We start from the raw sequence: 57671 nt of genomic DNA, 5'->3' as shown, positions 1-57671 counted from the left end.
GTTTACGGAATTCGGGTCCTGACTGGCCGGCCGCGTGGGGCGGGCGAAGTGGGCGAGCGCAAGGCAGCTCATAGCACCAACAAACTCAGGAGGCGGCTCACCAGCCCCAGTACCACGGTCACGCCCACGACCAACGCAAGGAGCAGCCAGGGCCGGAAAGGCTTGCGCTCGACTTGGTGTTGGGGGGCTTGCAGGTACTGATCGACACGTCGCTGGTCTTCGGGGGTCAGGCGGCTGGTCATGATGGCCTCGGCAGGTAGACGCTTGGAGTTGTGGGAAAGCTACAGGGTTCACTGTAGTCGCTTGCCACTGGCGTACCTGCCGGCAAAAGCTCGCATCAATAGCGAATGATTGCGCTTTGTATCACCGGCGCCGGATTTATGCCATCCCGCTTTAGCAGGAGGACGGATCAGAGGCTGATGCCAACGTCGAAGACAATGCTGCGCCCCAGGTTGCCGCGCAGGAAATCGGGCGCGTCGGGGTGGGCGAAGATCACCCGGGCGAAGGTCGGGCCGACCAGAGAGAGGGAGCGCCAGCCTTGGCGCAGGTACTCGGTGGGCGGCGGGAAGTGGCTGTTGAGGTCGAGGGTTTCGCGCTTGAGGCTGGCGAAAGCAATGATGTCCAGCTCACCCAGGTCCAGCCCGCGCTCGCGGTAGTTATGGGCCTTTTTCCGCAGGGTGGGGGCCAGCCGTTGCAGCAACTCGGGCGCGCCGATGCGCCGTGGGCGAGCTTCGCGACGGACCAGTTGCGACAACGAAAACGCGCTGCGCCGACGCTGCAGTTCTTCGCGCCATTCGTCGTTCAGGCGACGGCCCTCGTCCAGCACGAAAAACACCTCGAACGCCGCGTCGCGGAACAAAACGTCAGGCGGCTCCTGGCCGGCGGCGGTGAAATCCTCGCTACGATAGGGGATGTTCAAGCCTTGCAGCAGGCGTTGGCAGACCCAACGCTCGCGTTCCCATTTGCGGGCATTGGAGAGAAACGCATTGGCTTGTTCGGCCTGAATGGTGAGCAGGCGCAGGTAGTCTGAGTCATCCATAGGAAACAAGCTTAGCGTCCAATTCCGTTTTGAGGGAGCAAGTGGCTGATTCTGGTCGGTTTTAGCTGTCCCAGCGCAGGGAACGCCGGCGAGCCGGGTGTAGACTGCCAGAATCCCCCGTGAAGAAGGGCTGCCTGCCGTGATTGGTGCACAACTGCTGTCGGATCTGAGCCTGACCCTCGGCTGGATCATCTTCGTGCCGCTGCTGGCCTGGGCCGTGGCGAGTACCCGTTGGGTCGAGCTGTTCACCGACAGCCGGCGCCAGCACCTGTTTCTGGGCACGGTGTTCGCGTTGTTTGCGCTCTGGCTGGTACGGCGGGATTTCGAAACGGGCCTGTCCTACCACTTCATCGGTATGACCGCCGTTACCCTGCTGCTGGACTGGCCATTGGCCGTGCTCGGTGCGTTCATGGCGCAGATCGGCCTAGTGTTGCTGGGTCGCCAGGATCTGGCGGCAATGGGCGTCAATGGCGTGCTGCTGATCGGCCTTCCGGTACTGGTCACTGAGGTGTGCGCGATGCTTGTGGAGCGGGCACAACCACGCAATCTGTTCGTTTATATCTTCTGTTCGGGATTCTTTGCTGCGGCGCTGTCGGCGTTGGTGTGCCTGCTGGCAAGCCTGGGCGTGCTGTGGCTGGATGGGCGCTTCGTGATGCCGGTGTGGCTGGAGGACTTTATCGGCTACCTGTGGCTGGTGCTCTTCCCTGAAGCTTTTATCAACGGGATGGTGGTCAGCGCGCTGGTGGTGTTCTGCCCGGAATGGCTGGAGACGTTCAACAGGACCCGCTATTTGCAGGCCCCGTGGAAGGATGACGGACCGGAGCCTTAATGCGGCTCGCGCGGGTCGAATTCACCGGAGAACAATTCGTCCTCGGCATCCGGTGCGACCGGAATCTTGTGCTCCTCGGCGGCCCAGGCGCCCAGGTCGATCAGCTTGCAGCGATCGGAACAAAACGGTCGGTTCGGGCTGGTAGCGCTCCATTCGACAGGGGCGCCACAGGTTGGGCAATCAACGTTCAGCGGCTGGCTCATGCTCGGCCTCCTCGCAAAGTCAGGTAAAAGTGGTGCAGGCGGTCGACTTCCGAATGCAGCCAGGCCAGGTCGCGGTCATTGACCAGCACATCATGGGCATGGCGCAGGCGCTCTTCGCGGCTGGCCTGTGCCTTGAGGATGGCCTGGACCTGCTCCGGGCTGGTCTGGTCGCGCAGCAGGGTGCGTTCGATCTGCAAACTCTGCGGCGCGTCGATCACCAACAGGCGGTCGGTACGCTGGTACTGGCCCGACTCGACCATCAATGGCGAGACGAACACGGCGTAAGGGGATTCGGCCTTGGCCAGGTAGCTGAAAATCTCCTGGCCGATCAGCGGATGCAGCAGGGCTTCCAGCCAGCGGCGTTGTTCCGGGTCGGCGAAGATCAGCTCGCGCAGCGCGGCGCGATTGAGCTGGCCGTCTTCCAGCAGGACGCCGGGTCCGAAGCGCTCGACAATGCTGGCCAGTGCCGGACGACCGGGTTCGACCACCCAGCGGGCGGCCTGGTCGGCGTCCACCAGGTGCACGCCCAGCTCGACGAAGCGTTGCGCGGCTGCGCTCTTGCCGCTACCGATGCCTCCGGTGAGGCCGAGAATCCAGGGAGTGAAAGCGGGCGTTGTCATCAAAATCCAGCGAGATGCAGATAGGAAGTGGTTATTTGACCACCCCAGAGCAGTGCGATCCAGCCTGTCACAGCCATATAGGGGCCGAAAGGTATCGGCGTGCTGGCGCGTTTACCGGCCAGACGCAGCAGGACCAGGCCGAGAATGGCTCCCAGCAACGACGAAAAGAACAGGATGAACGGCAGAATCTGCCAACCACCCCAGGCACCGAGCAGTGCCAGCAGCTTGAAGTCGCCATAGCCCATGCCTTCCTTGCCGGTGATCAGTTTGAACAGCCAGTACACCGACCACAGGCTGACATACCCGATCACCGCGCCCCACAGCGCCTGTTCCAACGGCACGAACAGTCCGAACGCATTGACGATCAGCCCTAGCCACAACAACGGCAAAACCAGCGCATCGGGCAGCAGTTGGTGTTCGATGTCGATCAGGCTCAGCGCAAGCAGTCCCCAGCTCAACAGCATGAACGCCGCCGCGCTGGCGCTGAAACCGAAGTGCCAGGCGGCGAACAGGGTCAGCCCGGCGCTGGCCAGTTCGGTCAGGGGATAGCGGAGGCTGATGTGCGCTTTGCAGCCGGAGCAGCGACCGCGCAAGAACAGGTAGCTGATCAGCGGTATGTTTTGCCAGGGCCGGATGCGCTGCTGGCAATGCGGGCAGCGCGAAGGCGGGAGAAACAGGTCGAAACGCTCGCTCGGCTGCACCGGCAGCGCCAGTGCCTGGCGGGCGTCGTCGCGCCATTGGCGTTCGAGCATCAGCGGCAGGCGATGGATCAGCACATTGAGGAAGCTGCCGACGATCAGGCCCAGCAGCAGGGCGCTCCCCAGATAGGCCAGCGGCTGGCTGGCGAGGGTGTCCCACAGGTTCATGTTCAGATCACGTCACCCAGCTGGAAGATCGGCAAGTACATGGCAATCACCAGGCTTCCGATCAGAAGCCCCAGTATCAGCACGATCACGGGTTCGAGCAGGCTGGTGAGGTTTTCGATCAATTGATCAATGGCCTGTTCGTGGTGGTTGGCGATGCGTTCGAGCATATCGTCCAGCGTGCCGGATGTCTCTCCGATCCCGCACATCTGTACGCAGAGGTTGGGGAACAGTGGGTTGCCGCGCATCGCTGCGCTCATCGAGAGGCCATTGCCGAGGTCGTGGCGCAGGCGAAGAATCGCCTGTTCGTACAGCGCGTCGCCGCAGGCTCTGGCCACTGGCCCCAAGGCTTCGACCAAGGGAATGCCCGCCGCGAAGCAGGTGCATAAGGTCCGCGCGAAGCGGGCCAGCGCCGCGTGCTGCAGCAGGGTGCCGAGCACGGGCAGGCGATGGCCGATACGCAACAGCCACAGGTGGAATTTCAGATGACGGCGGAACGCCTGCTGCACCGTGACGCCGCCGGCCAACAGCAGGGTCGCCATCAGCAGGATGTGATTGGACAGCCAGTCGGCCAGGCCAATCACCATCAAGGTGAACGCCGGCAGCTCCGCGCCCATGCCGGCGAACAGCACTTCGAACTGCGGCACCACCTGAAGCAACAGCAGGCTCGACACCCCCAAGCCCACCATTAGCACCAGCAGCGGGTAGATCATCGCCTTCTTCATTCGCGCCCGCAGGGTGGCGCGTTTTTCCTGGAAGGTCGCCAGTTGCTCCAGCAGGGTATCCAGGCGCCCGGAGGCTTCGCCGACCGCCACCAGATTGCAATAAAGCGTGTCGAAGTAGCGCGGGTGCTTGCGCAGGGCTTCGGCCAGGCTGTGGCCGGCGCTGATGTCGCGCTTGAGGGTGTGTAGCAGCGTGATCATGCGGGTGTTCTTGCTGCCCTCGGCGATGATGTCCAGGCCGTGCAGCAGAGGAATGCCTGCCTGGAACAGGGTCGCCAGGTGGCGGCTTAACTGGGTGAGTTGCGCCGCGCTGATCTGCCGCGAGAACTTCAATGTCGAGACGCGGCGCGAATGGTGGATGCGAGTGGTATGGATGCCGCGTTTGCGCAGCATGGCCTTGATCAGCGCCGGGCTTTGCCCATCGCTGCGGCCGCTGACCCGGGCGCCGTTCCGATCGACTCCCTGCCAGTTGTAGGTTCTGGTTTTCATGGTTATGGCGACGTCCTTGTAGCAATTGGCCAAACACAATTTCCGTAACAGCTCCAGCCGGCAGTGCTTCCCGGCCCGCACTAGAGTAGTCGAGCCGCCCCGGCGGTCCTGCCTGGCAGGGTGACAAAAGGTGTCGGCTCGGGCCTACTGGCGCGCCTGTCGGCACAACCGACCGATATGACTTGAAGTTTCAGTAATTGGGGAATGCATCCATGAAGGAGCAACGCGGGATTACATTGATCGAGCTGATGATTGTCGTGGCGATCATTGGCCTGTTGGCGACTATCGCCATGCCGCTCTACACCAACCACCAGGCACAGGCCAAAGCCACGGCTGGCCTGGCCGAAATCAGCGCGCTGAAGACCGGTTTCGAGGTTCGACTGACACAGGGGGCGGATATCGCCAATGTCACCCAGATCGGCGGCCAGGAACGCACCGCGAACTGCACCATCAGCGCCACGGCGGTAGCCGCCAGCGGCACTGGCAGCATCGCCTGCACCCTGGTGGATGCACCGGCGCCGGTGCTCGGCAAGACCCTGACCCTGAACCGCTCGGCCACCGGCTGGACCTGCAGCACCAACATCGGCACCGACCAGGCGCCGAAAGGGTGCGAGGCGAAGGATCAATAGCCTTATTAAACAGTAAATTGCGTAAGGCTCACGGCAGTGGTAGCGTTGGCGCCACGCCGGTGTAGCTCAGTCGGTAGAGCAGCGCACTCGTAACGCGAAGGTCGCAGGTTCGATTCCTGTCTCCGGCACCAGAAAAACCAAAGGCCTACAGCGATGTAGGCCTTTTTTGTTTCTGGAGCGGGCAGGCATGGGGCTGGCAAAGGTCTGGGCTGCCTTCCTGTGGATACATTTCGTTGCCGAGCAGATTTGCTGCCCTGCAGCGACAGTTCAGTGGATTCGCTAAAGCACAGATCCCATCACCACAAACTGATATTCGTTCGAAGCGAAGCCTATTCAAAACCATCTCAATGGTCAGGTTTGTAATATTTTGAAATGAATTCAGTCATCTCACTGAATCGCAACCTTTTTCCTGGCAGAACTACCGTTCGTCGGCTCAAGACCACGCCCCGCATCGCTTTCACCCAGCGAAACCGGCGACTAATCAGGAAGTATTAATACTAAGTGAACGTACGAATTGTCCGGCATGGATCCAATTTTTCGGCTACAAATTCACCCCAAATGGAACCTGTATTCGCCAAGGTCAGGCTGTTCGACTCGCAGTGTGTGTATTTCCAAGGGGTTTTGTTCACACTCCGACACGCATTTCAATGACGGATTCGCCTGATCCACGAAGGAGTCACACGTGGACAGAAGATTCGCCAAAAAAGCCTTTACCGCTCGTTTCGCTCCGCTGCCTCTGGCAATCAGCCTGGCGGCGGCCGGTGTGGTTTCCGGCCTCTTCAGTCCCGAGGTGTTGGCGGTGTGTGACACGCCGGCGCCCGGTGCCACCATCAACTGCACAGGCACCACTGTCGGGCTGACCACCGGCGTCAACAACCTCACGGTCAACGTGCTCACTGGCGCGGTTGTCAACGCGCCGCTGCTGGGCACGGCACTGAACCTCACGGGTAACAACTCGCGGCTGACCAACTCTGGCCTGATCGACCCATCGTTGCTGGGCACCGTGTCCGGATTGACCACCGGCGTAACGATGGGCAACGCGAACAACAGCATCGTGGTGGTCACCAACAACAACACCGGGATTATCCGCGGCACTTCCGGTCTGCTCGGTGCTTCGCTCGTCGGCCTCACCGGTATCGGCTTGAGCGTGCAGAACGGCGCGGCCGGTACTACTACCGTCACCAACAACGGCACCATCGAAGGGATGCCATTGGTAGGGGTATCGATCCTCGCATCGGATATTCCGTTGATCGCGCTCTGGGGCGGCTCCAAGGCGGTTTTCACCAACAATGGCACTATCACGGGCCGGGTTTCCTTCCAGGGGACCTCCACCGGCAACGTGTTCACTAACACCGGGATCCTGAGCGGCAGCCTGTCCATGGGCACCGGCGGTGGCGCCAACCGTTTCAATGCCATTACCGGGTCGCTGGTGAGCGCCGGTGGCGGGGTCGGGATAGCACTGCCGGTGCTGGGGCTGACCATCGGCTTTGCCGGCGCTGGCATCGTCGATGGCGGTACGGCCACAACCGCCAACACCCTGGCGTTGCAGAACGCTGTCGGTGGTGGCTCAGGTACCGGCGGGACAGGGACGATCAACGGCAACAATTACCTGCACTTCAACAACCTGATCGTCGACAGCGGAACCTGGGCGCTGTCCGGCCTGTTGTTCAATGGTGCCACCACACCAACCGTCCAGCTCAACGGCGGTTTGCTGAACGTCACTACCTCGGCGCTGGGCAGCGCCTCGGTGACCGCCAATGGGGGCGGGCTCGGGGCTTCGGACATCGGTGTGGTGATCGGCAACACCATCACCCTCGGCACCAACGGCCTGACGGTATCGGGCAACAACAACCTGACCCTGTCCGGTGTGCTGACCGGTGGGGGAGCGCTGAGCAAGACCGGGCTCGGCCTGCTGACCCTGAGCGGGGCCAACGACTACACCGGTGGTACCACGATGAGCCAGGGCGGCCTGGTTCTCGGCAACGTGGGTGCCCTCGGCACCCAGACGCTGACGGTCACCGGCGCCAGCAGCCTGCAGAACGCTACGACGATGAACCTGGCCAACGCCATCCTGCTCGACGGCGGGGCGCTCAGCCTGACCAACACCGTTGCGCTGACCCTCGCCGGCGCGGTCAACGGGACCGGCTCGCTGATCAAGAACGGCACCGGCGACGTGACCCTCAGCGGCGCCAACAACTTTAGCGGTGGCCTCAGCCTCAATGCCGGCAAGCTGATCCTGGCTAATGCCGGCTCCGCCGGTTCGGGCACCATCACCGCCGTCACTGGCGCGGCCCTGGACACCAGTTCCGCCCAGACCCTGACCAACCTGGTTCAGCTCAACGGCAACCTGACCCTGACCGGCAGCAACGATCTGACCCTGGGCGGGAAAATTTCCGGCTCTGGCGGCCTGATCAAGAGTGGCTCCACCAGCCTGACCCTGAGCGGCAACAACGATTTCACCGGCAACACCGCCCTCAACGGCGGCAGCCTGATCCTGCAAAGCAACACTGCACTGGGCACTGGGCAACTGAGCCTGGGCGCCAATGCCTCACTGGATGCCAGCGGACAAGCCATCACCAACGCGATCAACCTGGGCACCCGCACCCTGACCCTGACCAATGCCACCGCCACCAGCCTTGGTGGCGCGATCACCGGCACCGGCGGCGTGATCAAGAGCGGCGCTGGGGACCTGACGCTGAGCGGTGCCAACACGGGCTATTCCGGCGTCATGCAACTGACCAACGGCAAGCTGATCATCGGCAACAACGCCGCGCTGGGTACTGGCAGCTTGCGCACGTCCGCCAACACCACCCTGGACACCGATGCCGCGCGCTCGATCAGCAACCTGGTCATCATGCTCGGTAATACGACCGTTGCCGGCAGCAACGATCTGACCCTGGGCGGCTCGATCTCTGGCGGCGGCTTCAGCCTGACCAAGAACGGCTTGGCCACGCTGACCCTCAACGGCTTCAGCACCTTCAGCGGGGGTACGATCCTCAACGCCGGCACCTTGCGCGTCGGTTCCAGCGGCGCGCTCGGCATCGGAGCACTGACCACCGCGGCCGGCACCACCCTTGATGCCAGCACCGCAGTGACCCTGGGCAATATCGTCAACCTGGGGGGGGACCTGAGCATCGGCGGCACCGCTAACCTCGGCCTCAGCGGCACCCTCAGCGGCGCCGGTGGCTTGATCAAGAACGGCAATGCAGACCTGACGCTCAGCGGTAACAACAACTTCCTGGGCAACACTCAACTGAACGCCGGACGCCTGGTGGTCGGCAACGCCGGCGCCCTCAGCCAAGGTGCGTTGATCGCGGCCAGCGGCACCACGCTGGATGCCAGCACCGCACTGACCCTGACCAATGCCGTCACCGCGAACGGCGTGCTGAACATCGGCGGCACTTCCGATCTGAACCTGTCGGGCGTGATCGACGGAGCCGGCGGACTGGTCAAGAACGGCAGCGCCAACCTGACCCTCAGCGGGGTGAACACCTACCTGGGTGGCACTACCCTGAACGCCGGGACCCTGACCCTGGCCAGCGCGGCCGCGCTGAGCAGTGGCGATCTCACCGTTGGAGGGGGCTCGACGCTGGTGGGCGTCGGTCCGCTGACGCTGGGTAACGCCATTCACCTCAACAGTTCCTTGACCACCGCGGCCAGCGGCTCCCTGACCCTCGGCGGCGTGATCGACGGCGCCGGCAGCCTGACCAAGGCCGGTACCGGCACCCTGCTGCTGACCGGCAACAACAGCTATGGCGGCGGCACCCTCCTGAGCAGCGGCACCCTGAACCTGGGCTCCAACACCGCGCTGGGCACCGGCACGCTGAGCACGGCCAACGGCACCTCGCTGGACACTACCGGCGTCCTCAGTGTCGGCAACAATCTCAGCGTCGCCGGCACACTGAATCTCCTCGGCAGCAATGACCTGACCCTCGGCGGCGGCATCACCGGCACTGGCGGTCTGACCAAGGCCGGCAACGCCAGCCTGACCCTGAACGGCAACAACGCCTACCTGGGCAACACCAACCTCAATGCCGGCACCCTGGTGCTCGGCAGCAGTACCGCGCTGGGCTTCGGCATCCTGAATACGGCGGCGGGCACCGCGCTGGATGCCAACGCGGCCGTGTCCATCAACAATCAGGTCAACCTCGGCGGCAACCTGGCTGTCGGCGGCAGCGCCAACCTGGGCCTGAACGGCATAGTCAGCGGCGTTGGCAGGATCACCAAGGACGGCGCGGCCACCCTCACGCTCAACGGTGCCAACACCTACACCGGCGGGACCGTGCTCAATGCCGGTGTCCTCCAGGTGGGCAACGCCCAAGCGCTGGGGAGCAGCACGCTGATCGTCAGCGGCGCCTCGACCCTCGACAGCGGCACGGCGCTGAATATCGGCAACCGCCTCAGCCTCGGCACTGACCTGACCATCGGCGGCAGCAACAACCTCGGCCTGACCGGCGTGATTTCCGGCAACGGCGGCCTGATCAAGAACGGCGCGGCCGACCTGACCCTCAGCGGCGTCAACACTAACCTCGGCAACACCGTGTTGAACGCTGGCAAGCTGATCGTCAGTAATGCCGCCGCGCTGGGGCAGGGCGCCCTGATCGCGGCGGCCGGCACCACGCTGGATGCCAACACCGCCCTGGCCCTGGCCAACGCGGTCACCCTCAATGGTGCGCTGAATATCGCCGGCACGTCCGACCTGACCCTGCAAGGCGTGGTCGACGGCAGCGGCGGCCTGATCAAGAACGGCAACGCCAACCTGACCCTCAGCGGCGTCAACCTCTTCCAGGGCGGCACCACCCTGAACGCCGGCACCCTGACCATCGGCAACGGCCTGGCCCTGGGCAGCGGCGACCTGACCATCGCTGGCGCCGCCAACCTCGCCAGCGCCGGCGCTCAGTCCATCGCCAATGCCATCCACCTGAATGCCGGCCTGACCCTGCCGGGCAGCGCCAACCTGACCCTCAACGGCGCCATTGACGGCGCCGCCGGCCTGACCAAGACCGGCACCGGCAGCCTGATCCTGAACGGCGCCAACACCTACGCCGGCGGCACCGTCCTCAGCAGCGGCAACCTGGTGCTCGGCTCCGCCACCGCGCTGGGCAGCGGCACTCTCAGCGCAACCAATGGCGGTTCGCTGGACGCCAATAAAGTCCTCAGCGTCGCCAACGCCATCACTGTCACCGGCAACCTGAATGTGCTGGGCAGCAACGACCTGACCCTCAGCGGCGACATCGCCGGCAGCGGCGGCCTGACCAAGTCCGGCGGCGCGACCCTGGTCCTGTCGGGCAACAACAGCTACCAAGGCAACACCAGCCTCAATGCCGGCATCCTGAAACTGGGCAGCAGTACCGCGCTGGGCCTGGGCACCCTGAACACCGCGGCGGGCACCACCCTGGATGCCACCACCGCGCTGGCGATCAGCAACCTGGTCAACCTGGGCGGCAACACCGCGATCGGCGGCAGCGCCGACCTCGCGCTCAACGGTGTGGTCAGCGGCACCGGTGCCCTGACCAAGCAGGGCACCGCGACCCTGAGCCTGAACGCCGCCAACACCTACACGGGCGGCACCAACCTGCTGGGCGGCACCCTGCAACTGGGCAACAGCCTGTCCCTGGGCAGTGGCGCGCTGAACGTCAACGGCGCTGGCACCCTCGACAGCAACACCGCGATCAACCTGGCCAACCAGGTCAACCTCAACGCGGCCCTGACCATCGGCGGCAGCGCCGACCAGACCCTCAGCGGCGTCATCGGCGGCAATGGCAGCCTGATCAAGGCTGGCGCGGGCAACCTGACCCTGACCGGCATCAACACCTACGCCGGCGGCACCACCCTGGCGGCGGGCACCCTGACCCTCGGCAACGCCTTGGCGCTGGGCAGCGGCGCGTTGAAGCTGAACGTCAGCGGCGCGGCCAACCTGGACACCACCTCGGCATTCGCCCTGGGCAATGCCGTCACCCTGGGCGCCAACCTGACCCTGGTCGGCCACAGCGACCTGACCCTCAACGGCGTCATCGACGGTGCCGCGGGCCTGGTCAAGACCGGCGCCGGCAACCTGACCCTGAATGGCGTCAACAGCTACCTCGGCGGCACCACCCTGGCCGCCGGCACCCTGACCCTCGGCAACGCCGCGGCGCTGGGCAGCGGCGCGTTGAACGTGACGGGCGCGGCGACCCTGGACAACAGCGCGGCGTTCGCCTTGGGCAACGCCCTCGTCCTGGGCGCGGACCTGACCCTGGCCGGCAACAACAACCTCAACCTCGGCGGTGTCATCAGCGGCACCGGCGGGCTGGTCAAGACCGGCCTGGCCGACGTGACCCTGAGCGGCGCCAACACCTTCAGCGGCGCGCTGAACATCCTTTCCGGCAGCCTGACCACGGTCGGCACCGGGGCGCTGGGCAACACCTCGCTGGTCAATGTCGGCGCCGGCGCCAGCCTCAACTTGGGCGCCAGCGGCAGCGTCGGCACCCTTGGCGGCAGTGGCGCGATCAACCTCGGCAGCGGCGCCAACCTGAGTGTCGGCACCGGCGATCTCAGCGGCGTCTTCAATGGCGCGCTGAACGGCAATGGCGGCCTGATCAAGGTCGGCAACGGCAGCCTGGAACTGGCGGGCGTCAACGTCTACACCGGCAACACCCAGGTCAACGGCGGCGTGCTGAACGTCAGCGGTTCGCTGGCCAGCGGCCTCGTGCAGGTCAACAGCGGCGGCACCCTGACCGGCAGCGGTTCGCTGGCCGGCGCGGTCACCGTGGCCGATGGCGGTCACCTGGCCGCCAACAGCGGCGCCAACCTGAGCCTCGGCTCGCTGGTGCTGAGCGGCAACTCCAATCTCGATATCGGCCTCGGCTCGCCATCCACCGGTGGCAGCCCGCTGATTACCGTGGGCGGCAACCTGACCCTCGACGGTAACCTCAACGTCAGCGACATCGGCGGCTTCGGCGCCGGTATCTATCAGGTCATCAACTACACCGGCACCCTCACCGACAACGGCCTCGTCCTCGGCAGCCTGCCGAGCGGCGTGCTGCCAGGCGACCTCGAAGTGCAACTGGCGATCGCCAACCAGGTCAACCTGCTGGTGGGCGGCGCCAACGGCAGCGTGCTGTTCTGGGACGGCACCGGCCTGGTCGGCGACGGCACCATCCAGGGCGGCAACGGCGTGTGGGATGCGCTCACCACCAACTGGACCACCGTCAACGGCACCGGCAACCGTGACTGGAGCAGCAACTTCGCGGTGTTCCAGGGCGCGGCGGGCACGGTCGCGGTCAATGGCACCCAGACCGTCACCGGTCTGCAGTTCGTCACCGATGGCTACGTACTCAACAGCGGCGTGGCGGGCCAGTTGAACCTGGTCAACAACGACAGCGGCACGGCTACCGTGCGCGTCGATCCGGGCCGCACCGCGACCCTGAACCTCGGCCTCACCGGCAGCGGCCTGCTGAACAAGGCCGACAGCGGCACCCTGGTGCTCAACGGCAACAACAGCTACACCGGCGGCACCCGTCTCAGCGGCGGCACCCTGGTGGTGGGGAACAACTTCGCGCTGGGCAGCGGCCTGCTGACCACCGCCAACAACACCACGCTGGACAGCAACACCGCGGTCACCCTCGGCAACAACCTGAGCCTCGCGGGTGTGCTGAACATCGCCGGCAGCAACCCGCTGACCCTCGCCGGTGCTGTCAATGGCAGCGGCAGCCTGGTCAAGAACGGCGCCGGCAGCCTGACCCTCAATGGCGCCAACGGCTATGTCGGCGGCACCACCCTGAATGCCGGCAGCCTGGTGCTGGGCAACAATCTCGCCTTGGGTAGCGGTACGCTGCACGTTGCCGGCGCTGGCACGCTGGACAACAGCGCCGCGCTGACCCTGGCCAACCTGATCGACCTGGGTGCAACCCTGACCCTGGTCGGCAGCAACGACCTGACCCTCAACGGCGGCGCCAGCGGCGCGGGCGGACTGATCAAGAACGGCGCGGGCACGCTGACCCTGAACGGGGTCAACGCCTATACCGGCGGTACTACCCTGGCCGCTGGCGGCCTGGTTCTCGGCAACGGCGGCGCATTGGGCGCTGGCGCCCTGAATGTCACCGGCGCGTCGACCCTGAGCAGCGGCAGCGCGCTGGCGCTGGCCAATACCGTCAACCTCGGCGCCGACCTGACGCTGCCGGGCAGCGCCAACCTGACCCTCAACGGCGTGGTCAACGGCACCGGCGGCCTGAACAAGACCGGCACCGGGACGTTGGTGTTGAACAACAGCAACGCCTATCAGGGCAACACCACGCTCGCGGGCGGCACCCTGGTGGTCGGCAGCAACGGCGCCCTGGGCACCGGCCAACTCACCGCGAGTGCCGGCACCACCCTCGACAGCAACAGCGCCGTAACCCTGGTGAACAACCTCAACGTTCTCGGCGGCCTGAACATCGGCGGTAGCAACAACCTGACCCTGACCGGTCTTATCAACGGTGCTGGCGGCCTGATCAAGAACGGCGCCGGCGTCCTGACCCTGACCGGCAACAACGGCAACCTCGGCGATACCGCGCTCAACGCCGGCACCCTGGTGCTGGGCAGCGACACGGCGCTGGGCCTGGGCGCCCTGAATGCGGCCGCGGGCACCACCCTCGGCAACACCGGCGCCACGGTGCTGGGTAACGCCATCAATGTCGCCGGCAACCTGAACCTGACCGGCACCGCCGACCTGACCCTCAACGGCGTCGTCAACGGTGCCGGCGGCCTGACCAAGAACGGCAGCGCCAACCTGACCCTCAACGGTGTCAACGGCTACCTGGGCAACACCACCCTCAACGCCGGCACCCTGACCCTGGGCAACGACCTTGCCCTCGGTCTCGGCGCTCTGAACGTTGGCGGCGCAGCGACCCTGGCGACCGCCACCGCTGCGATCCTCGCCAACGCCGTCAACCTCGGCGCCAACCTGACCCTCAACGGCGGCAATGACATCACCCTCAACGGGGTAGTGGGCGGCAGTGGTGCGCTGGTGAAAACCGGCGCTGGCGTTCTCACCCTCAATGGCGCCAACACCTACGGCGGTGGCACCACCCTGGCCGCCGGTACGCTGGTGCTGGGCAACAACACCGCGCTGGGCAACGGCGCGCTGAATGTCACCGGCGCATCGACCCTGGACAGCAACGCCGCGGTAGCCCTCGGCAACGCCGTCAACCTGGGCGCAAACCTGACGATAGCCGGCAGCAACGACCTGAGCCTGGGCGGCAACGTCAACGGCGCGGGCGCGCTGATCAAGAACGGCGCCGGCACCCTGACCTTGTCGGGCAACAACGGCTACCTGGGCGGCACCCAATTGAACGCCGGCACCCTGGCGCTCGGTTCCGCCACTGCCCTGGGCAGCGGCAAGCTGACCGCCGCCGGCGGCACGCTGGACAACAACACCGCCCTGACCCTGGGCAATGCGCTGACCGTCACCGGCAACCTGACCCTGGCGGGCGTGCAGAACCTGGTACTTGGCGGTGTGATCGACGGCGCCGGCAGCCTGACCAAAAACGGCACGGCCGACCTGACCCTGAGCAACACCAACACCTACACCGGCGGGACAACCCTCAACGGCGGCAAGCTGATCCTCGCCAGCAACGGTGCGTTGGGCACCGGCGACCTGACCGCGAACAACAACGTCGCGCTGGACAACAGCATCGCCCTGGCGCTGGCCAACAACGTGCACCTGCTGGGCGCGCTGGGCATCGGCGGCAGCGCCGACCTGACCCTCAACGGTACGGTCGATGGCGCGGGTCAATTGACCAAGAACGGCGCGGGCGTCCTGACCCTCAACGGCAACAACAGCTATGGCGGCGGCACCGTGCTCAACGCCGGTGGCCTGGTGGTTGGCCAGAATGGCGCGCTGGGCACTGGCGCCCTGCAGGTCAACGGCGCTTCGACCCTCAGCAGCGGCAACAGCGCCGTAGTGCTGGGCAACAACGTGGCCCTCAACGCCAGCCTTGCCATCAACGGCGCCAACGATCTGGGCCTGAGCGGCGTGATCAGCGGTGGTGGGGAAGTGGTGAAGTCTGGCACCGGCACCCTGGCCTTGACGGGCGCTAACAGCGGCTGGACCGGCGGTACCGTCCTCAACGGCGGCATCCTGTCGATCAACAATAGCGCGGCGTTGGGCACCGGCACCCTGACCACCAGCGGCACTGCAACGCTGCTTGTCAGCCAAGCGCTGGCCCAGGCCCTGAGCAATGCCATCGTGGTCAACGGCGACCTGACCCTGAACACCGCTGGCGCGCTGACCTATGCCGGTCAACTGAACGGCAATGGCAATCTGACCAAAGATGGCGCCGGCGAGTTGATCCTGCTCCCCAGCGCCAGTCCCTTCAGCGGTACCTGGAACGTCGCTGCCGGTACGCTCACCTCGTTTGGCTCCGGCGCGATTGGCAGTCCGAGCCTGATCAACCTCGGCGCCAGCACCACGTTGAACATCAACGGCAATACCAGCATCGGTGCGCTGACCGGTAGCGGCACCACCAACATCGGTGCCGGCAGCATCCTCTCCGTGGGCGGCAACAACGGCGACAGCGTATTCGCAGGTGCCTTCGCCGGTAACGGTGCACTGAGCAAGGTCGGCGCCGGTGTGCTGGAACTGAGCGGGACCAGCAGCCTGAACGGCAGCAGCACGGTCAACGCCGGCACCCTGAAGGTCACCGGTGGCCTGAACGTTGGCAGCCTCACCGTCAACTCTGGCGCGACCCTGACGGGTTCCGGTTCGCTCGGCGGCCTGGTCAGCGTTGCCAACAACGGCAATCTGTCCGGCACCAGCGGCAACACCCTGAGCTTCGGCTCGCTGATACTTGCGCCAAACAGCCAAGTCAATGTCGCCCTGGGCTCGCCGGTCACCGGCAACGTCCCACTGTTCAGCGTCGCGAGTACCCTGACCCTGGATGGCCTGCTCAACATCACCGACGCCGGTGGCTTCGGTAACGGTGTCTACCGCCTGTTCGAATACGGCGGCGCGCTGGTGAACAACACCCTCTCGTTCGGCAGTCTGCCGGGCGCTGTAACCGCGGGTTCTTTGCAACTTCAGACGGGCAACGGCCAGGTCAACCTGGCGGTGAACTCGCCAGATCTGATCCTCCAGTTCTGGGACGGCGCCGGGACGGTGCCCAACGGCACCATCGAAGGCGGCAGTGGGGTGTGGGACAGCACCACCACCAACTGGACCCTTTTCGACGGCGCGACCAACGAGAATTGGCTCAGCAAGTTCGCGGTCTTCCAGGGCGCGGCCGGTGTGGTCAGCGTCAATGGCACGCAGACCGTGGATGGCCTGCAATTCATGACCGATGGCTACATCGTGGTCGACGGTAACGCGGGCGCGTTGAATGTGGTCAACCGCAACGGTGGCCTGTTCGCCGTGCGTGTCGACCCGGGCGTAACCGCAACCCTGGAGCTGGATGTCAACGGCACCGGCACCCTGAACAAGCTGGACAACGGCACCCTGGTACTCAATGGCAACAACGGTTACACCGGCGGCACCCTGCTCAGCGGCGGCACCCTCGTAGTGGGCAGTAACAGCGCCCTGGGCACCGGCAACCTGAGCACCGCCGCCGGCACCACGCTGGACAGCAACAAGGCGGTGACCCTGGCCAACAACATCGGCGTCACCGGCCAGTTGAACCTCGCCGGCAGCAACGCCCTGACCCTCAACGGCGTAGTCAGCGGCACCGGCAGCCTGGTCAAGAACGGTTCAGGCCGGCTGACCCTCGGCGGCACCAACACCTTCGCTGGCCCGCTGGCGCTGAATGCCGGCTCCCTGGTGCTGGCGTCCGATGGCGCGCTGGGCGCCGGGGCGCTGAACGCGGCCAGCGGCACGCAACTGGACGTCAGTTCGGCAAGGACCGTGGCCAACACCGTCAACCTCGTCGGCAACCTGACGCTGCTCGGCAGCAACGACCTGACCCTCAATGGCTTGGTCAACGGTTCTGGCAGCCTGCTCAAGCAAGGCAACAAGACCCTGGCCCTCAATGGCGTCAACGGCTTCACCGGCGGGCTCAACCTGCAGGCCGGCAAGCTGCTGCTCGGCAACGCCGGCGCGCTGGGCAGCGGCACCCTGACGGTGAGCGGTGTGTCGTCGCTGGATACCAGCAGCGGCATGTCCCTGGCCAACAATGCACAGCTCTTCGCCGCGCTGACCCTGGACGGTAGCAACGACCTGACCCTCAACGGCGTGATCGACGGCTCCGACCGCCTGGTCAAGAACGGCTCGGGCCGCCTGACACTCAACGGCGCCAACACCTTCGCCGGCGGTGTCACCCTCAATGACGGCAACCTGACCCTGGGCAATGCCGGGGCACTGGGCAGCGGCGCGCTGAACGTCACCGGCATCTCGCAACTGGACACCAGCAGCGCGCTGACCGTGGCCAACAACATCAACGTCGGCGGCACCCTGACGGTGGCCGGCAACAACGATCTGACCCTGAGCGGTGTCATCAGCGGCAACGGCACCCTGAACAAGGCCGGGCTTAACAACCTGACCCTGAGCGGCAGCAACACCTTCGCCGGGATCCTCAACATCCTCTCGGGGCGCCTGACCGCCACCAGCGGTTCGCTGGGCAACCCGTCGCAGATCAACCTCAGCAGCGGCGCCGACCTCAACCTCGCCGGCAGCCTGAGCCTGGGCGATCTGGATGGCGCGGGCACCGTCGACATCAACAGCGGCACCACGCTGTCGGTGGGCAGCGGCGCCTTCGCCGGCAACCTGACCGGCACCGGCAACCTCGACAAGAACGGCACGGGCACCCTGACCCTGAGCGGCACCAACACCCACAGCGGCGCTACCACCATCAGCGGCGGCAACCTGATGGTCAACGGCAGCCTTGCCAGCAGCACGGTCACCGTCAACAACGGCACCAGCCTCGGCGGCTCCGGCGACCTCGCCGGCACCGTCACCGTGGCCAACGGCGGCAACCTGGTGCTCAACGGCGGCGACACCCTCAACGTCGGCTCGCTGGTGCTGAACGACACCTCCAACCTCAACGCCAGCCTCGGCGCGGCGCTGGCGGGCCAGCCTTCGCTGGTGGACATCGCCGGCGACCTGACCCTGGACGGCAAGCTCAACGTCACCGATGCCGGTGGCTTCGGCGCCGGTGTCTACCGCCTCATGAGCTACGGCGGCACCCTGACCAACAACGGCCTGGACCTGAATACCCTGCCGGGCAGCGTGCAAGCCGGCAATGCGCTGCTGCAGACCGCGGTCAACAACCAGGTCAACCTGGTGGTGGGCGGCCCTGAGACCGTGCTGTTCTGGGACGGCGGCCAGATCGTCGGCAACGGCACAGTGGATGGTGGCTACGGCGTCTGGGATGTTTCCAACAGCAACTGGACCGATGCCAACGGCACCGTCAACCGGGCCTGGAACGACACCTTCGCGGTATTCCAGGGCACCGCGGGTACGATCACCGTCAATGGCTCGCAGAGCATCGGTGGCCTGCAATTCGCCAGCGACGGCTATGTGCTCAACGGCGGTATCGGCGGCGAACTGCTGACCAGCGGCACCACCAACGTACGGGTCGACGCAGGCAACACCGCGACCCTCGGCGTGGCAGTCAATGGCAGCGGCACCCTGACCAAGCTCGACAGCGGCACTCTGGTACTCAACGGCGCCAACGGCTACACCGGCGGCACTGCGCTGAACGGCGGCACCCTGGTGGTGGGCAACAACGCGGCCCTGAGCAGCGGTGACCTGACTGCCGCCGCCGGCACCACCCTGGACAGCAACACCGCGGTGACCCTGGCCAACAACGCCATCCTCAACGGCGCACTGGCCATCGGCGGCAGCAATGCCCTGACCCTCAACGGTGTGGTCAGCGGCGCCGGCAGCCTGGTCAAGAACGGCAACGCCAACCTGACCCTCAACGGCGTCAACACCTACGGCGGCGGCACCACGCTCAACGCCGGCACCCTGACCCTGGGCAACAACGGCGCGCTGAGCACCGGCAACCTCAGCGTCACCGGCGCCTCGACCCTCGACAGCACCGGCGCGCTGCAACTGGGCAACGCCATCAACCTCGGTGCCCAACTGACCCTGGCCGGCGTGCAGAACACCACCCTGAGCGGCGCCATCAGCGGCACCGGCAGCCTGGTCAAGAACGGCAGCGGTTCGCTGGTGCTGAGCGGCGCCAACACCTACAGCGGCGGCACCACGATCAACGCTGGCAGCGTCAGCGGTGATACCACCAGCCTGCAGGGCGCGATCGTCAACAACGCGGCACTGACCTTCGAGCAGAACGCCAACGGCAGCTACACCGGCAACCTCACCGGCACCGGCAGCCTGACCAAAAACGGCACCGGCCAACTGTTGCTCACCGGCAACAGCGGCTTCACCGGTAACACCACGGTCAACGCCGGTAGCCTGGTCAACAACGGCACCCTGGCCAGCGCCAACGTGCAGGTCGCCAGCGGCGCCAGCGTCGGCGGCAGTGGCACCTACAGCGGCACCGTCAGCCTCGCCGACGGCGCCACGCTGAACGCTGGCACCGCCACCGCGCCGCTGTCGGTGGGCAACCTCAACCTGTCGTCGGGCAGCAACCTCAACTTCGACCTCGGCGCGCCGGGCAGCTCCACCACCGTGGTCAAGGTGGCGGGCAACCTGGTGCTGGACGGCACCCTGAACATCACCAATGCCGGCAGCTTCGGCACCGGTGTCTACCAACTGTTCACCTACGCCAGCCTGACCGACAACGGCCTGGTGTTCGGCTCGCTGCCGGGCACCACGCTGCCGGGCGACCTGACCCTGCAGACCTCCATCGCCAACCAGCTCAACCTGCTGGTCGGTGCCGACGACCTGCAGTTCTGGAACGGCGGCAAGACCAACCCCGATGGCACCGTCACCGGCGGCAGCGGCACCTGGGATTCGAGCACCAACTGGACCAACGCCAACGGCAGCAGCAACGCCGGCTGGGGCAGCCAGTTCGCGGTGTTCGGCGGCGCCAGCGGCACCGTCACCGTGGTCGGCCAGCAGTCGTTCAACGGCATGCAGTTCCTCACCGATGGCTACCAGGTGGTCCCCGGCAGCGGCGGTGCGCTCGCACCGGTCAATGCGCCTGACGGCAGCCTGGCCGCGATCCGCGTCAACGCCGGCGCCACCACCACCCTCTCGGCGCCGCTGGTCGGCACCGGCGGCATCGAGAAAACCGATGCCGGCACCCTGGTCCTGACCGGTGCCAACACCTACAGCGGCGGCACCACCGTCAGCGGCGGCACCCTGATGGGCGACACCACCAGCCTGCAGGGCGGCATCCTCAACAACGCCACCCTGGTGTTCCAGCAGAACGGGACCGGTCAGTTCAACGGCACCCTCAGCGGCACCGGCACCACCATCAAGCAAGGCGCCGGCGACCTGCTGCTGGTCGGCAACCAGCCGACCAACGGCGCCTTCGACGTCAACCAGGGCACGCTGACCGTCGGCAACGCGGCCAACCCAGGGACCGTGCTCGGTGCCCAGGTTACCGTCGCCAACGGCGCCACCCTGACCGGTACTGGCAGCGTCGGTTCGCTGGTCAACCACGGCACCGTGGCGACTGGCGCCGGCGGCAACAACCTGAGCGTGGCGGGCAACTTCACCAACGCCAGCGACGGCACCCTGGCCATCACCATCACGCCGACCGTGGCCAACTACCTCAATGTCGGCGGCACCGCCAACCTGGGCGGCAGCCTGCAAGTGCTGGGGCTGGGCGACTACACCGGCGACGCCACCTACACCCTGGTCTCGGCCACCGGTGGCGTGAACGGCACCTTCGCCAGCAACAACCTGACGAACCTGCTGTTCCTCAGCTCGGCGCTCAACTACGGCGCCAACAACGTCACCCTGTCGGTGGCGCGCAATGGCGTGGCCTTCGCCGATGTCGCCGAAACCAGCAACCAGCGTGCCGTGGCCGCTGCCCTGGACAGCGCGGCGGCCCCGGCCAGCTTGCGCAGCACCCTCATCAGCGGCGATCGCGCGACGGCGGTGAAGGCCTTCGACAGCCTGTCCGGCGAAATCCACGCCAGCACCGCCAGCGTGCTGATCGAGGACTCGCGCTACATCCGCGACGCGGTCAACGACCGGATGCGCCAGGCCAGTTGCAGCGACGAGCAAGACCCGCGCCGCGCACTGGCGCCGAGCGGCAACCAGCAGACCACCGGCCAAGGCTGCAATGGCGACGGCGTCGGCTGGATCCGTGCCGTCGGCGGCTGGGGTGACTTCGAGGGCGGCCATAACGCGGCCGACATCGACCGTGACCTGTCCGGTTTCCTGATCGGCTTCGACAACAGCCTCAACGACGAATGGCGCCTGGGTATCGCTGCCGGCTACACCAACAGCAGCATCAACGCCAAAGGCAAAGGGCAGGACGCCTCGGTGGACAGCTACCACCTGACCACCTACCTGAGCTACCAGATGGACGCCTTCGCCGCACGTCTCGGCGCCGGTTACACCTGGCACGACATCGACAGCAAGCGCTACGTCGAAGCGGGCAGCTACAACGACCGCCTCAAAGCCAGCTACAAGGCACGCAGCGCCCAGGTGTTCGGTGAAGTGGCGTACACCATCGACGCCGGTGGCGTGGCGCTGGAACCGTTCGCCGGTCTGGCCTACGTCAACTACGACAGCGACAAGGCCCATGAAAAAGGCGGAGTCGGGCGTCTGGAAGCCAGTGCCGATCAGGACGTGACCTTCTCCACTGTCGGCCTGCGGGTTGGCAAGGCGTTCGCCCTGGACAACGGCAGCACCCTGACGCCACGCGGCAGCATCGGCTGGCGGCATGCCTTCGGCGATACCAAGCCGGATGCGGACCTGCGCTTCATCGAAGGCGGTGCCGGCTTCAGCAGCGAGGGCGTTCCGATTGCACGGGATGCCGCGGTGGTCGAAGCGGGCGTGGACCTGAGTGTTGGCCAGGCGGGCAAGCTGGGCCTGGGGTACTCGGGCCAACTGTCCAGAGAGAACCGCGACCATGCGGTGACCGTGAGCTTCAGCCTGGGCTTCTGATGTAAGCCTTCGGCATCGCGAGCAAGCTCGCTCCTACAGAGGACTGAGATCCCTGTAGGAGCGAGCTTGCTCGCGATGCCGCCAAACGGCCCCATTTGCGGTATCGTCCGGCTCTCAATCCGTTCATCCAGGGTCGCCGCATGGCGCGTTTCTACCTTTCCGTCAGCCTTCTGTTCTACCTCCTGGCCCTCTGCTTCGATGCCGTGCACCTCGCCGGCGGCGGCGCCATGCCCGCCTTGCAGATGCTGCTTCAAGGACCTTGGGGCATTGTCTTCGGTCTGTTCGGCTGGTTCGCCAATCCGCTGTTCGGCCTGGCCCTGTTGGTACGCCGGCGCTGGCGCTGGTTCTCGCTGCTGCTCGGCCTCTGGTCGTTGTACCTGGCCCTCGCCAGCCACGGTATCGAGCGCTTGCCGGATAACCACAGCTACAGTTTCCACGACGTCAGCGGTTTCGCCGCCGGTTACTACCTCTGGGTGATCGCCCTCGGCGCGTTCTGCGCCGGCCAGGCCTGGTGGTGCAGCCGCGGGCGGGCAAGCGAAGTGCCGCGCTGGAGCCTGGCGGACGGCGGACTCGCGCTGCTGCTGTTGGTGGTGGTGATCATCGGCCTGCGCGATGCGGACCTGCGGTTTGATATCGAGCGGGCTTTCGAGTGGCCGTCGCCTTCATCGGACCAGCACACCCCGCGCAAGGAAGACACCATTTGAACAAGCCCGTGCTGAGCGCGGAAACCGTCACCGCGATTGCCCTGGAAAACCCGGTCAACGCCGCCTTGCTGCGGATCCTCGCCGACCTCGACCTGCCGGACGCCATGCTCACCGCCGGCTGTCTGTTTCAGGCGCTGTGGAACCGTGAAGCCGGGCGCCCGCTCGATTGGGGCGTGAAGGATTACGACGTCATCTACTTTGACGAAGACCTGTCCTGGGAGGCGGAAGATCGGGTGATCCAGCGCGTGCGCCGGGCCTGCGGCGACCTCGCCGACAAGGTCGAGGTGCGCAACCAGGCGCGGGTGCACGTCTGGTATGAAGCGAAGTTCGGCGCGGCCTATCCGCCGTTGCAGTCAGTCACAGACGGCATCGACCGCTACCTGGTGCGCTCGACCTGCCTCGGGCTGGAGGTGCGCAGTGGGGCGTTGTACAGCACCCACGGGCTGGATGATTTGCGCGACGGCGTGCTGCGCAGCAACCCGCTGAATCACCAGCCGGCGATGTTCTTGCGCAAGGCCCGGAGCTATCAGGAACGGTGGGACTGGCTGACGATCGTGGCGTGAGCGGGCGCGGGCCGGTTCCGTCAGGTCCGCGGGCTCAAATGGAGGCGCTGCCGATCAGAAGTCGTAGCGCGCACTCACCGCGAAATTCCGCGGATTGCCGTACAGCCCTTGTGCTCCGTAGAGGCTGGTCATATAGGTTTTGTCGAACAGGTTGTTCAGGTTCAACGAACCCGACAGGTGTTCGCTGACCTTGTAGCGGGCCATGGCGTTCACCACTGCGTAATCACCCTGGGTCACCTGATAATCACCGAACTCGACGTGCGTCGGGCCGTACCAGTTCACGCCACCGCCGACCGTCAGGCGATTCCAGTCCCCTTGCAGGTTGTAGGTGCTCCACAGCTTGAGCATGTCGAGCGGAACGGTGGTCAGGGCCCGGTCGCCGTCAGCATCCTTGGTTTCGGAGTGGGTGTAGCTGGTGCTGAGGTTCCAGCCCGGCAGCAGTTCGCCGCTTACTTCCAGGTCATAGCCTTTGGTGGTGGCGCCTTTCACCGCGCGGGATGCCGTGGTGGTGGTGCCGGGCACGGTGTAGCCAGCGTCCAGTTCCGCCATGTTGTCCCGTTCGATCTGGTACAGCGCCACGCTGGCGTTCAGCGCCCCATTGAAGAACGCGCCTTTCCAGCCGGTTTCGTAGTTCTGCCCGGTGACCGGGTCGAGCACCGCGCCGTTGCGGTCCTGGTTGCTCTGCGGCTGGAAAATGTCGGTGTAGCTGACGTACACCGACTGCTCGGGCGTGAGGTCGTAGACGACCCCGGCATAGGGCGTGAACACGCCGTTCTCGCGGCGCCGCGAAGTGTTCGGCGCCAGGTTGCTGAAGTACGTCAGGTCGTAGTCGTAGCGGAAGTCCGAGACGCGCCCGCCGACGATCAGGCTCAGGTCATCGCTGAGCTTGAAGCGGTTGGCGGCAAACACGCCTTCCTGCTGGTAGCGGGTTTTCATCACGAAGCTGGGGGTGAAGGTGGTGCCTTTGGGCAGGTAGTTGTCCCAGGTATTGAAGTTGAACAGGTTGGCGATGCCGTCGCTCCAGACGTTATGGGTGTTGTCGTAGCTGGTGTAGTTGTAGCCGGCGACGAAGTCATGGGTCTGGCCGAACAGGCTCCACGGCCCTTGCACGGTGACGTTCAGGCCTTTCTGGGTCTGCTCGGCCTTGGCCAGGCCCCGGTCGGCACGGGCGTTGCCGGTCTGCTGGTTCAACGACGGCAGGACGCCGACGCCTTTGAACAGGTAATTGCCGATCAGGTCGGTGCGGTCGACATCCATGTAGTTGGCCGAGAGGTTCAGGCTCCAACCGTTGGCGAAGTTATGGTCCAGGGCAACCAGGTAGTTGTACGTCTCGATTTCGTCCTTGGCCCAGCGTGCACCCACGCTGGTGGAGCGCGAGAAGTGCGTGGGCTGGCCGTTGCTGTACACCAGCGGAACGCCGGCAGCGCCGTCGGCTTCGGTCTTCGCGTAGTCGATGCCGGTGCGCAGCACCGTGTCTTCGCCGAGGTCGAATTCCACCACGCCATAGAGAATGTCGCGGCTGTTGCCGTAGGCATCCATGAAGCTGTTCTGCTGTTGCCGAGCGCCGACCAGGCGTCCGCGAACATTACCGCTCTCGGTCAACGGCCCGGAGATATCGCCTTCGGTGCGGTACAGGTCCCACGAGCCCGCGCCGGCCTGCAGATAAGCCTGGAACTCGCGGGTCGGGCGTTTGCGCACCATGTTGATCAGCCCGCCCGGCGCGCCCGAGCCGGTCATCAGGCCGCTGGCGCCGCGCAGCACTTCGACGCGGTCGTAGAGCACCATGTCCATCGCGGTCTGCGGGATGGTGCGGGTCTGGCTGTCGCTCTGGGTGGTGATGCCGTCGATCTGGTAGTTCTCGATGACACTGCCGCGGGAGAACACGTCGAAGCGGTCCATGCCGCTGTACGAGACGTTGATTCCCGGTGTTTGTTCGAGCACATCGGTGAGGCGATCGAGCTTCTGGTCCTCGATGCGCTGGCGCGTCATCACGCTGACGGACTGCGGCGTTTCCCGCAGGGTCAGGGGCAGTTTGGTCGCGGTGCTGGTCGAGCCGGTGGTGTACGAGCCAGTGCCTTCGGTGGTTGCGCCGAGGCCGGCGCCGACCACCGAGGTGGCGCCCAGTTCGAGGGCGTTGGCGTTGCTCGGCACCGCCTCCAGCGAGTAGTTGCCGTCGCGGTTGACCAAGCCGAGGCCGCTGCCGCTCAGCAGTTGGCCGAGGCCGTCGATCACGCCGTAGTTGCCGCGCAGGCCGCGGCTTTGTTTGCCGGCGGTGAGGGTGGCGTCCACCGACAGCAGGATGCCGGCTTCGCGGGCGAACTGGTTCAGTGCCTGGTCCAGCGTTCCGGGGGCAATGGCGTATTCGCGCACCGCTTGCTGGCTGGCGCTGGCGGCCAGCACGGCGTGGCAAGGAAGCAGCGCGGCAGCGAGCGCACCGCTGATCAGCAGGGCGGGAGTGAGTCGAGGCGGGAGGGGCAACAGCGGCATTGCGGGACTTCCTTCTTGAGAGCGCTTCGGGGGATTCAAGAGGTATCCCGAACGAGCCGGCGAAACCGACAAGGCCGGCGGCAGATTTTTTTCAGTCCCGCGGCAGCACGCTGACCCAATAGCGGGTCATGCGCTGGACGCGCACCGGCAATGTCTGTTCCAGCGCCTGGAGAATCCGGTCGGTGTCCGCCAGCGGAAACACCCCCGACAACGGATAATTCGCCACCGCCGGATCGCACCGCAGCACACCCGGACGGTAGCGCGACAGTTCCGCGATAAAGCGCCCCAGCGACATTTGCTCGGCCACCAGCCGGCCTTCGCTCCAGGCGATGGCATTGAGGTCGGCCTTGCCCGGCGGGCCGTTGCGTTTCGAGGTGAACCACAGCGACTGGCCGGCCTTGAGCTGAACCGGCGAGCCTTCTCGCAGACGGATCTCCAGAGCGCCTTCGTACAACTGCACGCTGCTGCTCCCGGCCTGGGTCTGCACCGAGAAACGCGTGCCCAACGCTTGCACATCACCGGCCTCGGTTTCAACGATCAGGGCCGTGTGGGCGAAGGCCGGGTCATGGCCGCTGTTCAGCAGCACCTCGCCGCGCAACAGACGGATGCGCCGCTCGCGGTCGTTGAAACGGATATCCACGGCGGTGTCGGTGTTGAGCTGCAACTGGCTGCCGTCGGCGAGGGTGCGCTGCAGCGTTTCGCCGACGCCGCTGCGCAGATCGGCCATGGCCTCGCGCCAGGGCAACGCGCGGTGCGCGAGGGCGCCGCTGCCGCCAATCAGCAGCAGGGCAGTGAGCAATTTCAGGGTGTGGCGACGGCGCAGCTCCGGTTGCTGGCGCAGTACATTCAGGCTCGTCGCGGCAGGAACCTGGGTCAGTTCCTGCTGCAAGCGGCCCAGCCGTGACCAGGCCCGGCGATGCTCGGCGTCGCCCGCCAGCCAGGCGTCAAACGCCGCTTGCTGCTGGCTGTCCAGCGAGCCCTGCCAGTGCAGCATCAGCCAGTGACTGGCCTGCTCGACCACGGGTTCAGCGATGGGGGCGTCGGCGTGTCGGGTCATTCGCTGTACATCACCGCGTAGCAGGACTGGATCGCCCGGGTCATGTACTTCTGCACCGCGCTCAGGCTGACGTTCAGGCGCTCGGCGATCTGGGCATAGCCCAGGCCCTCGAACTGCGACAGCAGAAAGGCTTCGCGGACCCTGGCCGGCATGGCGTCGAGCATCCGGTCGATGCGCATCAGGGTTTCCATGATCAGGGCGCGGGTTTCAGGCGAGGGTTCCATGGCGTCGTCGGCGTGGGCGAGGGTGTCGAGGTAGGCCTGCTCGATGCGCTGGCGGCGCCATTGATCGATCACCAGATTGCGGGCGATCTGCAGCAGGTACTGACGGCCCTGGCCGAAGCCTGGCAGGCGGCGGGTGGCCAGCAGGCGGAGGAAGGTGTCCTGGGCGATATCGGCGGCATGTTCCCGGTCGGCGAGGCGTCGACGCAGCCAGCCTTGCAGCCAGCCGTGATGATCGGCATAGAGGTCGCGGATCTGCATCTGCACGCCTGACTCGGGCGAAGCCTCGACCACCTGCCTGTCCATGGATGTTTCCAGTTGTTAATGGGAATCGGTCGCAAGTGTAATGGCGGCGCTCACATTTGCAAACAGACAGTTTTTTCGGCGCCCCTCACGCCAACGCGCAGTTCCAGTTGTTGCGGATGGTCAGCCCATTGAAAACCACGTCGAAGCGGTGTTCGGTACGCAGGGCCTGCATCTTGTCATCGACGACCGGCACGATCGGCAGGTTGTAGGTTCGGGCGCAGTGGGTAATGGCGTTGATGACCCGGTCGTCGGAATAGAACCCCATGACGTCGCCAAGCCCCGGAACGTCGTACAGTTCCGGATCGATCGCATCGACCAGGTACTGATGCCCCTGGTGAACGCAGACTTTGATGAAGATGCCGGTCACCGTCGTGGCGGTGCTGAACAGCCGGGAGGTGCCCAGCACCACGATCTCGTTGTAGTGCGACTCGCCACCGGTGCCCTGGGTCTGGGTGATTACCTGGGCCAGGTTCGGGTAGCTGTGCAAGGCGTGTTTCAAGGCCATGTTGTTCTGGCCTTTGGCGATGCCCCGGGCCTGGTCGATGCCATTCATGGTGCGGGCGTTGTCGTTGGGGAACTGGATGTCGCGAGGGGCGAAGCCGAAGATGTTCCACACCGGCGCATTGATGATCCAGCCCAGCGGCGAGGCCGTGGAGCACTTGGTGCTGGACAGCAGGCTGCAACTGAGCACCAGGCTGGAAATCGTCGCCGGGTTGGACAGCGAGCGCAGCACCGGCTTGGCGATCACCCGGTTGGGCGCCGAGCCTTCACCGATCACGTAATCGGCCCAGCCGGCGTCATCGCTGGCCACTTCTTTCTGGGCGCCGAAGCCGTGCACCAGCATGGGGAACGTTTCGCCGTGGGGGACCAGCGGGTTGTAGGTGCAGCGATAACCCCAGCCACTGACTTCGGCGTTGTTGAAGTCGGGGCACAGGTTACGCAGCTTGTTGCGCACGTCCCGTTCGGAGAGGTTCATGTGCGGCCACAGGCTGCGGACGTAATCTGGCCGGGCCAGCACATCCATGATCAGGTACGCCCGCTGCAGGTCCGACGCGGAGTCGGTCAGCACCTGGGTCAGGGTGTTTTTCTGCGCCAGGGTCGCCCGGCTCAGGCGTTGTGCCACCAGCCTGCGTGCGGCCAGGCCGCAGACATTCTCGACCGCCCCGAGTGCCCACCTGGCTTGCGCGTGCTCGGCCAGCTCCAGTTGATCAAACATGCTCGACTGCTCCTTGAACCGCGCTGTGTGGGTGCGATGTCACTGTAATGGCAACTACGCGAGCGCTGAACAATAGTCGATCTTTTTGTTGCAGGGGAGGGTGTTGGCTGATGTGCGCGGAAGGAGGGTTTCGGTGGAGCAGACCCGCCATCGAAGGCGGGCCTGCTCTGGACGGCTCAAGCCTTGCGCTTGAGCGGCTCACCGTCGAACTTCACCCCGGCCAGGCCGTGGGCGATGAGGGCGCGGATGTTGCCGTGGTCGCTGCCTTCAGGGGTGGCCAGCACCGAGCGGTAATGCTCGCCGAACGCCAGCAGCGCTTCCTGATCGCTCAGGCCTTCCAGCAGGGCCAGGCCGAGGGTCTTGCAGGAACCTTCGTTTTGTCCGGCCGCGCTTTCCACGCCGCCGTTGTTGAAGGCGCGCTGTTCGTAGTCGTAGTGCTCGGCGATGAACGCCAGGGTGTCGGCGAAGGCGTGCTCGCCACTGTTGAGACGGGTACGCAGGGTGTTCAGGTCAGTCATGCGGTTTTCCTTTGGCGAACGCGGCTTGCTGCTCGGCGCTGGCTTCTTTCTGGTATTGGCTTTTCCATTGATCGTAAGGCATGCCGTAGACCACCTCGCGGGCGTCATCCAGGCTGACCTCGATCTGGCGTTCGTCCGCGGCGGCCTTGTACCACTTGGACAGGCAGTTGCGGCAGAAACCGGACAGGTTCATCAGGTCGATGTTCTGCACGTCGGTGCGGTTGCGCAGGTGTTCGACGAGGCGACGAAATGCCGCGGCTTCGAGTTCGAGTTGTTCTTGCGGGCTCATGGGCGTTCTCGTTATCAGGCGATACGGTTTTTCAGGTGGCGGCCACCGTTGATGACCACGCTGCTGCCGGTGCTGTACTGGCTTTCGAGCAGGAACAACACCGCGTCGATCAGCGGCTGGGCGCCGGGCTCGAATTCCAGCAGGGCCTTTTTCAGGGTCTGCTGGCGGTAGTGCTCGTCGCCGCCTTCTTTGAGGATCAACAGCCCCGGCAGGATGGCATTGACTCGCACGCTGGGGGCGTACTTCTCGGCGAACGACAGCACCATGTTCTGCAGCGCGGCCTTGGTCGCGGCGTAGCCGATATGGCTCTTGCTGCCGCGGGACGACGTTTCGTCGCAGATGTGGATGATGTCGGATTTTTCCAGCTTGAGCAGTTGCTCGCCCAGCGCCAGGTTCAGGTGGTACGGCGCTTCGACGTGCAGCTTGAACATGGTGTTGAGGTTGTTCAGGTCATCGTCGAGCCACAACGAGGCGTTGTGGATGATGCCGCGCAGGCCGTCGTAGTGGCTGCGCAGGTGCTCGATGAGGGCTTCGCGGTCCCGTTCGCTGCACAGGTCGGCCTGGAACTGGATGATATTCGGATGCGCCGCGGTCGGATTCTTGCTGCGGCTGGCGCTGACGACCGTGTGGCCGGCCTGCGCCAGTCGCGTGGCCAGCGCCAGCCCGACTCGCTGGCTGCCACCGGTAACTAGGATTGGGCTGTTCATAAGCGGGAACGATCAACTTTTCAGGTTCGCAGGGTCAGGTGCCAGCATACCCGAACTCGCCGCCATTGACCGCCCCCGGGGCCCTCAGCGGCTTTCCAGCGAACCGGGCTCAGGCGCCGCTGGCCGTGGGCCCTTGGCCGGGGCATTGAGCCAGTTGGCGAGGCAGCGGGTCGATAGCGGAATGAAGAAATAGACCATCAGCGGCGTCAGCCCAAGGGTGCTGAGCAGGATGCGGGGCAGCAGGCTCAGTTCGGCCAGCCAGTGACCGAACAGCAGGTTGAACGCCAGCGACACCGGAAAGAACGCCAGCCAGATTGCCACCGCCTGCTTCCAGCGCGGCGGGCGCTGCGCGGTGCTGTTGCCGAACCAGCCTTCGATGCCGCTGACGCGTTGTTCGGTGGGTTGCTGGAACAAGCCGTTACCGCGGGCCAGCCAGGCGCTGCGCGAGGCGGAAAACTCCCAGGCGTGGAGGGTCTTTTCGTCGACGAAGCGGAAGATGATCTGGAACTCGTCGCCCTGGGGCGGCGGTGCGAGAACCCCGGAACCGAGGTAGCCGGGAAAATCGGTGGCGAGCTGCTCGCCTTCGTGCAGCCAGGCGATCATGTCCTGGTAACGGCCTTCGGCGACGCGCCGCGCGACCATCAGGGTAACGGGAGGGGTAGACATCGTGTATCTCCTGACGAATGCCCGCAGCGGGTAGCCGCGACCATGGAACGCAACCCGGGGTGTTGGGCTGCGTCCGAAAACAAGCAAGGATTATTCCGTAAATTACGTGACTCGTCAGTGTTGGCGTGACGGAGTGCACAGATGGCCTTTGGCCCGAAGAGCATGTGAAGGGGTAGAATGCCGGACATTTCCTACAGCAGGCGGCGCTCCGGCGATGATCGACCCGACCTCACTCACGGACCGTGGGCTGCAACACGAAGAGTTGTTTCCCATCCGTGAAGTCTCGCGCCTGACCGGCATCAACCCGGTCACCCTGCGTGCCTGGGAGCGCCGTTATGGGCTGATCCAGCCGACGCGCACCGAAAGTGGGCACCGCTTGTATTCCCGCGCCGATATCGACGAGGTCCGCCATATCCTTGGCTGGATCGAGCGCGGCGTGGCGGTGAGCAAGGTGGGCAAGATTCTCGCCCGCAACCGCGGCGGCGATGTGCGGCCCAGCGAAGTGGCCGATCCGCCGTCCGTCGACGACCACGAAAAATGGCAGGCGCTGCTGGGCCAGGCCGTGCGGGCGTTCGATGAAGTCCGGCTGGAGCGGGTCTACGGGCAGGTCTTTGCCAGCTATCCGCTAAGCGTGGTGTTCCAGGACATCCTGATGCCGGTCTGGCAGGAATTGCGGATCGCCCATGACGGCTTTGGCCGCACCAGCGAGTGGCTGTTTCTCGACACCTTCCTGCGCGCCCGGGCCTGGCAGCGCCTGCAGCTGGCGCGGGAGCAACAGGAGGTCCGCGTGGTACTGACGGCGCTGCCCGAGCAGTGCCGGGAGCTGGAGCTGCTGGTGTGCGCCTTGTTGCTGGGCAGCAGCGAGATTGCCGTGTCGGTCCTGGCGCCGGGCCAGCCGCTGGAAGAACTCAGCCTGGTCTGTGAGCGTATGGCGCCGGATGCGCTGGTGCTGTTCTCCAACCATTCACCCGCCGCCGATCTGCCCAAGCGTCTGGCGCGCCTGGCACTGGCGCTGGATTGCCCGCTGTTGTTTGCCGGCGAAGGGGCGGAGCTGGCTCAGGACAGCCTGGTCGGTTCGCAGATTATCTGCCTGGGGGGCGAGGGACGTTTGATGCGGCGGCGTCTGCAACAAGCGTTGGACGGCCATCTGGATACCTGACGCCGCTCAGGAAGAATGCAGTTCCGGGTGGGCGAGGCGGTGCTGCTGGAGGATGTACTGGCGCAGCCGCTCGATTTCTTCCGGCGGGTGCTGGCTCAACTTGTAGGCCGCCAGACCTTCGGCGGTAAGCCGTTGCAAGGTGCCGCGCAGGGCGATTGGCGCGATGCCGTCGGGGCTGAACCACAGGTTGAAGGCTTTTGGCGGTTTCTTGCCGGCCGGTACTTCCACCAGCGCACCCTTGAAGGAAATTTCCCGGACTTTCAGGCCGCTGCTCAGGCCCAGTTCGTCTTCGAGCATCACCGGCGTGTCCAGCGTCAGGCGCCAGGGCCGAACCACTTCGCCTTCTTCATAGATGCTCGGGGCGCCGACTTGCAGGTGCAGGGCATGGAATTCATCTTCCACCAGCACCAGCGGAAAACTCATCTGCTGGTTCTCGAACTGCGCCTGCACGGTCACCTGCTCATTGGCCACCAGTCGGGTGAGCAACGCCTGGACTTCGCTGCGGCCATTGAGGCGCAGGCTGGAGTTGGGGTCGACGCGGTTGAGCTGGGGCGAGCGGTGAACGCTCTGGATAAAGTCCAGCTCATCCTGAGTCAGAAGGGCATCGGCTTGCATGATAGGGAATGCCGCGAATTTTCCGGGTGATAAGTGGACAGCAAATCCGTGCCTTGGTTTAGGACCGCTGGTCGTTTTCCAGGCAACGGATACGTTCCCGAGCCTCGGCCAACTCGCGTTCCAGTTCTGCCACGCGCTGCTCGGCGTGCACTGGGCGGCTGACGTCTTTCTGAATACCGATGAAATAGGTGAGCTGGTCGGCTTCGTTGAACACCGGTGTGATCGACAGCTCGTTCCAGAAGGCGCTGCCGTCCTTGCGGTAGTTGCGCAGCACTTCCCGGCACGGCTGGCCGCTCTGCAGCGCCTGGCGAATCCGCTCGCGAGCGGGCTGGTCGCGGTCGTCTCCTTGGAGGAAGCGACAGTCGCTGTAGAGGATCTCATTGGCGTCGTAACCCGTCAGGCGCTCGAACGCCGGGTTCACGTAAATCAGGATGGTGTCGTCGCCTTCCTGTTCGGCGACCACGATGCCGTCGTTGGAGGCATCGATCATGCGTTGCAGCAAGGTGGCGTTGATCATGGGTAACCGGTGCGTAGGCAACTGGAGTGGGCAATTCTAGTGCATTGGCGGCCGGCGGATAAGGCCTTTTGCCAGCGACGGGTGTTAGTATCCTACGCTTTTGCTCAGATACGGAATCCGCTATGAAAGTCGTCATCCTGTCCGGGTCGGTGTATGGCACCGCCGAAGAAGTCGCCCGTCATGCCCAGTCACTGCTCAAGGCTGCGGGTTTTGACACGTTGCACGCTGCCCGTGCGACCCTCGCCGATGTTCAGGCATTCGCCCCCGAGGCTTTTCTTGCCGTGACCTCCACCACCGGTATGGGCGAACTGCCGGATGGCCTGCTGCCGCTGTTCAGCGAAATGCGTGACAGCCTGCCGGCCGCGTGGCGTGGTCGGCCGGGTGCGGTAGTGGCGCTGGGCGATTCCAGCTACGGCGATACCTTCTGTGGCGGTGGCGAACAACTGCGCGAGCTGTTCGCCGAGCTGGGCGTCGAGGAAGTCCAGCCGATGCTGCGCCTGGACGCCAGCGAAACCGTGACCCCGGAAACCGATGCCGAGCCGTGGCTGGCCGAGTTCATCGGCAAGCTGCGCGGCTGATCAGCCCGGCGGGTTTTCCTGCAACAGTTGCAACCAGGCCCGCGCCGCCGCCGACAGGTACGCGCCGCGGCGCCAGATGAAGGCGATGTCCCAGCGCAGGTCGCGGGGTTCGGTCAGGCTCAGGCGAACCACGCCGGGCCGCTCCAGCGCCCGCGCCACCACGCGCGGCAGCAACACCACGCCTTGGCCGGCGGCCACCAGCGCGGCAAGAAAGTCCGCCTGGCCGCTGCGGCCACCTTCCTTCGGCGTGAAGCCCAAGGCCTGACAGGCACTGAGCAGCCGGTCATTCAGCACGAAGCTGCGCTGATACAGCAGGAACGGCGTCTGCGCCAATTCTTCCAATTGCACACTGCCATTGCCCGCCAGCGGATGGTCCAGCGGTAGCAGCGCGTCCAGCGGTTCGTTGCAGAACGGTTGATGGTCGAAGGCCGGGTCCTGCGGCGTGAGGCTGCCGCCCAGTTCCAGTTCGCCACTGAGCACCGACTGTTCGATGGAGCGGCTGCCGCCTTCGAGCAGGTGCACGGTGATATTCGGATAACGCCGACGGTACTCGGCGAACAGTCCGGCGAACAGCGCATCACTTCCCAGCAGCGGCAGGCCCAGGCGCAACTCGCCGCGGGCCAGTTGGCTGAGGTCGTCCAGTTCGTTCTGCAGGGCCTGGCGCAGGTGCAGCATGTCTTCGCCGCGCTCCAGCACGACCTTGCCAGCGGCGGTCAGGTGCAGGCGCGACGCGTGCCGTTCCAGCAGCACCACGCCAAGATCCTGCTCCAGTTGCGCCACCTGCTTGCTCACGGCGGACTGGCTGATGTGCAGGGTCTGCGCGGCTTGGGTGAAACCGCCGCGGTGCACCACTTCGATGAAGCTGCGCAGTTGCTTGAAGTCCATGGTCTGGATTCCGTTTTGGAATGCTTCTCAGTCTAACAATTCGCTTTTTGCATGTATGAGCAAATTTTACAATGGGCTCCCCTGAGGACCCTTCGATGAAACTCGTGAACCTGAAATTCCTTGCGCGCCTGCTTGCCGAGCTGGGCGTGCTGCTGGCGCTTTACCTGCTCGGCGGGCAGTTGGCGAGCTGGTTGGGGTGGCCGATTCCCGGTGGCGTGATCGGCCTGGCGCTGCTGCTGGCGCTGTTCGCCAGCGGCTGGCTCAAGCCCGCCGCCTTGCAGCGGGGCGCTGCGGTATTGATGGCGGAAATGCTGCTGTTCTTCATCCCGGCGCTGATGAGCCTGCTGGACTACGGCACGCTGCTGCGCAGCGACGGCTGGCGGATTCTGCTGGTGATCGCCGTCAGCACGTTACTGGTGATGCTGGTGACCGCCTTCACTGTGGAATGGGTTTGCCGTCGGAGCCTGCGCCATGAGCCTTGAACCGATGCCGCTGTTCTGGCTGGCGCTGACGCTGGTGACTTACCTCGGCAGCCGCTGGCTGTACCGGCGCACCGGGCGCTACCTGTTGTCGCCGCTGATCCTGGTGCCCGCCGTGCTGCTGGCCATCGCTGTGCCGCTGCACACCGGCTACGCCGAATATTCCCGCGACACCCACTGGTTGATGGCCGTGCTTGGCCCGGTGACCGTGGCCTTCGCCGTACCGATCTGGCAGCAGCGGCGGCTGCTCGCCCGGCACTGGCCGGCGTTGGGCCTGGGCATGTTGATGGGCAGCGCGGCGTCGATCGCCAGTTCCTGGGCGCTGGCGCGGCTGCTGTCGCTGGACAGCGCGGTGAGCCTGTCGCTGCTGCCGCGTTCGATCACCACGCCGTTCGCCATGCCGCTGGCCCAGGAACTGGGCGGCGTACCGGAACTGACCGCGGTATTCGTGATGTTCACCGGCGTGCTCGGCGCATTGTTCGGTGGCGTGCTGTTGCGCTGGCTGCCACTGCGCACGCCGCTGGCGCGGGGCGCGCTGTTCGGCGTCGGTGCCCACGGCGCGGGCGTCAGCCGGGCCCATGAGGTGGGCGGCGAAGAGGGTTCCGTGGCGGGGCTGGTGATGGTCCTGACCGGTTTGCTCAACCTGTTTGCCGCGCCACTGTTGTCGGCGCTGCTCTGACATTTGGCGCGGCTGACTCGCAGGGTCATCAAGCTGGCTGCGAAGGCAACTTTCGATTCGGGCAGGCGTGACTATGCTGTCCAACAGAGCACAGAACATGTGCCGCGTGCCCGACACTTAACACAACCCTCTAACCGAGATCCCGCTAATGCCATTGGCAGAGATACCTCTGTGCGTCTGGCGTACACGGAGCCTGGGATTCACGTTCCGCGGCCAGAGCATTCGCTACTGGACGGCAGGGCAGGGAGAGCCACTGCTACTCATTCACGGATTTCCCACCGCCAGTTGGGACTGGCATTACCTCTGGCAGCCACTGGCCCAGCGTTTTCGCCTGATCGCCTGCGACATGCTCGGCTTCGGCGATTCGGCCAAACCGCCGCGACATCGCTACAGCCTGCTGGAGCAGGCTGATCTGCAACAGGCGTTGCTGGCACACCTGCAGGTGCATGAACCCGTGCACATCCTTGCCCACGACTACGGCGGCAGCGTCGCCCAGGAACTGTTGGCCCGACACCATGAAGGCGTGGCCGAAGTCGCCACGTGCGCCTTTCTCAACGCTGGCTTGTTTCCCGAACGTCACCGCTCGCTGCTTGCCCAGCGCTTGCTGCTCAGCCACCTCGGCTGGCTGGTGGCGCGGACCTTCAATCGCGATGATCTGGTGCACAGCGTCAGCCAGATCTATGGCCCCTGCACTCAGCCCAGTGAAAGCGCGCTGGACGATTGCTGGAGCCTGATCACCTCGAACCGCGGCAATCGCATCCTGCACCGATTGTCGGCCTACGTGCCCGAGCGCCTAGCCTATCGAGAGCGGTGGGTGGGCGCGTTGCAACAGGCGCGGATGCCGTTGCGCTTCATCAGCGGCGCGGTGGACCCGGTGTGCGGTGCGCACATGCTCGAGCGCTACCGTGAACTGGTGCCGCTGCCCGACACCGTGACCCTTCCGGGCATCGGTCACTACCCGCATACCGAAGCACCGGCGCAGGTGCTGCGGCACTACCTGGATTTTCGCCAGCAACCCTTGACCAGCAGCCTGCAGAAAGTCGCCTGGTCCTGACCCCGTCGTTACTTATTGCGCGCCATTCAGCGTCCGCCCGGTTGATTGTCCCGGGTCGGGCGCTGGTCGACACTGCGCGTTCCGTTCCCTGTTCAGTTGGAGTTGTGCCATGACCGATTCGGTGCGCCTGGAAGACAAAGTGGTGATCGTCACGGGAGCCGGCGGCGGCCTCGGTCGCGCCCACGCCCTGCTGTTCGCCCGCCACGGAGCGAAAGTGGTGGTCAACGACCTGGGCGGCTCGACCCACGGCGAGGGCGCCAATGCCTCGGCGGCGGACCGCGTGGTGGCGCAGATCCGCGAAGCGGGCGGCACCGCGGTGGCCAACCATGATTCGGTCACCGACGGCCAGCGCATCGTCGAACAGGCCCTGGACAGCTTCGGCCGCATCGACGTGGTGGTGAACAACGCGGGCATCCTGCGTGACAAGACCTTCCACAAAATGGACGACGCCGATTGGGACCTGGTCTACAAGGTCCACGTCGAGGGCGCCTACAAAGTCACTCGCGCCGCCTGGCCGCATTTGCGCGAGCAGAACTGGGGGCGGGTGATCTTCACCTCGTCGACCTCGGGCATCTACGGCAACTTTGGCCAGGCCAACTACGGCATGGCCAAGCTCGGCCTGTACGGCCTGACCCGCACCCTGGCGCTGGAAGGGCGCAAGAACGGCGTGCTGGTCAACGCCATCGCCCCCACGGGCGGCACGCGCATGACCGAAGGCCTGATTCCGCCGCAGGTGTTCGAACAGCTCAAGCCCGAACTGATCAGCCCGTTGGTGGTGTACCTGGGCAGCGAGCAGTGCCAGGACAGCGGCAACCTCTATGAAGTTGGCGGCGGCTGGATCGGCCAGGTGCGTTGGGAACGCAGCCTCGGCGCCGGTTTCGACCCGCAGCAGGGCTTCAGTGTCGAAGACGTCGCGGCCAACTGGGGCCGCATCGGTGACTTCGAAGGCGCGGTGCATCCGAAGGACAGCCTGGAAGCGCTGCAACAGATGATGGCCAATCTGCAGGCGTTCGCCGGTCGCTGAAGCGGCTCGTTTCCTGTCGTGATCTATGCTGGGAGGCCGTGATCGCGACATGGAGTGCGAACGATGTATGAATCAAAAAATGACACCGTCATCTCGGCCGAACAGTTTCGTAGCCGCCTGCTGCTGCATGCGCTGGGCGCCGGGTTGCTGGTGGTGGGCTCGATCCTGATCGGGGTGACCGGGCATCTGTATTTCGAAGAAGGCGTGAAGTGGTACGACGCGGCGTTCAACGCCACCTTGCTGCTGGGTGGCATGGGGCCGGTGGACTTGCCGGAGACGCCGGGCGGCAAGGTGTTTTTCGCTGTGTACGGGTTGTACGTGGGCCTGGTGTTTGTCGCCAGCATCGGCCTGATTCTGGCGCCGGTGGCGCACCGGTTGTTGCACCGGTTTCATTGTGACGACTGATTTGGCGACGCCATAAAAAAGGCCGCTGCAAAGGCAGCGGCCAAGTAAGACGCAGATCAAGGAGCTTCAAAATCAACGTCGGTGAAACTGAAGGGTGACGCTTCGGAACAACAATCGAGGAGCACTCTAGGGGGAGAGTATTAACCGACCATTAAGGGGGCCGAAGCGTCAACTTCGCGCCTTGGCGAACACCGGATCGCCAAGACAGGACAAAGGATAGTCAGCTCCAACCTGCGGAAAAATAGTGCTTTCTGACATTCACTGTTGCGCTGCTCGCAACAGTGCACCAAAGCGGGTCACTGCGCTTCTTCATAGCCCATTCGCCAACTGATCGCCTTCGCCGCTGCCAGCAGCTTGTCGGCGGCGGGGCCTTGTTCGTCGGCATGGAAGATCGAGGTCGGGCCGACCACGGTGATTACCGCGGCAACCTTGCCCATCGCGTTGAACACCGGCGCCGACAGCGCATCCACCCCCGGCATCAGCAAACCGTGCACATGGTGCAGACCGCGTTCGCGGATGCGGGCGAACAGTTGCTCGTACTCCGCGGCGCTGTGCCCGGCTTGCGCCAGTTCCTCGTCACGCAGTTCGATGGTTTCCCGCTCCGGCAGGTAGGCGCCGAACACCAGCCCGGTGGACGAGCTGAGCAGCGGCAGCACCGAACCGATCTGCGTGACCACCGTCACCGCGCGCACCGCCGGCTCGATATTCACCACCGTCGCACCCTGGTTGCCCCACACGGCGATGAAGCAGCTTTCATTCAGCTCGTCGCGCAATTGCGACAGCGGCATCGCCGCGACCTTCAACACCTCCATTCCGCCCAATGCCGCCAGGCCGACCCGCAGCGCTTCACGGCCCAGGCCGTAGTGGTTGGTGGCCTGGTCCTGCTCGGCGAACCCGCTGGCGATCAGCGCCTGGAGATAGCGATGGACCTTGCTCGCCGGCATCTGCACGTGTTCGGCCAGGCGCGACAGCGAGGTGGCCGGGGACAACTGCGCGAGGGCCTTGAGGATGTCGGTGCCGACTTCCGCCGAGCGAACCTTCTGTTTGCCGTTGTCGGCAGGGGGCGTGGCTTTGGGCATGGGTGTGTTCACTGTGCGGGGCAGGAATTCGGAGATGTTGGGCCCCGAAGAAGGACGGCGGTCTTTATAACTTGACGCCCCCAGGCAATCAAATTACGTTATGCGTAATCAAATTACGAATAACAATAACGCAGAAGCGCCGCCATCGCTGCCTACGGCAGGCCGGGTGGTCAACCTGCCACAACCGGCCTGGACACGGCCTGGAGGCTCGATGAACCTCGATTCCACTTCCGCCCTCGCTTACCAGAGCGGCTTCGGCAACGAATTCGCCAGCGAGGCACTGCCCGGCGCCCTGCCGGTCGGCCAGAACTCCCCGCAGAAAGCGCCTTACGGTCTGTACGCCGAATTGCTGTCGGGCACCGCGTTCACCATGACCCGCCACGAACAACGCCGCACCTGGCTGTACCGCATCCGTCCTTCGGCGCTGCACCCGGCGTTCGTGCGTCTGGAGCGGCAACTGGCTGGCGGTTCGCTGGGTGCGATCACGCCCAACCGCCTGCGCTGGAGCCCGCTGGAGATGCCGGCCGAGCCCACCGATTTCATCGACGGCTGGGTCACCATGGCGGCCAACTCGGCGGCGGAAAAACCAGCCGGCATCAGCATTCATTGCTACCGCGCCAATCGCTCCATGGAACGCGTGTTCTTCAATGCCGACGGTGAATTGCTGTTGGTGCCGCAACAGGGCCGCCTGGGTCTGTTCACCGAATTGGGCCGGCTGGAAGTGGGGCCGCTGGAAATCGCGGTGATCCCGCGCGGGATGAAATTCCGTGTCGAGCTGCTGGACGGTGAAGCCCGCGGCTACATCGCCGAAAACCACGGCGCGCCGCTGCGCATCCCGGACCTCGGCCCGATCGGCAGCAACGGCCTGGCCAACCCGCGCGACTTCCTCGCCCCGGTGGCGCACTACGAGGAGCAGACCGGCCCGGTGCAACTGGTGCAGAAATTCCTCGGCGAACTGTGGGGCTGCGAGTTGCAGCACTCGCCGCTGGATGTGGTCGCCTGGCACGGCAACAACGTGCCGTACAAATACGACCTGCGCCTGTTCAACACCATCGGCACCGTCAGCTACGACCATCCTGACCCGTCGATCTTCACCGTGCTCACCTCGCCGACCAGTGTGCCGGGCATGGCCAACCTCGACTTCGTGATCTTCCCGCCGCGCTGGATGGTCGCCGAGAAAACCTTCCGTCCACCGTGGTTCCACCGCAACCTGATGAACGAGTTCATGGGCCTGATCCAAGGCGAGTACGACGCCAAGGCCGAAGGCTTCCTGCCCGGCGGCGCCTCGCTGCACGCCTGCATGAGCGCCCATGGCCCGGACGCCGAGACCTGCGCCAAGGCCATCGCCGTGGATCTGGCGCCGAACAAGATCGATAACACCATGGCCTTCATGTTCGAGACCAGCCAGGTGCTGCGTCCGAGCCGCCATGCGCTGGACTGCCCGCAGTTGCAGAACGACTACGATAGTTGCTGGGCCACGCTGCCGAGCACCTTCACCCCGAACCGGAGATAAGCATGAATCAGACCGCCATTGCCCGCAGTTGGGTCGAACACGCCAACGGGCATAGCGACTTCCCGCTGCAGAACCTGCCGCTGGGGATCTTCAGCCGCGCCGGTGGGGAACGCCGTTCGGGTGTCGCCATCGGTGATGCCATTCTCGACCTGGACGCCGTACTGGCTGCCGGCCTGTTCGACGGCGAAGCCCGCGCGGCTGTCGAAGCCACTCGCGGCGGCGCGCTCAACGCCTTCTTCGCTCTGGGTCGCGGCGCCCGTGTCGCCCTGCGCCAGCGCCTGCTGGAACTGCTGGCGCAAGACAGCCCGCACCAGGCTGCGCTGAAGGCCGCGCTGTACCCGGCCAGCGAGTGCGAACTGCACCTGCCGGCGCGGATTGGCGACTACACCGACTTCTACGTCGGCATCGAGCACGCCAAGAACGTCGGCAAGCTGTTCCGCCCCGACAACCCGCTGCTGCCCAACTACAAATACGTGCCGATCGGTTATCACGGTCGCGCCTCGACCATCCGTCCGTCCGGCACCGACGTGCGCCGTCCGAAGGGCCAGACCCTGCCGGCCGGGCAGACCGAGCCGAGCTTCGGCCCGTGCGCGCGACTGGACTACGAGCTGGAAATCGGCATCTGGATCGGCCAGGGCAATGACCTGGGCGACGCCATCCCGGTGGCCGAGGCCGCCGAGCACATCGCCGGTTTCTGCCTGCTCAACGACTGGTCGGCGCGGGATATCCAGGCGTGGGAATACCAGCCGCTGGGTCCGTTCCTGTCCAAGAGCTTCATTTCCACCGTTTCTCCCTGGGTCGTTACCGCCGAGGCATTGGAGCCGTTCCGTTGCGCCCAGCCGGCGCGTCCGGAAGGCGATCCGCAGCCGCTGTCGTACCTGCTGGACAAGCGCGATCAGGCCGGTGGCGCTTTCGATATTGAACTGGAAGTGCTGCTGCTCACCGAGCGCATGCGCGAGCAGAACCTGCCCGCCCATCGCCTGACCCTGAGCAACACCCTGAGCATGTACTGGACCGTGGCGCAGATGGTTGCGCACCACAGCGTCAACGGTTGCCAGTTGCAGCCGGGCGACCTGTTCGGCTCCGGCACCTTGTCTGGCGCCAAGCCTGGCCAGTTCGGCAGCCTGCTGGAGATCACCGAGGGCGGCAAACTGCCGGTGGAACTGGCGAGCGGCGAAGTGCGCAAGTTCCTCGAAGACGGCGACGAAATCATCCTGCGTGCCCGCGCCAGGCGCGACGGCGTGGCCAGCATCGGCTTCGGCGAATGCCGCGGCAAAGTTGTCGCGGCGCACTGAGAGGGCAGGGGCATGGAACTCTTCACCTACTACCGTTCCACCTCGTCGTATCGGGTACGCATCGCGCTGGCGCTCAAGCAACTGGAGTTCCAGTCGCTGCCGGTCAACCTGCTCAAGGGTGAACAGCGCGAAGAACACTTCCTCGCGCTCAACCCCCAGGGCCGGGTGCCGGCACTGAAAGCCGATTCCGGTGAAGTGCTGGTGCAGTCGCCGGCGATCATCGAGTACCTGGAAGAGGTTTATCCACAGCCCGCGCTACTGCCGCAGGACCCGGTGCAACGCGCCCGGGCCCGGGGCGTGGCGGCGTTGATCGGCTGCGATATCCATCCGCTGCACAACGTCAGCGTGCTGAACCAGTTGCGTCAACTGGGGCAGGACGACGCGGCGGTGAACCAGTGGATTGCCCACTGGATCAGCCAGGGCCTGGCGGCGGTGGAGCAGTTGATTGGCGACAGCGGCTTTTGCTTCGGTGATGAGCCGGGATTGGCGGATGTGTACCTGATTCCGCAGGTGTATGCGGCCAAGCGCTTCAATATCGATCTGGGCGGCTATCCGCGGATCTTGCGGGTGGTGGAGTTGGCGGAGGAGCATCCGGCGTTCGTGATTGCGCATCCTTCGCGGCAGCCGGATACGCCGGCGGCGGGGTGAATACAAGGGCCTCATCGCTGGATTGCCAGCGATGAGACCCTAATGAACTGACCTCTTCCCCGGCGGCAACTGCGCCAACCGCTCCGTCAGCCGCAACCGCTGGATCGGATCATCGGTCAGCAGCAACGCATGCTCCAGGTCGAAGCGCTCGGCGTGGGGGCAATCCAGATGCTGATAGAGCGTCGCCCGCGCCAGGTAATCACTGGCCAGCGGCGGCCCCAGATCCAGTACCCGTTCGGCATCCTTCAACGCCGCCAGATCGTTGTCATGGGTCGCATGCAACTGCCGCAAATTACGCGATAGGCGCTGAAGCATCTGCCGCGCACTGGCGACCTGCAGATGTTCCGCACTCAACGGCACCTGCGGACCGAACTGGCGTCCAAGCAACTCGCGGCAATCGGCCGGGTACAATCGCCGCCCGCCGCACGGATCAAGCAGATGATCCGCCCCCGGCACCCGCAGCAGAAAATGCCCCGGAAAATTCACTCCTTCCAGCGGAATCGACAACCCGCGCGCCAACTCCAGGGTCAGCAGCGCCAGCGTCAACGGCTGGCCGCGACGGCGTAGCAGCAACTGATCGAGCATTCCGGCCTGGGGCCGCAGCGGGTGATATTCGTCTTCCTGGAAACCCAGTGCGCAGAGCTTGCGCAGCAGGGGCTGAGCCAGTTCGGCCAGCGGCAGCATCGGCAGGCTGTTGCTCACCTCATGCTGCAGCGCCAGCACGGCGTTCATCACCTGTGCCGGCTGCACCTGGTCGTCATGCTCGGCGGCAATCCACAGCCCGGCCTCGAACAAGGCCGGGGGAGTGCGTTCCAGACAGTCCAGGCAGGCTTGGCGTGGGTTCATGGTGGTCTCCGCTGAGAGCTTCTGTTTTAGCCCTCGCACACCGTTTCGTCCAGTGCCCCGGCAGGCTTCGGGGCGCCGCCTATACTTGTTTCAGCACTTAACGAGGGCCCGCAGATGTTCGCTCTCATGCAAAGCACGCGCACCCAGTCATTGCACCTGTGTATCGACCAGACCACCGGCCTCAAGGCGGTGATCGCGATCCACAACGAGCGGCTGGGCCCCGCGCTGGGCGGTTGTCGCTACCTGGCCTACCCGGATGACGACAGCGCCATGACCGACGCCATTCGTCTGGCCCAAGGCATGACCTACAAGGCGGCGCTGGCCGGCTTGTCGCTGGGCGGCGGCAAAGCGGTGATCATCCGCAATCCCCATGTGGAAAACCGCGCGGCGCTGTTCGAGGCGTTCGGGCGTTTCATCGAGTCGCTGGAAGGCCGCTACATCACCGCGACCGACAGCGGCACCTCGACCCTGGACATGGACTGCATCGCCCAGACCACCCGCCACGTCACCAGCACCACCCGCGCCGGCGATCCTTCCCCGCATTCCGCCATGGGCGTGTTCGCCGGCATCCGCGCCACGTCGATGGCGCGGCTGGGCAGCGACAACCTGGAAGGTTTGCGGGTGGCGGTTCAGGGCTTGGGCAATGTTGGCTATGCGCTGGCCGAGCAACTGCATGCGGCGGGAGCGGAATTGCTGGTCAGCGATCACGATCGGGGACGGGTGCAACTGGCGATGGAGCAGTTCAATGCGCAGCCAGTGGCGCCTGAAGCGCTGGTCGGCACGCCCTGCGATATCTTCGCGCCGTGCGGGCTCGGTTCGGTGCTGACCGGGCAGAGCGTGATGCAACTGCGCTGCGCGGCGGTGGCGGGCTCGGCGAACAACCAGTTGACCAGCCTGCAGGTGGCCGACCAACTGGAAAACCGCGGCATTCTCTATGCGCCGGACTACGTCATCAATTCCGGTGGACTGATCTACGTAGCCCTGACCCATCAGGGCCAGGATCCCGTCGCCATCACCGCGCACCTGTCGCGGATTCCCACCCGGCTGACCGAGGTATTCGCCCACGCCCAGGCGGAAAAACGCTCGCCGGCGCGGGTCGCCGAGCAACTGGCCGAACGCCTGGTGTACGGCGGCTGAGGCTTATTCCGCTGGCGCGTCGAGCAGTTCGGACAGGGCGTCCGGCTGGCTCTTGAACGCCTTGGCGAACACATCGCGGTTTTTCGCCATGTAGATACCGGCTTCCTCGACCTGCTGCTCGCTCAGCGACGGCACGGCTTTTTTCAACACGTCGGCCAACAGCTCGGCCAGTTCCAGCATCTTGTCGTGACGATCTGCTTCGGCTTTATCCATGAACAAGCGCTCCAGGTCGCGGCTGCTGCGGTACACCACTTCGACGGCCATTCATCACCTCACATGCCTTTCGATAATTGAAGATTGCGAATACTGGGTTTTTATACAGTAATCCAGCAATGCTGGATAGTGGCATTTTTATAGCTCAGATTTTGCAGTTGATGCGGAACAGGCGTGTCTTGCGGCAATTGGTCGCCTTCTCAAACGGGGCCCCTGGCCTTTTTACTGCATGCAGGCAAAGCGTCATGTGCTTGTCGCATCCTCCGTCGAAGTCGTACCAAGGAATCCGCATCGTGAACATCAAATGGGCTGACAAACTGCGCAAGGGCCTGCATGGCGCCGCCGACTCGCTGGGCAATCTGTGCGTCGAGTCGTTCCACTACCTGGCCCTGTTCGGCATCGGCGGCATCACCGCCTGGGCCGCGGTAGTGACTTTCATCGAGATGCTCGGCAAGGGCGGGGTCAGCGTCGACGATATCCTCCTGCTGTTCATCTACCTCGAGCTGGGCGCGATGGTGGGGATTTACTTCAAGACCAACCACATGCCGATCCGCTTCCTGCTCTATGTGGCAATCACCGCACTGACCCGCCTGCTGATCGGCGATGTTTCCCACCACAAGGCGCCGGATGTCGGGCTGCTGTACCTGTGCGGCGGCATCCTGCTGCTGTCGTTCTCGATCCTGGTGGTGCGCTATGCCTCGTCGCGCTATCCGTCGAGCCGGGTGATCGATGCCAATGGCAAGGAGATCGAGGAAGGGCGTTGATGGCTTTCTAGGCTCTGTATGAAAGGCCTTGATACTCGGTGATGCTGCGTTGAAAACAGCCTCGGAATGCTCATTTACAACCCGTAAACTCCGCTTCCTCGGCTGTTTTCGCCTTGCCTGACCTTCGTCTCAAGGCTTTTCATACAAGCCTAAGTCGCTTATAACCAAACGATCTGCAAGATTTTTCCGCCTCACTCCACAAGCGGAGGTCAGCCAATGATCCAGGACCTCCGCAATGCCCCATTACCTCGACGACGCCCAGCGCGAAGATGTGCTGCGCCTGCAAGCCAGTTTTCTCGGCCGCAGCGAGTGGCCGACCTGGCTGTTGCTGGTCGGCGTCTATGCCGGCTGGTTCGCGTTGCTGCTGGGCAGTCCGGTCCTTGGCGTGTGGCCGACGACCGTGTTGCTGGTGCCGCTGCTGGTGCTCTGGCTGTCGCTGCAACATGAGCTGCTGCACGGTCATCCGACGCGCTTCCTCTGGCTGAACAAGCTGATCGGCTACGCGCCGTTCGCGGTCTGGTATCCGTACACCCTGTACCGCGACAGCCACCTGCTGCACCACCGCGATGAAGACCTCACCTTGCCGGGCCGCGACCCGGAAAGCCGCTACCTCAGCCGTCAGCACTGGCAACGCACGCCGCGCCTGGCGCGGGCGTTGCGCTGGTTGGACAAGACCGTGCCGGGGCGGGTGCTCAGTGGTGCGCCGCAAGCGCTGTTTGGCCTGGCGCGGGAGGAATTTGCCCGGTTGGCGAAGGGTGATCGCCAGGCCTGGCTGATGTGGCTGACCCACGGCGCCGTCACCCTGCTGATGTTCACCTTCATCGCCCAATACAGCGCGCTGTCGGTGGCGCACTACGTGTTTTTCGTCAGCGTGCCGGCGTTGTCGGTGGCGATGGTGCGTTCGTTTTATGAGCACCGTCCCGCCGAACGGCCGGAGCAGCGCACCGTGCTCAACGAGGCCGGCTGGCCCTGGAGCTGGCTGTTCCTGCACCTGAACCTGCACCTGGTGCATCACGATCTTCCGGGCTTGCAGTGGTATTTCCTGCCGCAGGTCTACCGTCGGCGCCGCGAGCAGTGGCTGGCGCGCAGCGGCGGCTTCCTGGTGCACGGCTATGGCGAGCTGTTTCGCCGCAACGCCTTGCGCCCCATCGACAGCCCCGAACATCCCCACGCCTGAGCCGGAGTCCGCCCATGTCCCAGGGTTTTGCCGAATTGTTGATGTACGTGGCGCCACCGCGGGTCTGTGCTGCCAGTGAGGCGTGGTTGCAGCGCACGCTGGCGCTGCTCGGTGCCAGCCGCCTCGACGCGGGCGGGCTGGACCTGCCGGGCTTGTGGCTGTCGCCGCACTTGCTCTTCACCCAAACCTGCGGCTATCCGTTGATGACCCTGCTGCGCGGCAAGGTGCAGGTGATTGGCCGGCCCGTCTACGAACTGCCCTACAGCGGCGGTGGCGACCATTGCAGCCTGCTGGTGGCCCGGGTGGATGACCCGCGCCGCGAGCTGGCGGCGTTTTTCGACAGCCACGGCCTGATCAACAGCCCCGATTCCAATTCCGGCATGAATCTGCTGCGCCATCGCCTCGCGCCACTGCAACGCGAGGGCCGCTTCTTTTCGGCCATCAGCTACACCGGCGGCCATCGCGACAGCCTGCGCGCCTTGCGCGAGCGGCGCGGCGATCTGGCGGCCATCGACAGCGTGACCTGGGGTTACCTCGCCCGTGACCACAGCGAAGAAGTCGCCGGGCTGCGCATCATCGACATCAGCGCGCCAAGCCCGACCCTGCCGTTCATCGGCCCCGCGCACCTCGACGAGCACGCTGCGGCGCTTATCCGCGACGCGCTGAGCCAGGCGCTGCAGGACTTGCCGGAAGTCGCCGCGACCCTCGCGATCAGTCGCGTGCTACCGGCGAGCGAGGCGGATTACCAGGTGCTGCTGGATTACCGCGACGAGGCCGCCAAGCGGGGCTTGGCGCGGATTCACCCCGAAGACGGGTAATTCCATTAGCGAATATAAGAATGCTTTTTAAATATTTTTAAAGAATAAGACCTCCCACTAGCATGGCGTCACCGGACCACCGGACATTTCAAGCAATCCTCCTTCTGGAGCCTTTCATGTCCGGTATCGAAAACTCTCACAGCGATTACGTGGGCGGCTTGTTCCGCAGTCATTACCAGTGGCTGTGCCTGCGTTTGCGCCGGCATCTGGGCGAAAGCGGCGCGGAAGATATCGCCGCCGACACCTTCGTGCAGTTGCTCAGCGCGCCGGGTGTGGAACCGATCCGCCAGCCGCGGGCGCTGCTCACCACCATCGCCCAGCGCCTGATGTACCAGCTCTGGCGCCGCCGCGACCTGGAGCGGGCCTACCTCGAGGCCCTGCAGTTCGACGACGAGGCGCAGGCGCCGTCGCCGGAAGAACTGACGCAAATGATCGAGGCACTGCAGATCATCGACAGCCTGCTCGACGGCCTGCCGGCCAAGGTCAAGGCGACCTTCCTGCTGTCCCAGGTCAACGGCCTGACGTACCCGGAAATCGCCGCGCAACTGGGCATCTCGCAACGCTCGGTGAGCGACTACATGGCCAAGGCCATCCACCGTTGTCTCAAGGCCAGCCTGGAGTGATATGAGCGCTGAACAGGACCACCTGATCGAACAGGCCACCCGCTGGATCGTGCTGCTGCGCTCGGGGCATGCCAGCGATGCGGAACGTCTGGCGTTCCAGGCCTGGCGCGCCCGCGACCCGCGTCATGAAGAACTGTGCCTGCGCCTGGAACGCACCCTCGGGGTGTTCCAGGTGCCGGTCGCCCAAGGGGTTGATGGCAACGTGCTGCAACGCGCGCTGAATGCGCCGTCGAGCCGACGCAAGGTGCTGCAACGGGCGTTGCTCGGCGCCGGGTTAATGATCGGCGGCGGCCTGACCCTCAGCTCCGGGCTGCCGTCGCTGGACAGCCTGAGCGCGGACATCTCGACCGGCATCGGCCAGCGCCAGACCGTGCAACTGGACGACGGCAGCGAACTGGTGCTCAACGCGCAAAGCGCGGCGGACGTGCGCTTCGACGAGCAGCGCCGGCTGCTCAAGTGGCGCGGCGGCGAGGGCCTGGTGCGGGTGGTCAACGACCGCCGCCCGTTCATCGTCCAGACCGACGCCGGCGACCTGTTCGCCAGCGCGGCCCAGGTGCTGGTGCGCGAGCGCGGCGCGCAATGCCGGGTTGGCGCGCTGGATGCGCCGGTGCAGATCGTCACCCGCGGAGGTGATCGCCTGCAGCTCCAGGCCGGGCAGGAAGTCAGCTTTGACCGCTACCGCTTCGGCGTCGTCCAGGCCGTGCGCAACGGCGACAGCGCCTGGGTCAACGGCCTGCTGGAAGTGCGCGACAGCCCGCTGAGCGACGTGATCGAAGCGCTACGGCCTTACCGTCATGGCGTCCTGCGCCTCGACCCGGCGATCGCCGGGCTGCGGGTCAGCGGCCTTTATCGGCTCGACCAGAGCGATGTGGTGCTGGAAGCCCTGAGCCGAACCTTGCCGATTCGCGTGACTCGGCGCAGTGACTATTGGGTGACACTGGTTCCGGCATAAGCCGGTGCGGTGGGCGCGAGTTCAGCGTAACGCCGCGATGGTCTGCATAGCCGACGCAAAAGACACTGGCCGGTGAATTCACGTTTGCAGTTTTTCAGCGCCCATTGCCGCGATTGCCAGTTGTAACTCGGCCTCCTGCAACTGCTCGTGATAATGCTGTTTCAACTCAGGAGCCCAGCCAGCAACTTCATCGATCACTGCCGTCGCCTCGGCCTCAGTCAAGCCGAAGTGACCGACCTGGCTCAGCAGATTGCGTCGCGATAGTTCATGCCCATATCGACCGATACTCATCGCCAATCTGGAAGGCGCGTGCCCTTCAGTCGTGGGCACCACGTCGTACAGGGGAGAAAGGCGCCAGTCGCCATTCTTGAATATCACCGCTGTGTTTTTCGGGTGATCGTCGTCGTTGCCCACCAGAATGTTGAAGCAGATTCGTTTGAACAGCTCCTGCCGGTCACCTTCGGGCACGTTGCGCCTGGTCATTTCGTCGACCAGATAGCCGTAGTGCCATTCTCTCCCCCAGGCGGAGGGTGTGTTCCAGTCGCTATCCAGCAGTGTCAGTCCGCTGATCATGGGGATGCGATGGAACCGGCCGTCCGTAGTCGGCTCGCGGTCAAACCGGTCCACCAGCAGCGTATTGACTCGACCACGGTGCAACGCCACGCCAGCGGTATTCAGACCTTTGCGGGCGGCGAATGACATGCAAGCGTATTCAAGTGAGGGGATGTCATAGCGATCATGACGGTCCCTCGGTTTGGCCAGAATCAGCCGTTCCGTGTGAAGCAGCGTGCATTTCGGGCGCGCGCCGCCGAGCGACGAGCGTTGCTGCAATGTGGCTCTGGTGGCTTTGTCGGCCTCGGGCGGGAACCCTCCCTGGATCCCATCGGCAAACTGTATGAAATCGTCGAGTTGGGTGAGGTTCGCCAGCCCTGTTTGGCCCACACCCTCGGGAGGGACTCTTGCTGTCCCGACCATCAGGCTGCCGGTTCGATCGTGGTTCGGTGACTTGAGCAGGAAGCCCACCGCATCAAGCTCGCCGTCGTATTCCCGGATGGCCAGTCGTTCTCCCCAACCGTCCGGGGCGGCATCCCTGATGAAGCCCGGTATGCCACGGTTTTTGGTGATGTTGCTGTAGGGCTGGGATCGCAGTGGAAAACGCACAGGGTCCGGAACCCAGCCACCGGCATTGACCCAGTCCGGGTTGTAGACGAACTCGCCGATGCCGCTACGGACTTCCAGGCGGCCCAGTGTGCTGACGTCATCCGAGCCGGGGATTTGCATGTAGATGTACACGGAAGCCATCAGAAGTCTTCCTCGGAAAATTTCCTGAGACGGACGCGGTGCTCCGTGGCACGCGGAGCAACGGTGGGAACACCGGGATCTTGAAAGGCGTCGTCCAGCAGCCCCAAGTGCCAGAGGGCTGTCATGTAGCTGCGTATTTCGACACTTGGAGCGCCGGACTCGATCTTGCCGAGTGTCGCCGTGGAGAGGCCTGTTTGCGCTGCAAGGTCTTTCTGGCGAATTTTTCGCTCCAGGCGTCTGGTTTTGACCAGAAGCCCAATCTTTTCGAGCCTGTCAGCGCAGGCCAAGGGAAAAATGCTCGTCATAAGAGCTCTTTTGAGAATGCTTAATTGATTTAAGGTCGACTATAGCAGCTCTTATGTAACGGTGAATTTCGTCAGCCCCCTCAGCTTTGCACCCGGTTCTAATCCCATAACCAATCGATCTGCAAGATTTCCCGTGCCTGCGCCACACCTTTCCCGTAAGCGCTGCCGAGGGAGCAGCGTCGTTTGATTCCGTGGGGGGAATCGTTGTGCGCAAGAGCAAACACAAGATCCAACGCAACACGACATCCGCAACCGGTGCCATCGCGTTCAGCCTGCTGCTGAGCGGCATGGCGTTCGCTGACGAGGCCCGGCAGAACTGGCATATCAATCCCGGCCCGCTCGACGAGGTACTGCTGAGCATCAGCCGGCAGAGCGGCCAGGTGATTTCCTTCACCCCGGAGCTGGGCCGTTATTCTTCGGCGCGGGTCGACGGCAACCTCTCCGCCGAGCAGGCGATCAGTGCCGCGCTGCGTGGCACCGGCCTGGAGCTGGAAGTCAGCCCGACCGGCGCGTTCATCATCAAGGACAACGGCGCCGAACCCGCGGCGACCACCGCCGCCAGCGCCAGCACGGTGGCGCGCAATCAGACTTCCGCGGCCAGCGTGCCGACCCTGGACCGGGTGGTTGCCATCGGCACCCGCCGCAGCGACGCCACCGCGTTGACCAGCGCCGCCCCGGTGGATGTGATCAACAGCGAAGAGTTGGTGCAGACCGGCGCGACCACCCTGAACCAGGCGCTGTTCCAGTTGCTGCCGTCGTTCAACTTCCCGCAGAACCAGAGCGCCACCCGTGGCCAGAACCCCAAGGGCGCTTCGTTGCGCGGGCTGGCGCCGGACCAGACCTTGGTGCTGGTCAACGGCAAGCGCCGGCATGCCTCGGCGGTGGTGAACATTTCCAGCGGCGTGCCGTTCATTGGCGCCCAGCCGGTGGACCTGGACATGATCCCGATCAGCGCTATCGACCACGTCGAAGTGCTGCGCGACGGCGCCTCGGCGCAGTACGGTTCCGACGCGGTGGCCGGGGTGGTCAATATCGTGCTCAAGGAGCGCGACACGGGCGGGCAGCTCAATACCCAGGTCGGTCAGTACGGCCAGGGTGACGGCTTCAACAAGAGCGCCGATGGCTGGTACGGCATCGGCCTGCCGGGCGATGGTTTCCTGACCCTGAGCTTCAACGGCGTCAACAGCAAACCCACCGATATCGGTGACAGATACGTCGCCGACGGCAAGCTGCAGGACCCGCGCTGGGGCGGTGCCGGTCGCGACAAATACAACCTCGCGGCGAACGCCGAGGTTGGTCTGAACGATCAATGGCGGCTGTACAGTTTCGCCACCTTCGGCCAGGACAAATCGATCAACAACACGCCGCCGCTGCTGGCCTCCAACCCCAACAACGTCGCGTCGATCTACCCCAACGGGACCATCCCGAAGTACCGCTTCCGCTACGAAGATTCCTCGCTGACGGTGGGGTCGCGCTTTGAAGACGAGGTCATCGGTCGCCTCGATATCAGCGCCACCTATGGCCGCGACAAGCACGACGAGCTGGCCTTCGACACGGTCAACCCGAGCTACGGCGCCAGCAGCCCGACCAAGTTCGACGTTGCCACCCTGATCAACGAACAGACCAACGTCGGCATCGACTACACCAAGGACCTGCCGGTGGCCTGGTCGGACAACCCGCTGACGGTGTCCGCCGGCGTCGCCTACCGCCACGAGGAGTACACCCTGGAGGCGGGCGACTACGACTCCTATTCCTACGGCGGCATCGACGGTGTGCAGGTCGGCGCGGTGCAGGCTTCCGGGCTGACACCGGATGATGCGGGCGTCTACAAGCGTGATGTCGGCGGCGTGTACTTCGGCCTGGAAAACCAGCTCACCGAGAAATTCCAGGTGGGCATCGCCGGGCGTACCGAGCACTACTCGGACTTCGGTTCGGCCACCACCGGCAAGCTTTCGGCGCGTTACGAACTGACCCCGCAAGTGGGCCTGCGGGCCACGGTCAACAGCGCCTACCGCGCGCCGACCCTGGGCCAGATCGGCACGTCCTGGACCACCACCACCAACGTCGATGTCAACGGCAACCCGGTGCTGACCCGCATGCTGCCGGTGGACCACCCGGCTGCCCAAGCGCTGGGCGCCGAGGCATTGAAACCGGAGAAATCCACCAACTACTCGCTGGGCGTGGTGTTCCGGCCGAGCGAGCAGGCTTCGCTGACCATCGACGCCTACCAGATCACCATCCGCGACCGCCTGCTCTACAGCGGCGGCATCTCCGGGCCGGATGCCGAACGCATCCTCGCCGCCGCCGGCTACGGCCAGTACAGCTGGGCGCAGTTCATGACCAACGCGGCCAACACCCGGACCCGCGGTGTCGACATCGTCGGCAAGTACAACCTCGACCTCAAGCAGTTCGGCAGCCTGGCGCTGTCGGCCGGCTTCACCAAGGCGCGGACCACCATCGAGTCGGTCAATGCCAGCCCTTACGGCTTCGACATCCTGACTCGCGAGGCCCGTGGCTTCCTTGAACACGGTTACCCGGAAAGCAAGCTGGTGCTCGGCGCGGTGCATCGCTACGGCCCGTGGACGGTGAGCCTGTCCGAGACCCGCTACGGCGAGTACCGCAAATACGCGGCCTCGGCGACCAACGCCCAGTACGACCAGACCTTCTCGGCGCAGTGGAACACCGACCTGGACGTGAACTACGCGTTCACCAGGCAACTGAAACTCTCGGTGGGCGCCAACAACCTGTTCAACAGCAAACCGGACGACTTCAACCTCCGCCTGCGCCAGACGCCGGGGCAGCAGTACAGCTACCTCGCGCCGTCGGCGCCGGAGGGTGCGTTCTATTACACCAAGCTCACTTACGACTTCTGATCTGAGGCAGCGCTGCAGCCTTCGCGAGCAAGCTCGCGCCTACAGGGGACGACCGTGTAGGCGCGAGCTTGCTCGCGAAGGGCCGCAGCGCGGTCCCTCCGTGCACCGAGGCACACCATGAAACCACTGAAAACCCTCCTGGCCGGCTCGCTGCTGACCCTGTCCCTGCTCACCCACGCCGCCGACAAACCGCAACCCATCCACTTTGGCGACATCACCTGGGAAAGTGGCAGCCTGATTACCGAGATCCTCCGCACCCTGGTGGAAAAGGGCTACGGCTACACCACCGACACCCTGCCGGGCAGCACCGTCAGCCTTGAAGCGGCGCTGGCGAAAAACGATATCCAGGTCATCGGCGAGGAATGGGCCGGACGCAGTCCGGCCTGGGTCAGGGCCGAAGCCGAAGGCAAGGTGTTCGGTCTCGGCGACACGGTCAAGGGCGCCACCGAAGGCTGGTGGGTGCCGGAATTCGTCATCAAGGGCGACCCCGAGCGCGGCCTCGCGCCGCTGGCACCGGAGCTGAAATCGGTGGCCGACCTGCCGCGCTACGCCCATGTCTTCAAAGACCCGGAATCCCCCGACAAGGGCCGCTTCCTCAACAGCCCCACCGGCTGGACCTCGGAAATCGTCAACAGCCAGAAACTCAAGGCCTATGGGCTCACCGACAGCTTCGTCAACTTCCGCACCGGCTCCGGCGCGGCGCTGGATGCCGAGGTCGGCGCGTCGATCCGGCGTGGCAAGCCGGTGCTGTTCTACTACTGGTCGCCGACGCCGCTGCTGGGCCGCTACAAGCTGGTGAAGCTGGAAGAACCGCCGTTCGACGCCGAGGCCTGGAAGACCCTGTCCGACACCAACAACCCCAACCCGCGCGGCACCCGCTCGATGCCGGCGCGCCTGGCGATCGGCGTGTCCGCGCCGTTCCGCACGCAGTACCCGGAGCTGGTGGCGTTCTTCGAGAAAGTCGATTTGCCCATCGATCTGCTCAACCAGACCCTCGGCCAGATGGCGGAAAAGCGTCTGCAACCCAAGGCCGTGGCCCAGGCCTTCTTGCGCGATCACCCCGACGTGTGGCGTGCCTGGCTGCCGGCGGATGTGGCGGCGAAGGTGAGCGGGAGCCTGTGATTGCATGAGCACACGACCGATCTACATCGACTTCCTTAACGGCCTCGACGTGGCCGAGCTGAACCTGAACAACGATGAAATCCTCGCCGCCGTCGAAGCCGGCCTTGCCCTTCAGGGGCACGGCGCGGCAGTGATCGAGCCGCGCACCCATCTGATTCCGGGCGGCGCCATCAATGGTCATTTCAACGTGCTGCGCGGCGTGCTCGGTGGTGATATCGGCCGCGCCGGGGTCAAGGTGGTAGGCGATTTCGTCGACAACTACCAGCAAGGCCTGCCCTCGGAGCTGGCCATCCTCAACCTGCTGGACCCGGCCACCGGCGTGCCCCAGGCGATCCTCGACGCCTCGGCGATCACCGACATGCGCACCGGCGCGCTGACCGCCATCGGCGCCCGGCACCTGGCCAATCCGCGCAGCAAGGTGCTGGCGCACATCGGCGCGCGTGGCACGGCGTACTGGAATGTGCGGCTGCTGGATCACCTGTTCGACTTCGACGAAATCCGCGTGCACTCGCGCCGGGTCGAGAGCCGCGAAGCCTTCGCCGAGCGCCTGCGCCGCGACCTGGGCAAGCCGGTGATCGTCACCGAAGACTGGGAAAGCGCCGTGCGCGGCGCCGACATCGTGGTCGAAGCCTCGCGCCTGCAACGGCCCGAACCGCTGCTGCGCACGGAGTGGATCAAGCCCGGGGCGTTTGTCGTGCCCTACGGCACCATGAGCGCGGTGGAACTGTCGCTGACCGACATCATGGACAAGCTGGTGGTGGACGACTGGGGCCAGTGCAAGGGCGGCCAGTTCGGTTCGCTGCGGGCCCATGTCGAGGCCGGCAAGCTCAGCGAGCAGACCTTGCATGCCGAGCTCGGGCAGATCGTCGCCGGACTGAAACCCGGTCGCGAGCACCCGCAGGAAACCATCCTGTTCTGGCACCGCGGCCTGAGCCTGAGCGATATCGCCCTCGGCCATGCGCTGCTGGAAAAGGCCCGTCGGCTGGGTATCGGCCAGCGGCTGCGCTTTGCATGAGCGCGCTGGAACTGGGGGTTGATGGCCTCGCGTTATCTCAGTTGCTGGCGCTGGTGGACGACGACGTGCCGCTGCAACTGAGCAGCTCGGCGCGTGGCCGCATCGAGGCCGGGCATCGCCTGTTGCGTGAGCTGATTGCTGCCGGTGAGCCGATCTACGGCGTGACCACCGGGCTTGGTGCGGCGGTAGATCAGGCGCAGGCGCTGGACGATGTGGCGTTCCAGCAACGCATCGCCGCAGGCCGGGCGGTGGGTGTGGGGCGCCTGGCCCAGCGGCGCGAGGTGCGGGCGATCATCTGCGCCCGTCTGGCCGGGTTGGTCCAGGGCCGTTCCGGCATTTCCCTGGCCAGCGCCGAGCGCCTGCTCGACCTGCTCAACCATGGCATCCATCCCGAAGTGCCTTTGCTCGGTTCCCTGGGCGAAAGTGATCTGGCGCCATTGGCCCATCTGACCCTGGCGTTGCAGGGGCAGGGCTGGGTCGAACACTGCGGAGAGCGACTGACGGCGGATGAGGCCCTGCGCCGGGCTGGGCTCAGTCCGATCGTGCCGCGGGACAAGGACGGTCTGGCGCTGGTCTCGGCCAATGCGGCGAGCATCGGCCTTGGCGCCTTGCTGGTGATCGAGGCAGAGCGTGTGCTGGCGCGGCAACTGGCGGCGCTGGCGTTGTCTTGCGAAGGCTACCGCGCCAGCCTCGCGCCGTTTCAGCCCCGGGCCGCTGGTCTGCGTCCGGCGCCTGGGCAGGTCGAGGCGGCGGCCGATTTGCTCGGATTGCTGGCGGGCAGCGACTTGAACGACCCGTCGCACGCACGACGCTTGCAGGACCCGTTGAGTTTCCGCTGTTCGACCATCGTCCTCGGCGCCGCCCGGCACGCCTGGGCGTATGCCTGCGAAGTGCTGGAAATCGAGCTGGCCAGCGGCGCGGACAATCCGGCGCTGGTGGACGAAACCCGGCAGGTGCTGGTGACCGCCAACTTCGACAGCACGCACCTGGCCTTGGCCTTTGAAGGGCTGGGACTGGCGCTAAGCCGGGTGGCGGTGGCGAGTGCCGAGCGCATGGCCAAGCTGTTGTCGCCGTCGTCCAGTGAACTGCCGCGTTCGCTCAGCCCGCGTCCGGGGCGCGTCGGGCTGGCGGCGTTGCAGCGCACGGCGGCGGCATTGGTGGCGGAGATCAGCCATCTGGCCAATCCGATTCCGGCCATCAGCGTGCCGGTGGCTGACCGCGTGGAGGATTATGCCGGGCAGGCGCTGGCGGTAATCGAAAAGACCCGCGCGCTGCTGCAACGGCTGGAATGGCTGACCCGCATCGAAGCGGTGATTGCGGCGCAGGCGGTGGACCTGCGCGGCGAGATTCGTTTGGGCGAAGGCGTGCACCGGGTGTACGAACAGGTCCGCTGTCGGGTGCCGTTCGTCGATGAAGACCGGGCGGTGGAGGTGGCAGGCGACGAATGGTGGTCGCCCGATTAATGCCGGGTGGCGCTGGTGCCCCAGC

General features: G+C 65.1%; 48 protein-coding genes and 1 tRNA gene (1 of these 49 running past the window's edge). 26 read left to right on the top strand and 23 right to left on the bottom strand.

Features of this window, described 5'->3' with window-relative positions; translation table 11 throughout:
- Positions 1-68 precede the first annotated feature (68 nt).
- Entirely contained in the window at positions 69-242 is a 174-nt protein-coding gene (locus tag NTD88_RS20030; RefSeq protein WP_095154410.1) for a DUF3094 family protein, read from the bottom strand.
- A 167-nt stretch (positions 243-409) separates the two neighbouring features.
- Positions 410-1039 carry a DUF1780 domain-containing protein gene (locus tag NTD88_RS20025; protein ID WP_095154412.1) on the bottom strand — a complete coding sequence of 210 codons (630 nt, stop codon included), beginning with the start codon at positions 1037-1039 and terminating at the stop codon, positions 410-412.
- Between the two features lie 139 nt (positions 1040-1178).
- Here NTD88_RS20025 and NTD88_RS20020 point away from each other — a divergent pair, with 139 nt between their 5' ends.
- Positions 1179-1868, top strand: coding sequence for an energy-coupling factor ABC transporter permease (locus NTD88_RS20020; protein WP_110969588.1), 690 nt, complete (start codon positions 1179-1181; stop codon positions 1866-1868).
- Here NTD88_RS20020 and yacG read toward each other — a convergent pair.
- Genes yacG through NTD88_RS20000 form a run of 4 tightly spaced genes read right to left on the bottom strand, consistent with a single transcriptional unit; the run spans position 1865 to position 4765 of the window.
- Positions 1865-2071: a DNA gyrase inhibitor YacG gene (gene yacG / locus NTD88_RS20015; RefSeq protein WP_095154416.1), complete on the bottom strand. Its 207-nt coding sequence runs from the start codon at positions 2069-2071 to the stop codon at positions 1865-1867. The genes NTD88_RS20020 and yacG overlap by 4 nt on opposite strands.
- Positions 2068-2691, bottom strand: a complete 624-nt coding sequence (gene coaE / locus NTD88_RS20010) for a dephospho-CoA kinase (RefSeq protein WP_262154584.1) — start codon at positions 2689-2691, stop codon at positions 2068-2070. Before coaE ends, yacG begins: the two co-directional genes overlap by 4 nt.
- Positions 2691-3557 carry a prepilin peptidase gene (locus NTD88_RS20005; RefSeq protein ID WP_262154583.1) on the bottom strand — a complete coding sequence of 289 codons (867 nt, stop codon included), beginning with the start codon at positions 3555-3557 and terminating at the stop codon, positions 2691-2693. The genes coaE and NTD88_RS20005 overlap by 1 nt, the downstream gene beginning before the upstream one ends.
- 2 nt (positions 3558-3559) lie before the next feature.
- On the bottom strand, positions 3560-4765 hold the full coding sequence (locus NTD88_RS20000; RefSeq protein WP_262154582.1) for a type II secretion system F family protein: 1206 nt from the start codon (positions 4763-4765) through the stop codon (positions 3560-3562).
- Between the two features lie 212 nt (positions 4766-4977).
- On the opposite strand from NTD88_RS20000, the gene NTD88_RS19995 reads away from it, so the two are divergent.
- The 5 genes from NTD88_RS19995 to NTD88_RS19975 all read left to right on the top strand — a co-directional run bounded on the left by NTD88_RS19995 (position 4978) and on the right by NTD88_RS19975 (position 23639).
- Positions 4978-5394 (top strand): pilin, encoded by a 417-nt coding sequence (locus NTD88_RS19995; protein ID WP_095154423.1) that lies wholly within the window; start codon positions 4978-4980, stop codon positions 5392-5394.
- A 55-nt stretch (positions 5395-5449) separates the two neighbouring features.
- Positions 5450-5525 (top strand) — tRNA-Thr (locus tag NTD88_RS19990).
- A gap of 551 nt (positions 5526-6076) precedes the next feature.
- Positions 6077-22372: an autotransporter-associated beta strand repeat-containing protein gene (locus NTD88_RS19985; protein ID WP_262154581.1), complete on the top strand. Its 16296-nt coding sequence runs from the start codon at positions 6077-6079 to the stop codon at positions 22370-22372.
- Positions 22373-22512: 140 nt separating this feature from the next.
- Positions 22513-23076: a hypothetical protein gene (locus tag NTD88_RS19980; RefSeq protein WP_262154580.1), complete on the top strand. Its 564-nt coding sequence runs from the start codon at positions 22513-22515 to the stop codon at positions 23074-23076.
- Positions 23073-23639, top strand: coding sequence for a nucleotidyltransferase family protein (locus tag NTD88_RS19975; RefSeq protein ID WP_262154579.1), 567 nt, complete (start codon positions 23073-23075; stop codon positions 23637-23639). The genes NTD88_RS19980 and NTD88_RS19975 overlap by 4 nt, the downstream gene beginning before the upstream one ends.
- A 54-nt stretch (positions 23640-23693) precedes the next feature.
- On the opposite strand, the gene NTD88_RS19970 is transcribed toward NTD88_RS19975, so the two are convergent.
- The 8 genes from NTD88_RS19970 to NTD88_RS19935 form a co-directional block, all read right to left on the bottom strand.
- Positions 23694-26126: a TonB-dependent siderophore receptor gene (locus NTD88_RS19970; RefSeq protein ID WP_262154577.1), complete on the bottom strand. Its 2433-nt coding sequence runs from the start codon at positions 26124-26126 to the stop codon at positions 23694-23696.
- A 91-nt stretch (positions 26127-26217) separates the two neighbouring features.
- Positions 26218-27183: a FecR domain-containing protein gene (locus NTD88_RS19965; RefSeq protein ID WP_262154575.1), complete on the bottom strand. Its 966-nt coding sequence runs from the start codon at positions 27181-27183 to the stop codon at positions 26218-26220.
- Complete coding sequence (locus NTD88_RS19960; protein ID WP_262154572.1) at positions 27180-27710, bottom strand: sigma-70 family RNA polymerase sigma factor; 531 nt, start codon at positions 27708-27710, stop codon at positions 27180-27182. The genes NTD88_RS19965 and NTD88_RS19960 overlap by 4 nt, the downstream gene beginning before the upstream one ends.
- Positions 27711-27795: 85 nt before the next feature.
- Positions 27796-28926 (bottom strand): hypothetical protein, encoded by a 1131-nt coding sequence (locus NTD88_RS19955; RefSeq protein WP_262154571.1) that lies wholly within the window; start codon positions 28924-28926, stop codon positions 27796-27798.
- A gap of 176 nt (positions 28927-29102) precedes the next feature.
- A complete protein-coding gene (locus NTD88_RS19950) occupies positions 29103-29444 on the bottom strand; it encodes a HopJ type III effector protein (protein WP_095154439.1) in 342 nt (113 codons plus the stop codon).
- The gene (locus NTD88_RS19945; RefSeq protein WP_095154441.1) at positions 29437-29733 is read right to left on the bottom strand and encodes a DUF1244 domain-containing protein; all 297 of its coding nucleotides are present in this window, start codon (positions 29731-29733) and stop codon (positions 29437-29439) included. The genes NTD88_RS19950 and NTD88_RS19945 overlap by 8 nt, the downstream gene beginning before the upstream one ends.
- A gap of 14 nt (positions 29734-29747) precedes the next feature.
- Positions 29748-30440, bottom strand: coding sequence for a dihydromonapterin reductase (gene folM / locus NTD88_RS19940; RefSeq protein ID WP_262154568.1), 693 nt, complete (start codon positions 30438-30440; stop codon positions 29748-29750).
- A gap of 84 nt (positions 30441-30524) precedes the next feature.
- Positions 30525-31106, bottom strand: a complete 582-nt coding sequence (locus NTD88_RS19935; RefSeq protein ID WP_262154567.1) for an antibiotic biosynthesis monooxygenase — start codon at positions 31104-31106, stop codon at positions 30525-30527.
- 214 nt (positions 31107-31320) lie between these two features.
- On the opposite strand from NTD88_RS19935, the gene NTD88_RS19930 reads away from it, so the two are divergent.
- On the top strand, positions 31321-32265 hold the full coding sequence (locus NTD88_RS19930; RefSeq protein WP_262154566.1) for a MerR family transcriptional regulator: 945 nt from the start codon (positions 31321-31323) through the stop codon (positions 32263-32265).
- A 6-nt stretch (positions 32266-32271) separates the two neighbouring features.
- On the opposite strand, the gene NTD88_RS19925 is transcribed toward NTD88_RS19930, so the two are convergent.
- Complete coding sequence (locus NTD88_RS19925; protein ID WP_262154564.1) at positions 32272-32880, bottom strand: hypothetical protein; 609 nt, start codon at positions 32878-32880, stop codon at positions 32272-32274.
- Between the two features lie 58 nt (positions 32881-32938).
- Entirely contained in the window at positions 32939-33397 is a 459-nt protein-coding gene (locus NTD88_RS19920; RefSeq protein ID WP_262154563.1) for a PAS domain-containing protein, read from the bottom strand.
- A gap of 122 nt (positions 33398-33519) precedes the next feature.
- Here NTD88_RS19920 and NTD88_RS19915 point away from each other — a divergent pair, with 122 nt between their 5' ends.
- Positions 33520-33975 carry a flavodoxin gene (locus NTD88_RS19915; RefSeq protein WP_262154561.1) on the top strand — a complete coding sequence of 152 codons (456 nt, stop codon included), beginning with the start codon at positions 33520-33522 and terminating at the stop codon, positions 33973-33975.
- On the opposite strand, the gene NTD88_RS19910 is transcribed toward NTD88_RS19915, so the two are convergent.
- Positions 33976-34860 carry a LysR family transcriptional regulator gene (locus tag NTD88_RS19910; protein ID WP_262154559.1) on the bottom strand — a complete coding sequence of 295 codons (885 nt, stop codon included), beginning with the start codon at positions 34858-34860 and terminating at the stop codon, positions 33976-33978.
- A gap of 95 nt (positions 34861-34955) precedes the next feature.
- Between NTD88_RS19910 and NTD88_RS19905 the strand changes: the two genes are divergently transcribed.
- From NTD88_RS19905 to NTD88_RS19885, 5 genes are all read left to right on the top strand, one after another.
- On the top strand, positions 34956-35342 hold the full coding sequence (locus NTD88_RS19905; protein WP_262128132.1) for a CidA/LrgA family protein: 387 nt from the start codon (positions 34956-34958) through the stop codon (positions 35340-35342).
- Positions 35332-36018 carry an LrgB family protein gene (locus NTD88_RS19900; RefSeq protein ID WP_262154558.1) on the top strand — a complete coding sequence of 229 codons (687 nt, stop codon included), beginning with the start codon at positions 35332-35334 and terminating at the stop codon, positions 36016-36018. Before NTD88_RS19905 ends, NTD88_RS19900 begins: the two co-directional genes overlap by 11 nt.
- Before the next feature lie 148 nt (positions 36019-36166).
- Positions 36167-37072: an alpha/beta fold hydrolase gene (locus tag NTD88_RS19895; protein WP_262128134.1), complete on the top strand. Its 906-nt coding sequence runs from the start codon at positions 36167-36169 to the stop codon at positions 37070-37072.
- A gap of 109 nt (positions 37073-37181) precedes the next feature.
- Entirely contained in the window at positions 37182-38096 is a 915-nt protein-coding gene (locus NTD88_RS19890) for an SDR family oxidoreductase (protein ID WP_095154462.1), read from the top strand.
- A 63-nt stretch (positions 38097-38159) separates the two neighbouring features.
- The gene (locus NTD88_RS19885; RefSeq protein ID WP_262128136.1) at positions 38160-38501 is read left to right on the top strand and encodes a superinfection exclusion B family protein; all 342 of its coding nucleotides are present in this window, start codon (positions 38160-38162) and stop codon (positions 38499-38501) included.
- A gap of 296 nt (positions 38502-38797) precedes the next feature.
- Here the strand turns inward: NTD88_RS19885 and NTD88_RS19880 are convergent, their stop codons facing one another.
- Positions 38798-39580 (bottom strand): IclR family transcriptional regulator, encoded by a 783-nt coding sequence (locus NTD88_RS19880; protein WP_262154556.1) that lies wholly within the window; start codon positions 39578-39580, stop codon positions 38798-38800.
- Positions 39581-39791: 211 nt separating this feature from the next.
- Here NTD88_RS19880 and hmgA point away from each other — a divergent pair, with 211 nt between their 5' ends.
- Genes hmgA through maiA form a run of 3 tightly spaced genes read left to right on the top strand, consistent with a single transcriptional unit; the run spans position 39792 to position 43036 of the window.
- Positions 39792-41093, top strand: a complete 1302-nt coding sequence (gene hmgA, locus NTD88_RS19875; RefSeq protein WP_095154469.1) for a homogentisate 1,2-dioxygenase — start codon at positions 39792-39794, stop codon at positions 41091-41093.
- A gap of 2 nt (positions 41094-41095) precedes the next feature.
- A complete protein-coding gene (gene fahA, locus NTD88_RS19870; protein ID WP_262128138.1) occupies positions 41096-42388 on the top strand; it encodes a fumarylacetoacetase in 1293 nt (430 codons plus the stop codon).
- A 12-nt stretch (positions 42389-42400) separates the two neighbouring features.
- On the top strand, positions 42401-43036 hold the full coding sequence (gene maiA / locus NTD88_RS19865) for a maleylacetoacetate isomerase (RefSeq protein WP_262154555.1): 636 nt from the start codon (positions 42401-42403) through the stop codon (positions 43034-43036).
- A 39-nt stretch (positions 43037-43075) separates the two neighbouring features.
- Here maiA and NTD88_RS19860 read toward each other — a convergent pair whose 3' ends face one another.
- The gene (locus NTD88_RS19860) at positions 43076-43882 is read right to left on the bottom strand and encodes a SirB1 family protein (RefSeq protein ID WP_262128140.1); all 807 of its coding nucleotides are present in this window, start codon (positions 43880-43882) and stop codon (positions 43076-43078) included.
- Between the two features lie 114 nt (positions 43883-43996).
- Here NTD88_RS19860 and NTD88_RS19855 point away from each other — a divergent pair, with 114 nt between their 5' ends.
- Positions 43997-45019, top strand: a complete 1023-nt coding sequence (locus tag NTD88_RS19855) for a Leu/Phe/Val dehydrogenase (protein WP_262154554.1) — start codon at positions 43997-43999, stop codon at positions 45017-45019.
- 3 nt (positions 45020-45022) lie between these two features.
- On the opposite strand, the gene NTD88_RS19850 is transcribed toward NTD88_RS19855, so the two are convergent.
- Positions 45023-45283 (bottom strand): YebG family protein, encoded by a 261-nt coding sequence (locus NTD88_RS19850; protein WP_095154481.1) that lies wholly within the window; start codon positions 45281-45283, stop codon positions 45023-45025.
- 242 nt (positions 45284-45525) lie between these two features.
- Here NTD88_RS19850 and NTD88_RS19845 point away from each other — a divergent pair, with 242 nt between their 5' ends.
- The 5 genes from NTD88_RS19845 (at position 45526) to NTD88_RS19825 (ending at position 49566) form a co-directional block, all read left to right on the top strand.
- Positions 45526-45996: a phosphate-starvation-inducible protein PsiE gene (locus NTD88_RS19845; RefSeq protein ID WP_262154553.1), complete on the top strand. Its 471-nt coding sequence runs from the start codon at positions 45526-45528 to the stop codon at positions 45994-45996.
- A gap of 235 nt (positions 45997-46231) precedes the next feature.
- A complete protein-coding gene (locus NTD88_RS19840; RefSeq protein WP_262154552.1) occupies positions 46232-47173 on the top strand; it encodes a fatty acid desaturase in 942 nt (313 codons plus the stop codon).
- Between the two features lie 14 nt (positions 47174-47187).
- Complete coding sequence (locus tag NTD88_RS19835) at positions 47188-47991, top strand: phosphate/phosphite/phosphonate ABC transporter substrate-binding protein (RefSeq protein WP_262154551.1); 804 nt, start codon at positions 47188-47190, stop codon at positions 47989-47991.
- A 116-nt stretch (positions 47992-48107) separates the two neighbouring features.
- Complete coding sequence (locus NTD88_RS19830) at positions 48108-48614, top strand: sigma-70 family RNA polymerase sigma factor (RefSeq protein WP_262154550.1); 507 nt, start codon at positions 48108-48110, stop codon at positions 48612-48614.
- A gap of 1 nt (position 48615) precedes the next feature.
- Complete coding sequence (locus tag NTD88_RS19825) at positions 48616-49566, top strand: DUF4880 domain-containing protein (RefSeq protein ID WP_095154491.1); 951 nt, start codon at positions 48616-48618, stop codon at positions 49564-49566.
- Between the two features lie 78 nt (positions 49567-49644).
- On the opposite strand, the gene NTD88_RS19820 is transcribed toward NTD88_RS19825, so the two are convergent.
- Positions 49645-50868, bottom strand: a complete 1224-nt coding sequence (locus NTD88_RS19820; RefSeq protein WP_262154549.1) for a type II toxin-antitoxin system HipA family toxin — start codon at positions 50866-50868, stop codon at positions 49645-49647.
- A complete protein-coding gene (locus tag NTD88_RS19815) occupies positions 50868-51173 on the bottom strand; it encodes a helix-turn-helix domain-containing protein (protein WP_262154548.1) in 306 nt (101 codons plus the stop codon). The genes NTD88_RS19820 and NTD88_RS19815 overlap by 1 nt, the downstream gene beginning before the upstream one ends.
- Before the next feature lie 287 nt (positions 51174-51460).
- Between NTD88_RS19815 and NTD88_RS19810 the strand changes: the two genes are divergently transcribed.
- From NTD88_RS19810 to hutH, 4 genes are all read left to right on the top strand, one after another.
- Positions 51461-54046, top strand: a complete 2586-nt coding sequence (locus NTD88_RS19810; RefSeq protein WP_262154598.1) for a TonB-dependent receptor — start codon at positions 51461-51463, stop codon at positions 54044-54046.
- A gap of 117 nt (positions 54047-54163) precedes the next feature.
- The gene (locus NTD88_RS19805) at positions 54164-55168 is read left to right on the top strand and encodes an ABC transporter substrate-binding protein (RefSeq protein WP_262154547.1); all 1005 of its coding nucleotides are present in this window, start codon (positions 54164-54166) and stop codon (positions 55166-55168) included.
- 4 nt (positions 55169-55172) lie between these two features.
- A complete protein-coding gene (locus NTD88_RS19800) occupies positions 55173-56183 on the top strand; it encodes an ornithine cyclodeaminase family protein (RefSeq protein ID WP_262154546.1) in 1011 nt (336 codons plus the stop codon).
- A complete protein-coding gene (gene hutH / locus NTD88_RS19795; RefSeq protein ID WP_262154544.1) occupies positions 56180-57646 on the top strand; it encodes a histidine ammonia-lyase in 1467 nt (488 codons plus the stop codon). Before NTD88_RS19800 ends, hutH begins: the two co-directional genes overlap by 4 nt.
- On the opposite strand, the gene NTD88_RS19790 is transcribed toward hutH, so the two are convergent.
- A protein-coding gene (locus NTD88_RS19790) for a DUF3509 domain-containing protein (RefSeq protein WP_262154543.1) crosses the window boundary here: on the bottom strand, positions 57643-57671 show its end. It continues 286 nt past the right edge of the window; the window shows 29 of its 315 coding nt (coding positions 287-315); the start codon falls outside the window, past its right edge; it ends in the stop codon at positions 57643-57645. The genes hutH and NTD88_RS19790 overlap by 4 nt on opposite strands.

The organism is Pseudomonas sp. 20P_3.2_Bac5 (genome assembly GCF_025466035.1).
Classification (GTDB): Bacteria; Pseudomonadota; Gammaproteobacteria; order Pseudomonadales; family Pseudomonadaceae; genus Aquipseudomonas.
The sequence above is the reverse complement of the archived record's forward strand: the minus strand, read 5'-3'. Positions and strand labels throughout refer to the sequence as shown.

What these genes read in the sequence shown, in the direction of transcription:
- NTD88_RS20030 (WP_095154410.1), bottom strand. Translation starts at nt 242, where the DNA reads ATGACCAGCCGCCTGACCCCCGAAGACCAGCGACGTGTCGATCAGTAC.
- NTD88_RS20025 (WP_095154412.1), bottom strand. Translation starts at nt 1,039, where the DNA reads ATGGATGACTCAGACTACCTGCGCCTGCTCACCATTCAGGCCGAACAA.
- yacG (WP_095154416.1), bottom strand. Translation starts at nt 2,071, where the DNA reads ATGAGCCAGCCGCTGAACGTTGATTGCCCAACCTGTGGCGCCCCTGTC.
- coaE (WP_262154584.1), bottom strand. Translation starts at nt 2,691, where the DNA reads ATGACAACGCCCGCTTTCACTCCCTGGATTCTCGGCCTCACCGGAGGC.
- NTD88_RS20005 (WP_262154583.1), bottom strand. Translation starts at nt 3,557, where the DNA reads ATGAACCTGTGGGACACCCTCGCCAGCCAGCCGCTGGCCTATCTGGGG.
- NTD88_RS20000 (WP_262154582.1), bottom strand. Translation starts at nt 4,765, where the DNA reads ATGAAAACCAGAACCTACAACTGGCAGGGAGTCGATCGGAACGGCGCC.
- NTD88_RS19995 (WP_095154423.1), top strand. Translation starts at nt 4,978, where the DNA reads ATGAAGGAGCAACGCGGGATTACATTGATCGAGCTGATGATTGTCGTG.
- NTD88_RS19980 (WP_262154580.1), top strand. Translation starts at nt 22,513, where the DNA reads ATGGCGCGTTTCTACCTTTCCGTCAGCCTTCTGTTCTACCTCCTGGCC.
- NTD88_RS19970 (WP_262154577.1), bottom strand. Translation starts at nt 26,126, where the DNA reads ATGCCGCTGTTGCCCCTCCCGCCTCGACTCACTCCCGCCCTGCTGATC.
- NTD88_RS19965 (WP_262154575.1), bottom strand. Translation starts at nt 27,183, where the DNA reads ATGACCCGACACGCCGACGCCCCCATCGCTGAACCCGTGGTCGAGCAG.
- NTD88_RS19960 (WP_262154572.1), bottom strand. Translation starts at nt 27,710, where the DNA reads ATGGACAGGCAGGTGGTCGAGGCTTCGCCCGAGTCAGGCGTGCAGATG.
- NTD88_RS19955 (WP_262154571.1), bottom strand. Translation starts at nt 28,926, where the DNA reads ATGTTTGATCAACTGGAGCTGGCCGAGCACGCGCAAGCCAGGTGGGCA.
- NTD88_RS19950 (WP_095154439.1), bottom strand. Translation starts at nt 29,444, where the DNA reads ATGACTGACCTGAACACCCTGCGTACCCGTCTCAACAGTGGCGAGCAC.
- NTD88_RS19945 (WP_095154441.1), bottom strand. Translation starts at nt 29,733, where the DNA reads ATGAGCCCGCAAGAACAACTCGAACTCGAAGCCGCGGCATTTCGTCGC.
- folM (WP_262154568.1), bottom strand. Translation starts at nt 30,440, where the DNA reads ATGAACAGCCCAATCCTAGTTACCGGTGGCAGCCAGCGAGTCGGGCTG.
- NTD88_RS19935 (WP_262154567.1), bottom strand. Translation starts at nt 31,106, where the DNA reads ATGTCTACCCCTCCCGTTACCCTGATGGTCGCGCGGCGCGTCGCCGAA.
- NTD88_RS19930 (WP_262154566.1), top strand. Translation starts at nt 31,321, where the DNA reads ATGATCGACCCGACCTCACTCACGGACCGTGGGCTGCAACACGAAGAG.
- NTD88_RS19925 (WP_262154564.1), bottom strand. Translation starts at nt 32,880, where the DNA reads ATGCAAGCCGATGCCCTTCTGACTCAGGATGAGCTGGACTTTATCCAG.
- NTD88_RS19920 (WP_262154563.1), bottom strand. Translation starts at nt 33,397, where the DNA reads ATGATCAACGCCACCTTGCTGCAACGCATGATCGATGCCTCCAACGAC.
- NTD88_RS19915 (WP_262154561.1), top strand. Translation starts at nt 33,520, where the DNA reads ATGAAAGTCGTCATCCTGTCCGGGTCGGTGTATGGCACCGCCGAAGAA.
- NTD88_RS19910 (WP_262154559.1), bottom strand. Translation starts at nt 34,860, where the DNA reads ATGGACTTCAAGCAACTGCGCAGCTTCATCGAAGTGGTGCACCGCGGC.
- NTD88_RS19905 (WP_262128132.1), top strand. Translation starts at nt 34,956, where the DNA reads ATGAAACTCGTGAACCTGAAATTCCTTGCGCGCCTGCTTGCCGAGCTG.
- NTD88_RS19900 (WP_262154558.1), top strand. Translation starts at nt 35,332, where the DNA reads ATGAGCCTTGAACCGATGCCGCTGTTCTGGCTGGCGCTGACGCTGGTG.
- NTD88_RS19895 (WP_262128134.1), top strand. Translation starts at nt 36,167, where the DNA reads ATGCCATTGGCAGAGATACCTCTGTGCGTCTGGCGTACACGGAGCCTG.
- NTD88_RS19890 (WP_095154462.1), top strand. Translation starts at nt 37,182, where the DNA reads ATGACCGATTCGGTGCGCCTGGAAGACAAAGTGGTGATCGTCACGGGA.
- NTD88_RS19885 (WP_262128136.1), top strand. Translation starts at nt 38,160, where the DNA reads ATGTATGAATCAAAAAATGACACCGTCATCTCGGCCGAACAGTTTCGT.
- NTD88_RS19880 (WP_262154556.1), bottom strand. Translation starts at nt 39,580, where the DNA reads ATGCCCAAAGCCACGCCCCCTGCCGACAACGGCAAACAGAAGGTTCGC.
- hmgA (WP_095154469.1), top strand. Translation starts at nt 39,792, where the DNA reads ATGAACCTCGATTCCACTTCCGCCCTCGCTTACCAGAGCGGCTTCGGC.
- fahA (WP_262128138.1), top strand. Translation starts at nt 41,096, where the DNA reads ATGAATCAGACCGCCATTGCCCGCAGTTGGGTCGAACACGCCAACGGG.
- maiA (WP_262154555.1), top strand. Translation starts at nt 42,401, where the DNA reads ATGGAACTCTTCACCTACTACCGTTCCACCTCGTCGTATCGGGTACGC.
- NTD88_RS19860 (WP_262128140.1), bottom strand. Translation starts at nt 43,882, where the DNA reads ATGAACCCACGCCAAGCCTGCCTGGACTGTCTGGAACGCACTCCCCCG.
- NTD88_RS19855 (WP_262154554.1), top strand. Translation starts at nt 43,997, where the DNA reads ATGTTCGCTCTCATGCAAAGCACGCGCACCCAGTCATTGCACCTGTGT.
- NTD88_RS19850 (WP_095154481.1), bottom strand. Translation starts at nt 45,283, where the DNA reads ATGGCCGTCGAAGTGGTGTACCGCAGCAGCCGCGACCTGGAGCGCTTG.
- NTD88_RS19840 (WP_262154552.1), top strand. Translation starts at nt 46,232, where the DNA reads ATGCCCCATTACCTCGACGACGCCCAGCGCGAAGATGTGCTGCGCCTG.
- NTD88_RS19835 (WP_262154551.1), top strand. Translation starts at nt 47,188, where the DNA reads ATGTCCCAGGGTTTTGCCGAATTGTTGATGTACGTGGCGCCACCGCGG.
- NTD88_RS19830 (WP_262154550.1), top strand. Translation starts at nt 48,108, where the DNA reads ATGTCCGGTATCGAAAACTCTCACAGCGATTACGTGGGCGGCTTGTTC.
- NTD88_RS19825 (WP_095154491.1), top strand. Translation starts at nt 48,616, where the DNA reads ATGAGCGCTGAACAGGACCACCTGATCGAACAGGCCACCCGCTGGATC.
- NTD88_RS19820 (WP_262154549.1), bottom strand. Translation starts at nt 50,868, where the DNA reads ATGGCTTCCGTGTACATCTACATGCAAATCCCCGGCTCGGATGACGTC.
- NTD88_RS19815 (WP_262154548.1), bottom strand. Translation starts at nt 51,173, where the DNA reads ATGACGAGCATTTTTCCCTTGGCCTGCGCTGACAGGCTCGAAAAGATT.
- NTD88_RS19810 (WP_262154598.1), top strand. Translation starts at nt 51,461, where the DNA reads ATGGCGTTCGCTGACGAGGCCCGGCAGAACTGGCATATCAATCCCGGC.
- NTD88_RS19805 (WP_262154547.1), top strand. Translation starts at nt 54,164, where the DNA reads ATGAAACCACTGAAAACCCTCCTGGCCGGCTCGCTGCTGACCCTGTCC.
- NTD88_RS19800 (WP_262154546.1), top strand. Translation starts at nt 55,173, where the DNA reads ATGAGCACACGACCGATCTACATCGACTTCCTTAACGGCCTCGACGTG.
- hutH (WP_262154544.1), top strand. Translation starts at nt 56,180, where the DNA reads ATGAGCGCGCTGGAACTGGGGGTTGATGGCCTCGCGTTATCTCAGTTG.